This window comes from Aliiroseovarius sp. F47248L (genome assembly GCF_023016085.1).
Taxonomy (GTDB): Bacteria; Pseudomonadota; Alphaproteobacteria; order Rhodobacterales; family Rhodobacteraceae; genus Aliiroseovarius.
In genome coordinates, this window is sequence record NZ_JALKBF010000002.1 from 1 (window position 1) to 55,856 (window position 55,856).

At 59.5% G+C, this 55,856-nt stretch carries 57 protein-coding genes (1 of these 57 running past the window's edge); 28 read left to right on the forward strand and 29 right to left on the reverse strand.

Annotated elements, in window-relative coordinates; translation table 11 throughout:
* Positions 1-239 precede the first annotated feature (239 nt).
* The 12 genes from MWU51_RS15390 (at position 240) to MWU51_RS15445 (ending at position 12,220) form a co-directional block, all read left to right on the forward strand.
* On the forward strand, positions 240-1,916 hold the full coding sequence (locus tag MWU51_RS15390; RefSeq protein WP_247038920.1) for a cytochrome D1 domain-containing protein: 1,677 nt from the start codon (positions 240-242) through the stop codon (positions 1,914-1,916).
* A gap of 106 nt (positions 1,917-2,022) precedes the next feature.
* Positions 2,023-3,849, forward strand: a complete 1,827-nt coding sequence (locus MWU51_RS15395) for a NapC/NirT family cytochrome c (protein WP_247038922.1) — start codon at positions 2,023-2,025, stop codon at positions 3,847-3,849.
* Between the two features lie 67 nt (positions 3,850-3,916).
* Positions 3,917-4,336 (forward strand): plastocyanin/azurin family copper-binding protein, encoded by a 420-nt coding sequence (locus MWU51_RS15400; RefSeq protein WP_247038924.1) that lies wholly within the window; start codon positions 3,917-3,919, stop codon positions 4,334-4,336.
* Positions 4,337-4,569: 233 nt separating this feature from the next.
* A complete protein-coding gene (gene cobA / locus MWU51_RS15405) occupies positions 4,570-5,334 on the forward strand; it encodes a uroporphyrinogen-III C-methyltransferase (RefSeq protein ID WP_247038927.1) in 765 nt (254 codons plus the stop codon).
* Positions 5,327-5,632 carry a cytochrome c gene (locus MWU51_RS15410; RefSeq protein WP_247038929.1) on the forward strand — a complete coding sequence of 102 codons (306 nt, stop codon included), beginning with the start codon at positions 5,327-5,329 and terminating at the stop codon, positions 5,630-5,632. The genes cobA and MWU51_RS15410 overlap by 8 nt, the downstream gene beginning before the upstream one ends.
* On the forward strand, positions 5,629-6,780 hold the full coding sequence (locus MWU51_RS15415) for a cytochrome D1 domain-containing protein (RefSeq protein WP_247038931.1): 1,152 nt from the start codon (positions 5,629-5,631) through the stop codon (positions 6,778-6,780). The genes MWU51_RS15410 and MWU51_RS15415 overlap by 4 nt, the downstream gene beginning before the upstream one ends.
* A 3-nt stretch (positions 6,781-6,783) precedes the next feature.
* A complete protein-coding gene (locus MWU51_RS15420) occupies positions 6,784-7,782 on the forward strand; it encodes an Lrp/AsnC family transcriptional regulator (RefSeq protein WP_247038933.1) in 999 nt (332 codons plus the stop codon).
* Positions 7,779-8,231: an AsnC family transcriptional regulator gene (locus MWU51_RS15425; protein WP_247038935.1), complete on the forward strand. Its 453-nt coding sequence runs from the start codon at positions 7,779-7,781 to the stop codon at positions 8,229-8,231. The genes MWU51_RS15420 and MWU51_RS15425 overlap by 4 nt, the downstream gene beginning before the upstream one ends.
* Positions 8,228-8,716: an AsnC family transcriptional regulator gene (locus tag MWU51_RS15430; protein WP_247038937.1), complete on the forward strand. Its 489-nt coding sequence runs from the start codon at positions 8,228-8,230 to the stop codon at positions 8,714-8,716. The genes MWU51_RS15425 and MWU51_RS15430 overlap by 4 nt, the downstream gene beginning before the upstream one ends.
* Before the next feature lies 1 nt (position 8,717).
* A complete protein-coding gene (gene nirJ / locus MWU51_RS15435) occupies positions 8,718-9,932 on the forward strand; it encodes a heme d1 biosynthesis radical SAM protein NirJ (RefSeq protein WP_247038939.1) in 1,215 nt (404 codons plus the stop codon).
* A complete protein-coding gene (locus MWU51_RS15440) occupies positions 9,907-11,469 on the forward strand; it encodes a nitrite reductase (protein WP_247038941.1) in 1,563 nt (520 codons plus the stop codon). The genes nirJ and MWU51_RS15440 overlap by 26 nt, the downstream gene beginning before the upstream one ends.
* Before the next feature lie 31 nt (positions 11,470-11,500).
* The gene (locus MWU51_RS15445; protein WP_247038943.1) at positions 11,501-12,220 is read left to right on the forward strand and encodes a CbiX/SirB N-terminal domain-containing protein; all 720 of its coding nucleotides are present in this window, start codon (positions 11,501-11,503) and stop codon (positions 12,218-12,220) included.
* 3 nt (positions 12,221-12,223) lie between these two features.
* Here MWU51_RS15445 and MWU51_RS15450 read toward each other — a convergent pair whose 3' ends face one another.
* Genes MWU51_RS15450 through MWU51_RS15470 form a run of 5 tightly spaced genes read right to left on the reverse strand, consistent with a single transcriptional unit; the run spans position 12,224 to position 15,300 of the window.
* On the reverse strand, positions 12,224-12,727 hold the full coding sequence (locus MWU51_RS15450; RefSeq protein WP_247038945.1) for a DUF2478 domain-containing protein: 504 nt from the start codon (positions 12,725-12,727) through the stop codon (positions 12,224-12,226).
* Entirely contained in the window at positions 12,724-13,635 is a 912-nt protein-coding gene (locus tag MWU51_RS15455; protein ID WP_247038947.1) for a U32 family peptidase, read from the reverse strand. Before MWU51_RS15455 ends, MWU51_RS15450 begins: the two co-directional genes overlap by 4 nt.
* A gap of 3 nt (positions 13,636-13,638) precedes the next feature.
* A complete protein-coding gene (locus MWU51_RS15460; protein ID WP_247038949.1) occupies positions 13,639-14,616 on the reverse strand; it encodes a peptidase U32 family protein in 978 nt (325 codons plus the stop codon).
* Complete coding sequence (locus tag MWU51_RS15465) at positions 14,616-15,158, reverse strand: SCP2 sterol-binding domain-containing protein (protein WP_247038951.1); 543 nt, start codon at positions 15,156-15,158, stop codon at positions 14,616-14,618. The genes MWU51_RS15460 and MWU51_RS15465 overlap by 1 nt, the downstream gene beginning before the upstream one ends.
* Positions 15,151-15,300, reverse strand: coding sequence for a hypothetical protein (locus tag MWU51_RS15470; RefSeq protein ID WP_247038952.1), 150 nt, complete (start codon positions 15,298-15,300; stop codon positions 15,151-15,153). Before MWU51_RS15470 ends, MWU51_RS15465 begins: the two co-directional genes overlap by 8 nt.
* Here MWU51_RS15470 and MWU51_RS15475 point away from each other — a divergent pair.
* On the forward strand, positions 15,299-16,801 hold the full coding sequence (locus MWU51_RS15475) for a UbiD family decarboxylase (RefSeq protein ID WP_247039303.1): 1,503 nt from the start codon (positions 15,299-15,301) through the stop codon (positions 16,799-16,801). The two genes, MWU51_RS15470 and MWU51_RS15475, sit on opposite strands and share 2 nt — an antisense overlap.
* The gene (locus MWU51_RS15480; protein WP_247038954.1) at positions 16,798-17,358 is read left to right on the forward strand and encodes a UbiX family flavin prenyltransferase; all 561 of its coding nucleotides are present in this window, start codon (positions 16,798-16,800) and stop codon (positions 17,356-17,358) included. The genes MWU51_RS15475 and MWU51_RS15480 overlap by 4 nt, the downstream gene beginning before the upstream one ends.
* Here the strand turns inward: MWU51_RS15480 and MWU51_RS15485 are convergent.
* The 13 genes from MWU51_RS15485 to MWU51_RS15545 all read right to left on the reverse strand — a co-directional run bounded on the left by MWU51_RS15485 (position 17,355) and on the right by MWU51_RS15545 (position 29,187).
* Complete coding sequence (locus tag MWU51_RS15485) at positions 17,355-17,606, reverse strand: FeoC-like transcriptional regulator (RefSeq protein WP_247038957.1); 252 nt, start codon at positions 17,604-17,606, stop codon at positions 17,355-17,357. The genes MWU51_RS15480 and MWU51_RS15485 overlap by 4 nt on opposite strands.
* Position 17,607: 1 nt before the next feature.
* Entirely contained in the window at positions 17,608-19,896 is a 2,289-nt protein-coding gene (gene feoB, locus MWU51_RS15490; RefSeq protein WP_247038959.1) for a Fe(2+) transporter permease subunit FeoB, read from the reverse strand.
* Positions 19,893-20,141: a FeoA family protein gene (locus MWU51_RS15495; RefSeq protein WP_247038961.1), complete on the reverse strand. Its 249-nt coding sequence runs from the start codon at positions 20,139-20,141 to the stop codon at positions 19,893-19,895. Before MWU51_RS15495 ends, feoB begins: the two co-directional genes overlap by 4 nt.
* Positions 20,142-20,250: 109 nt before the next feature.
* On the reverse strand, positions 20,251-21,474 hold the full coding sequence (gene hemA / locus MWU51_RS15500) for a 5-aminolevulinate synthase (RefSeq protein ID WP_247038964.1): 1,224 nt from the start codon (positions 21,472-21,474) through the stop codon (positions 20,251-20,253).
* 363 nt (positions 21,475-21,837) lie between these two features.
* Positions 21,838-23,070 (reverse strand): NnrS family protein, encoded by a 1,233-nt coding sequence (locus tag MWU51_RS15505; protein ID WP_247038965.1) that lies wholly within the window; start codon positions 23,068-23,070, stop codon positions 21,838-21,840.
* Positions 23,071-23,188: 118 nt separating this feature from the next.
* Positions 23,189-23,383 carry a hypothetical protein gene (locus MWU51_RS15510; RefSeq protein WP_247038967.1) on the reverse strand — a complete coding sequence of 65 codons (195 nt, stop codon included), beginning with the start codon at positions 23,381-23,383 and terminating at the stop codon, positions 23,189-23,191.
* A gap of 53 nt (positions 23,384-23,436) precedes the next feature.
* Positions 23,437-23,637 (reverse strand): hypothetical protein, encoded by a 201-nt coding sequence (locus tag MWU51_RS15515; RefSeq protein WP_247038970.1) that lies wholly within the window; start codon positions 23,635-23,637, stop codon positions 23,437-23,439.
* A gap of 76 nt (positions 23,638-23,713) precedes the next feature.
* Entirely contained in the window at positions 23,714-23,977 is a 264-nt protein-coding gene (locus MWU51_RS15520; RefSeq protein ID WP_247038971.1) for a hypothetical protein, read from the reverse strand.
* Positions 23,977-24,513 (reverse strand): cytochrome c oxidase subunit 3, encoded by a 537-nt coding sequence (locus tag MWU51_RS15525; protein WP_247038973.1) that lies wholly within the window; start codon positions 24,511-24,513, stop codon positions 23,977-23,979. Before MWU51_RS15525 ends, MWU51_RS15520 begins: the two co-directional genes overlap by 1 nt.
* Complete coding sequence (locus MWU51_RS15530; protein ID WP_247038975.1) at positions 24,510-26,456, reverse strand: VWA domain-containing protein; 1,947 nt, start codon at positions 26,454-26,456, stop codon at positions 24,510-24,512. The genes MWU51_RS15525 and MWU51_RS15530 overlap by 4 nt, the downstream gene beginning before the upstream one ends.
* A gap of 79 nt (positions 26,457-26,535) precedes the next feature.
* Positions 26,536-27,342, reverse strand: coding sequence for a CbbQ/NirQ/NorQ/GpvN family protein (locus MWU51_RS15535; RefSeq protein WP_247038978.1), 807 nt, complete (start codon positions 27,340-27,342; stop codon positions 26,536-26,538).
* Between the two features lies 1 nt (position 27,343).
* Entirely contained in the window at positions 27,344-28,714 is a 1,371-nt protein-coding gene (locus tag MWU51_RS15540) for a cbb3-type cytochrome c oxidase subunit I (RefSeq protein ID WP_247038980.1), read from the reverse strand.
* A 20-nt stretch (positions 28,715-28,734) separates the two neighbouring features.
* Positions 28,735-29,187 (reverse strand): cytochrome c, encoded by a 453-nt coding sequence (locus MWU51_RS15545; RefSeq protein ID WP_247038983.1) that lies wholly within the window; start codon positions 29,185-29,187, stop codon positions 28,735-28,737.
* Between the two features lie 219 nt (positions 29,188-29,406).
* On the opposite strand from MWU51_RS15545, the gene MWU51_RS15550 reads away from it, so the two are divergent.
* A complete protein-coding gene (locus tag MWU51_RS15550; protein ID WP_247038985.1) occupies positions 29,407-29,739 on the forward strand; it encodes a hypothetical protein in 333 nt (110 codons plus the stop codon).
* A gap of 453 nt (positions 29,740-30,192) precedes the next feature.
* Here the strand turns inward: MWU51_RS15550 and MWU51_RS15555 are convergent, their stop codons facing one another.
* Positions 30,193-32,049 (reverse strand): LuxR C-terminal-related transcriptional regulator, encoded by a 1,857-nt coding sequence (locus MWU51_RS15555; RefSeq protein WP_247038987.1) that lies wholly within the window; start codon positions 32,047-32,049, stop codon positions 30,193-30,195.
* A 139-nt stretch (positions 32,050-32,188) separates the two neighbouring features.
* Between MWU51_RS15555 and MWU51_RS15560 the strand changes: the two genes are divergently transcribed.
* Positions 32,189-33,352 (forward strand): Xaa-Pro peptidase family protein, encoded by a 1,164-nt coding sequence (locus MWU51_RS15560; protein ID WP_247038989.1) that lies wholly within the window; start codon positions 32,189-32,191, stop codon positions 33,350-33,352.
* Positions 33,353-34,093: an Asp/Glu racemase gene (locus MWU51_RS15565; protein WP_247038991.1), complete on the forward strand. Its 741-nt coding sequence runs from the start codon at positions 33,353-33,355 to the stop codon at positions 34,091-34,093. It begins immediately after the preceding gene.
* Positions 34,094-34,097: 4 nt separating this feature from the next.
* On the opposite strand, the gene MWU51_RS15570 is transcribed toward MWU51_RS15565, so the two are convergent.
* The 4 genes from MWU51_RS15570 to MWU51_RS15585 form a co-directional block, all read right to left on the reverse strand.
* Positions 34,098-34,643, reverse strand: coding sequence for a biotin transporter BioY (locus MWU51_RS15570; protein ID WP_247038993.1), 546 nt, complete (start codon positions 34,641-34,643; stop codon positions 34,098-34,100).
* 3 nt (positions 34,644-34,646) lie between these two features.
* Positions 34,647-35,258: an energy-coupling factor transporter transmembrane component T gene (locus MWU51_RS15575; RefSeq protein WP_247038995.1), complete on the reverse strand. Its 612-nt coding sequence runs from the start codon at positions 35,256-35,258 to the stop codon at positions 34,647-34,649.
* Positions 35,233-35,958 carry an ABC transporter ATP-binding protein gene (locus tag MWU51_RS15580; protein ID WP_247038997.1) on the reverse strand — a complete coding sequence of 242 codons (726 nt, stop codon included), beginning with the start codon at positions 35,956-35,958 and terminating at the stop codon, positions 35,233-35,235. The genes MWU51_RS15575 and MWU51_RS15580 overlap by 26 nt, the downstream gene beginning before the upstream one ends.
* Before the next feature lie 103 nt (positions 35,959-36,061).
* Positions 36,062-36,937, reverse strand: coding sequence for a LysR family transcriptional regulator (locus MWU51_RS15585; protein WP_247038999.1), 876 nt, complete (start codon positions 36,935-36,937; stop codon positions 36,062-36,064).
* Between the two features lie 85 nt (positions 36,938-37,022).
* Between MWU51_RS15585 and MWU51_RS15590 the strand changes: the two genes are divergently transcribed.
* Positions 37,023-38,168, forward strand: a complete 1,146-nt coding sequence (locus MWU51_RS15590) for a TauD/TfdA family dioxygenase (RefSeq protein WP_247039000.1) — start codon at positions 37,023-37,025, stop codon at positions 38,166-38,168.
* Entirely contained in the window at positions 38,165-38,755 is a 591-nt protein-coding gene (locus MWU51_RS15595) for an HD domain-containing protein (protein ID WP_247039002.1), read from the forward strand. The genes MWU51_RS15590 and MWU51_RS15595 overlap by 4 nt, the downstream gene beginning before the upstream one ends.
* 32 nt (positions 38,756-38,787) lie before the next feature.
* On the opposite strand, the gene MWU51_RS15600 is transcribed toward MWU51_RS15595, so the two are convergent.
* Positions 38,788-39,495 carry a DnaA N-terminal domain-containing protein gene (locus MWU51_RS15600; protein ID WP_247039004.1) on the reverse strand — a complete coding sequence of 236 codons (708 nt, stop codon included), beginning with the start codon at positions 39,493-39,495 and terminating at the stop codon, positions 38,788-38,790.
* Positions 39,496-39,980: 485 nt separating this feature from the next.
* Between MWU51_RS15600 and MWU51_RS15605 the strand changes: the two genes are divergently transcribed.
* The 4 genes from MWU51_RS15605 to MWU51_RS15620 all read left to right on the forward strand — a co-directional run bounded on the left by MWU51_RS15605 (position 39,981) and on the right by MWU51_RS15620 (position 43,007).
* Positions 39,981-41,285, forward strand: coding sequence for an AAA family ATPase (locus MWU51_RS15605; RefSeq protein WP_247039006.1), 1,305 nt, complete (start codon positions 39,981-39,983; stop codon positions 41,283-41,285).
* Positions 41,282-42,358: a ParB N-terminal domain-containing protein gene (locus tag MWU51_RS15610; RefSeq protein ID WP_247039008.1), complete on the forward strand. Its 1,077-nt coding sequence runs from the start codon at positions 41,282-41,284 to the stop codon at positions 42,356-42,358. Before MWU51_RS15605 ends, MWU51_RS15610 begins: the two co-directional genes overlap by 4 nt.
* Positions 42,359-42,479: 121 nt before the next feature.
* The gene (locus MWU51_RS15615) at positions 42,480-42,701 is read left to right on the forward strand and encodes a type II toxin-antitoxin system CcdA family antitoxin (RefSeq protein ID WP_247039010.1); all 222 of its coding nucleotides are present in this window, start codon (positions 42,480-42,482) and stop codon (positions 42,699-42,701) included.
* Positions 42,702-42,713: 12 nt separating this feature from the next.
* Positions 42,714-43,007, forward strand: coding sequence for a CcdB family protein (locus MWU51_RS15620; RefSeq protein WP_247039012.1), 294 nt, complete (start codon positions 42,714-42,716; stop codon positions 43,005-43,007).
* Between the two features lie 353 nt (positions 43,008-43,360).
* On the opposite strand, the gene MWU51_RS15625 is transcribed toward MWU51_RS15620, so the two are convergent.
* Positions 43,361-44,389, reverse strand: a complete 1,029-nt coding sequence (locus tag MWU51_RS15625) for a hypothetical protein (protein WP_247039014.1) — start codon at positions 44,387-44,389, stop codon at positions 43,361-43,363.
* Positions 44,386-45,087 carry a hypothetical protein gene (locus MWU51_RS15630; RefSeq protein ID WP_247039016.1) on the reverse strand — a complete coding sequence of 234 codons (702 nt, stop codon included), beginning with the start codon at positions 45,085-45,087 and terminating at the stop codon, positions 44,386-44,388. Before MWU51_RS15630 ends, MWU51_RS15625 begins: the two co-directional genes overlap by 4 nt.
* Before the next feature lie 51 nt (positions 45,088-45,138).
* On the opposite strand from MWU51_RS15630, the gene MWU51_RS15635 reads away from it, so the two are divergent.
* Positions 45,139-46,236: a hypothetical protein gene (locus tag MWU51_RS15635; RefSeq protein WP_247039018.1), complete on the forward strand. Its 1,098-nt coding sequence runs from the start codon at positions 45,139-45,141 to the stop codon at positions 46,234-46,236.
* A gap of 6 nt (positions 46,237-46,242) precedes the next feature.
* Here the strand turns inward: MWU51_RS15635 and MWU51_RS15640 are convergent, their stop codons facing one another.
* Both MWU51_RS15640 and MWU51_RS15645 read right to left on the reverse strand, forming a co-directional pair.
* On the reverse strand, positions 46,243-46,857 hold the full coding sequence (locus tag MWU51_RS15640) for a HEAT repeat domain-containing protein (RefSeq protein ID WP_247039019.1): 615 nt from the start codon (positions 46,855-46,857) through the stop codon (positions 46,243-46,245).
* A 105-nt stretch (positions 46,858-46,962) separates the two neighbouring features.
* Positions 46,963-49,089 carry a tetratricopeptide repeat protein gene (locus MWU51_RS15645; RefSeq protein WP_247039021.1) on the reverse strand — a complete coding sequence of 709 codons (2,127 nt, stop codon included), beginning with the start codon at positions 49,087-49,089 and terminating at the stop codon, positions 46,963-46,965.
* A gap of 153 nt (positions 49,090-49,242) precedes the next feature.
* Here MWU51_RS15645 and MWU51_RS15650 point away from each other — a divergent pair, with 153 nt between their 5' ends.
* Positions 49,243-51,750 carry a cation:proton antiporter gene (locus MWU51_RS15650; protein ID WP_247039023.1) on the forward strand — a complete coding sequence of 836 codons (2,508 nt, stop codon included), beginning with the start codon at positions 49,243-49,245 and terminating at the stop codon, positions 51,748-51,750.
* Positions 51,751-51,815: 65 nt separating this feature from the next.
* Here MWU51_RS15650 and MWU51_RS15655 read toward each other — a convergent pair whose 3' ends face one another.
* On the reverse strand, positions 51,816-52,583 hold the full coding sequence (locus MWU51_RS15655) for a DeoR/GlpR family DNA-binding transcription regulator (protein ID WP_247039025.1): 768 nt from the start codon (positions 52,581-52,583) through the stop codon (positions 51,816-51,818).
* Between the two features lie 308 nt (positions 52,584-52,891).
* On the opposite strand from MWU51_RS15655, the gene glpD reads away from it, so the two are divergent.
* The 3 genes in view from glpD to MWU51_RS15670 are tightly spaced (at most 27 nt apart) and all read left to right on the forward strand, a layout consistent with a single transcriptional unit that may run on beyond the window.
* Positions 52,892-54,493: a glycerol-3-phosphate dehydrogenase gene (gene glpD / locus MWU51_RS15660; RefSeq protein ID WP_247039027.1), complete on the forward strand. Its 1,602-nt coding sequence runs from the start codon at positions 52,892-52,894 to the stop codon at positions 54,491-54,493.
* A 27-nt stretch (positions 54,494-54,520) separates the two neighbouring features.
* A complete protein-coding gene (locus tag MWU51_RS15665) occupies positions 54,521-55,609 on the forward strand; it encodes an ABC transporter ATP-binding protein (protein ID WP_247039029.1) in 1,089 nt (362 codons plus the stop codon).
* A gap of 13 nt (positions 55,610-55,622) precedes the next feature.
* Positions 55,623-55,856, forward strand: partial view of an ABC transporter ATP-binding protein gene (locus tag MWU51_RS15670; protein WP_247039031.1) — the start only. Its footprint extends 870 nt past the window's final position; only the first 234 of its 1,104 coding nucleotides appear in the window; it begins with the start codon at positions 55,623-55,625; its stop codon lies off the right edge, out of view.

Sequence of the window (55,856 nt, forward strand, 5' to 3'; positions counted from 1 at the left end):
AAACAAAAACGACTCGGACCGGTTTGGGGAGGAACAGAAAGAAACGCCGCGTTGATTGCGTGCCTCTGCGGCAGCAAACGGACCAAGTAGATCATGCGATCTTTGCTAACAGTTCATTGTTTTTCTGACACTTAACGCCATCGCTCTCTTTTTCGTGAGCTTCGTTGACATATATCAAGACGCCGGTGACCCGGAACCTCCATCTTCTTCCTGCCTCACCAAGCAAACGGAGAGTGATCATGTCACTTGGAACCACCCAAAAGAAAATCCGCAGTTCGCTAGGGATCGGCTTTGCCATGATGCTCAGCAGCGTTGCAATGCCGGCTTTTGCACAAGAGCCGACATTGAGCGATGAAGCATTTGAAGCTTCCAAGCAACTTTATTTTGAACAATGCGCCGGTTGTCACGGCGTGCTTCGCAAAGGCGCGACAGGTAAAAACCTGGAGCCTCATTGGAAGAACACCGCAGCCGACGGCACAGTGACCGAAGGCGGCACACTGAGCTTGGGGCAGGAACGCCTTGAGAAAATTATCCAGTGGGGCACCGAAGGCGGGATGAACAACTTCTCGGACATCATGACCGAGGAGCAGATCAAAGACATGGCGACCTACATCATGATGGATCCGCCAAAACCGCCAGAAATGTCGCTGGCTCAGATGAAAGAGACCCGCAAGGTCTATGTCGAGGAAGCCGACTACCCGACCGAGCCGCTGCATGGCCGCAACTGGGAAAACTTCTTCGTCGTCATCGAACGTGACGCCGGTAAAGTTGCCATCGTTGACGGTGACACCAAAGAGGTGCTGACACACATCCCGACCGGCTATGCCGTGCACGTGATCAAAGCGTCAGAGCACCACAAGATCACCGAACCCGAACAGCCCGGCCGCTTCTGGTACACGATGGGCCGCGACGGCAAGATGACCAAGATCGACCTGTGGCAAACACCGGACAAGATGTTGGTTTCCGAAGTCAAAGTTGCCTATGACGCACGTGACGTTGCCGTATCCGGCGATGGTAAATACGTCATCGGTGGCGGCTACTGGCCTCCGCACTTCGTGATCGCGGATGCTGTGACCATGGAACCGCTGAAGGTCGTTTCGACCCGCGGCGTGAACGTGGACGGCGACTATGTGGAAGAAGCCCGTGTGGCAGCCATCTACACCACTCCCAATGAAACCAGCTGGCTGGTTGCAGTGAAGGAACTGGGGCAGATGTGGCAGGTTGACTATTCCGACCTGGAAAACCTGCGGATCGACAAGATCGACTCGGCCAAGTTCCTGCACGATGGGTTCTTTGATCCGACCGGTCGCTACTTCCAGATCGCGGCGAACGCCTCGAACAAGATGGTTGTTGTCGACACCAAGGAACGTAAGCTGGAAGCCATGATCGACGTTGCCGCCCTGCCGCACCCCGGCCCCGGCGCCAACTGGATCGACCCGAACTGTGGCCCGGTTGCTGGCACCACCCACCTTGGTATCGGCACTGTGACGGTCTGGGGCAACGACCCAGAAGGCCGCCCGGATGAGGCTTGGAAAACCTGCTACGAAGTTGAAACTGACGGCGCCGGCCTGTTTGTCCGGACCCACCCGAACTCCAAGTATGTTTGGGCGGATCAGACAAAACACCCTGAGCCTGAAATTCAGCAATCCGTTCAAGTTATCTCGAAAGAGACTGGTGAAATCGTGAAAACGATCCAGCTGACAGAACAAGAAGGTCACGCAGCTGTGCACTTCGAATTCAACGCAGACGGCACCGAAGTTTGGGTGTCGAACTGGAACCTGGCAGACTCGCTTGAGCCGAACGGTGAGATCGTGATCTACGACGCCGAAACGCTGGAAGAAAAAGCCCGCGTGAAGGGACTGTTTGCCCCGACCGGCAAGTTCAACGTCTACAACCGTTCGAACCACGTCACCTAAGGGTGATCTGACACGAAACCCAAGGGGGCGGGCACAGCGCCCGCCCCTTTTCGGATAAGCCTGGTCTGAACACGGACCAAACACGAAGCCAGAACGGAGCCTGGACATGTCCCAGACCAAAGGTAGCGACCCTAAACAGCCAATCTGGCGGCGATATTTCCTGTGGGGAATGCCGCTTGCCGGAATCGCTGGCGTCTTTGTCGCCGGCATTATCTTCTGGGGTGGTTTCAACACCGCCATGGAAGCCACGAACACCAAGGATTTCTGCATCTCGTGTCACGAGATGGAGGATTTCGTCTATCAAGAATACAAGGGCACGATCCACGATGTGAACCGCTCGGGCGTCGGCGCGGTCTGCTCGGATTGTCACGTTCCGAAGGACTGGACCCACAAGATGATCCGTAAGGTCAAAGCCTCGAAAGAGCTTTGGGGCAAGCTAGTCGGAACCATCAACACAGAAGAGAAGTTTGAAGCCAAGCGTCTGCATCTGGCGATGAACGAATGGGAACGGATGAAGAATTCGGACAGTCGCGAATGCCGCAACTGTCACAATTTCCAGTCCATGATGCCTGAATTTCAAGCTCCCCGCGCCCGCCAACAGCACTTGAACGCGATGGAAACCGGTCAGACCTGTATCGACTGCCACAAAGGCATCGCGCACTCGGACCTGCGTGACCGCGCGGACGAGGAATATCTGGAAGCGCTGGAAGCGCCGAACCCGAAATTCATCCGTGAAGTCCCTCAGGCCTATCTGGATAGCCTTGCCCGCATTGAAGCCCAGGAAGCCGAAGAAGACGCAGCCCGAAAAGCTGAATCTGAGGCGGCTCAGGCCCGTGTGCTGGCGGCGGTTGAAGCTGCTCGCGCTGACGAACGCGCCAAGCTTGAAGCCAAAATGGCTGGCACTGCGACGGAAGCGCCAGCCGGTGGTGACGCTGGTGGTGCAAGCGCCGGTGGCACAGTTGGTGCCAATGTCGATTGGGACGCTGTCGCCTCGACTGATATGACGCTGTTCTATCCGGGCCAAGCTTCGTTCGAATGGGTGCAAAACGGCAAGACCCACGGCGGCGCACGTCCGCTGACCAAGGGTGGCGACGCTTGCTCGACCTGCCACGCGAAAGAACTGGAAGCCATTGGCGACAAGATCGTCGCTGGCGGTGGCGGTAAGAACGACGAGCTGGAACCGACCCCGATCCCCGGCAAGCGCGGTACGATCGCAGCGACTTTGAAGGCGGCACATGACGATGAAAACGTCTATTTCCGCCTGCAATGGATGGATGCCGGTCACAATCCCGCGCCCTTCGTGGACGGCGGCAAGATGGACCCGGACAACCAGATCAAGGTTGGCATGATGATCACCGGCACAGGGATCGAAATGGGTGAGCAAGTGGGCTGCTGGGCAACCTGCCACGCCGACAACACCTATATGCCGTTTGATCCGGGTGCTGAAGCGATTGCCGCCAGCGGTGACATCGCGACCCAGCTTCAGGCCGACAAGACAATCACCAAATATCTGGCCGAAAGCCGCACGGATATCGAGCTGAAAGGCCGTGGCGACAAGCCGTTGGGTGGTTGGGACAAGGTGAAGGATCAGGCCGAGATCGACCAACTTCTGGCCGACGGCACCTTTATGGATCTGATGCGGGTCTATGCAGATGGCACAGCTGAAAACGGCTATCTTCTGCAGAACCGGACGGTGAATGAAGGTGAAATGGCCGCCGAAGCCAATCTGGGCGCCGACGGCACCTGGACGGTGACCTTCTCGCGGCCGTTGACCGGGGGCGAGGGCGATGTCGCGCTGGAAGCAGGCAAGACCTATACGGTCGGCTTCGCGATCCACGACGACTTCACGGCGGCGCGTTTCCACCACGTGACGCTGAACACCAGCCTTGCTCTGGACAATCCAGAAGCCACGATTAACGTGGTCAAGCAATAAAGAACTGCGCTGCGGCTGCCTCAACCAGCCGCAGCGCCCTTTATCCGAGGTTCAGAAAGGAACGCAGATGAAACGCATACTCGCCGCCTTCGCCCTGTCCTCATCCGCTGTGCTTTGCACGGCTTTTCCCGTTTTGGCCGAGGATGACAAGACCGCCGCCATCTGCGCCGAAGCCGAAGAACGTTATGTCGAACTGTTCGGCGCCCCCTCGTCAGAGGCCGAAGGCGTCACCATCGTCAAGATGTACAAGTATAACTTCTGCCCCGGCGAACTGACCGTGCCCGTCGGCACAACCGTCCGCTGGGTCAATGTCGACAAGCGCACCAGTCACAGTGTGATTCTGCCGGACGAGCCCGAAAGCGACCGTGCCTTCCCTGAAGAAAGTGTCGAATTTACCTTTCTGACCACCGGCGATCAGGAATATCTTTGCGGCCCACACTGGGAAACGCAAAAAATGATCGGAATGATCACTGTAATCGAAGAGTAATCGGATCAAACGATTGATTATCTTATATTTTTCTTGAACTTAAAAAGTGTGCAGTTAATTGGTTGCGCCTTAACTTAGATCAAGGAAGCAGATCGCCGGGCGGGCGATTTTAACTTCACAAACCGGCCCAAGCCTCACCCGCTGGCGATGTCTGTCTTCTGGCGCATGTTCGATGCTGTCACGCTCCTCGGGTATCTGGCTTTCAGCCATCCTAAGGACGAGCGAGACACGATATGACCGGCAAAGTTTACCTGATCGGCGCAGGCCCCGGAGACCCGGAGCTGATGACCCTGAAAGCCATCCGTATGCTGAAAGAGGCGGACGTGGTGGTCTATGACCGGCTGGTGTCGGATGACATCATCGCGATGGCCCCGCCGGATGCACAAATGATCTTTGTCGGCAAGGCCTCGAAATGTCATACTGTGCCGCAAAACCGGATCAACGAAATACTGGTCGAAAAGGCCCGTGCTGGATTAACGGTCGCCCGGCTGAAAGGTGGCGACCCCTTGATATTCGGACGCGGCTCGGAAGAAACCGCTTATGCCGTCTCGCAAGGGGTCGAAGTCGAATATGCTCCCGGCATCACCGCCGCACAGGGGGCTGCCAGTGTAACCGGCGTGCCGCTGACCCACCGTGGTCTGGCCACAGGCGTACAATATGTAACCGGCCACCGGCAGGCAGATGGCGTTCTGGATCTTGACTGGAAATGTCTGGCGAACCCCGACACCACGCTTGTCGTCTATATGGGCGTGGCCAATATCGGCCAGATCGCCGTGGGCCTGATGACCGAAGGCTTGCCGGGCAATACGCCTGTCATGGCGATCTCGCGTGCTTCAACACCTGACGAGGCGCGCATGGTGTCTACACTTGATCACGTCGCGCAAGACGCTCGCCGCGCCGGGTTGAAGCCCCCCACCTTGTTCATCATCGGCAAAGTCGTGTCGCTTTACGATGCGGCCCAGTTCGACCCCGCACAAGAGATTGCGGCCCATGCGTAACCTTCTGGCCCTTCTGCTTCTGACTGGCACCGCCCATGCGGGTGAACCCGGCTTGGACCCGACGGCGTTGACTCGTCTGGTGCATCAGGATTGCGGATCGTGTCACGGACTGACCCTGAAAGGCGGGCTTGGCCCGGACATCCGCCCCGAAACCATCGAACATTACGACGCCGACGTGCTGCAATCTGTCATCCTTGATGGCATCCCCGACACAGCCATGCCCCCCTGGCGCGCCCTGATTTCCGAGGCCGAAGCGGCCTGGATCGCTGACTATCTGCTGAAAGGCGACACCCAATGAAATCCCTCATTTCCGCGCTTGCCCTTGCCGCCACCCTTGGCACGGCCGCGCTTGCCGACACGATTGCAACTGGCGATCTGGGTCTGGTGATTGAACGGGCCAAAGGCTCGGTCCTCTTGGTCGACCAATCCGACCGCGCCTCCATTGCCCGGATCGAAGGCTTGGGCGATCTGTCCCATGCCTCGATCATCTATTCGCCGGATGAACGCTTCGCCTATGTGTTTGGCCGCGATGGCGGGCTGACCAAGGTGGACATTGTCGAACGCAAGATCGCCAATCGTGTCGTGCAGGGCGGCAATTCCATCGGCGGGGCGATTTCTGATGATGGCAAGCTGGTCGCGGTGGCGAACTATGAACCCGGCGGCGTGCGTATTTTTGACGCCGACACGCTGGAACTGGTCGCCGACATTCCGACAGACTCGAAAACCATCGGGCTGGTGGACGTTCCCGGTCGTCGCTTCGTGTTCACCATGTGGGACACGGGCGAGACATGGATTGCCGATATGTCAAACGGCCCCGAGCCCGAGATCACCAAGATCACCGACATGGGCAAAAACCCCTATGACGCGCTGGTCACCGGCAATGGTCGCACATACATCACCGGCCTCTTTGGCGAAGACGGGCTGACCGCGCTGGACCTGTGGGAGGATGATCCCAAACCCATCCGCGTCATGCCCAACTATGGCCGCGGACAGGAAGAAATGCCGGTTTACAAGATGCCCCACCTTGAAGGCTGGGCGCTGACAGGATCGGAATTCGTGCTGCCCGCCGTGGGCCACCACGAAGTGCTGTGGGTCGATGCCCAAACGCTGGAAGAAACCGGGCGCACCAAGACCTATTCCCAACCCGTTTTCGCCATGGCACGCCCTGACGGTCGTCAGGTCTGGGTTAACTTCGCCCACCCGATGAACGACACCATTCAGGTGATCGACACGGTGACGAAAGAGGTGATCCACCAATTCAAACCCGGCCCCGCCGTGCTGCACATGGAATTCACTCCGCGCGGCCACGAAATCTGGGTCAGCGTGCGCGACGAGAACAAGGTGAAAATCTATGACACGCACAGTTTCGAACTGCTGCGCGAAATAGACGCCGACAGCCCGTCAGGCATTTTCTTCACCGCCCGCGCACACCGGTTGGGGCTGTAGGCGATGAAGGATATCTCCAACCCCATCGACCGTGCCCTGCTGGACGACTGGCAACGCGACTTCCCCGTGGTGCCCCGCCCTTTCGCCGAACTGGCGCACGCGGCAGGCACCACCGAGGATGACGTGCTAAGCCGCCTGTCCGATATGCAGGAAAACGGCACCATCACGCGGGTTGGCGCGACCTGTGCGCCGAACACTCTGTCAGCCTCCACGCTGGCCGCCGTCGCCGCCCCCGAGGATCGCATCGAAGAGGTCGCGGCGATCATCAACGAAGACCCCGGCGTGAACCATTCCTACGAGCGTGAGGACGAATGGAACATCTGGTTCGTCGCCACCGGGCCGGACCGCGACGCGGTGAATGCCTCGCTTGAACGGATATCGGATCGTACGGGGCTGCGCGTGTTGGATTTGCGCCTGATGCAGCCCTTTAACATCGACCTTGGCTTCAAGATGGGCGGCAGCGATACGCCCGTGATGCACGCCGCACCCCGCGCCTTGGATATGTCCGCCATTCGCGAGGGCGACAAAGACCTGATGAATATCCTGACCAAAGGAATGCCCCTGGTCGCAGCACCTTATGCCGCGATTGGCGACCAACTTGGCCGCTCGGAAGCCGAGGTTCTGGCCCGCGTCACTGCCTTGATCAAGGCTGGTCTTTTGTCGCGCCTTGGCGTCATCGTGCGCCACCGCAAGCTGGGCTGGAAATCAAACGCAATGGTTGTCTGGAAGGTGCCGGAGGGCCGCATTTACGAGGCTGGCACCCAACTGGCTGCCCTGCCCGGCGTCACACTGTGTTACGAACGCCGCCCGGTCGCCGATGTCTGGCCTTATCGCCTCTATTGCATGATACACGCCCAATCGCGCGAGGCCGCGATGGCAGTTCTGGAAAACGCCCGCACCCTGCCCGCGCTGGAAAACATCGAGCACAAAGTGCTGTTCTCCACCCGTTGCTTCCGCCAGACCGGCGCGATGATCGCGAAAGAAAAGGAGGCCGCAGAATGACCGCCCTTGACGATATCGACCGCGCGCTGGTCAACGCCCTGCAAGACGACCTGCCGCTGGACCACCGCCCCTTCGCACCCCTGGCCGAAAAACTTGGCCTGACGGAAGAGGCGCTTTTGGACCGTGTCCGCGCCTTGCGCGCATCCGGCGTTCTGACCCGCTTCGGCCCGTTCTTTGACGCGGCCGCCATGGGCGGGGCGTTCTGCCTGTGCGCGATGGAAGTGCCGGCGGATCGGTTTGACGAGGTCAACGACAAGGTCAACGCCCACCCTGAAGTGGCGCACAATTACGAACGCTCGCACAAGCTGAACATGTGGTTCGTGCTGGCCTGCGAAACACCCGAAGGCATCGCCAAAATTGCCGCCCGGATCGAGGATGAGACCGGCCTTAAAGTCCTGCAATTCCCGAAACTTCAGGAATTTTACATCGGCTTCAGGGTGGCAGCATGAGCATTGACGCAACAGACCGCGCCATCATCGAAGCGCTGCAATCCGGCCTGCCGCTGGTCCCTGCCCCCTACGCCGAAGTGGCCAAGAAGCTGGGGCTTGAGGAATCCGATCTAACCACGCGCCTCGCCGCGATGAAGGAAAGCGGCGTCATCCGCCGCATCGCCGCCGCCCCCAACCACTACAAACTGGGCATGATCGCCAATGGCATGACGGTTTGGGATGTTGACGACGCGGTGCTGGCCGAAGTCGGCCCGAAAGTCGGCGCGCTTCCCTTCGTCACCCACAGCTATGAACGTCCGCGCGCCCTGCCCGACTGGCCTTATAACCTGTTCGCCATGGTCCACGGATCATCGCGCGAAGAGGTTGAGGAAAAGCGCCAACAGATCGTCGACCTTCTGGGCGATGCGCTGCGCAGCTCTGACACGCTCTACTCCACTCGCATTCTGAAAAAGACGGGGCTTCGGCTTCGCAAGAAAGGGGGCTGATATGTTCCGCCTGACCGAATACATGCACCAACTCGCCAAACCCACGCCCGTGCGCCAGCGCCGGGGTGACGGGATGGTGAAACCGGTGGTGATCTGGAACCTGACGCGCCGCTGCAACCTGAAATGTCGCCACTGTTACACCGTGTCGGCCGACGTAAATTTCCCCGGCGAATTGTCCGAGGCGCAGGCTATGGACACGTTGGAAGATCTGGGCCAGTTCAAAGTCCCCGCGATCATCCTGTCGGGCGGCGAGCCGCTGGACAGCCCCTATCTGTTCCCGTTGGCTAAACGCGCTCGGAAACTCACACGCGTGCTGGCCTTGTCGACCAACGGTACCAAAATTCACGGTGAGGTTGCCGATCAGGTGGCTGACATTGGGTTCAACTATGTCGGCATCTCGATCGACGGGATTGGCGAAACGAACGACTGGTTCCGTGGCGTCGATGGCGCCTTTGACGACGCCGTGCGCGGAGTTCGCGAGCTGAAAAAGCGCGACGTGCGCGTGGGCCTGCGTTTCTGCCTGACCGAAGGCACGCAGCACCATTTGCCCGACCTTCTGAAGCTGTGCGATGATGAAGGGGTCGACAAATTCTATCTGTCCCACCTTGTCTATGCCGGTCGCGGCGATAAAAACCGGGGCGAGGATGCACACCACCTGATGACCCGCAAGGGCATGGATCTGCTGATCGACCGCGCGTGGGAAAGCGCGTCGGGCGGGCGGCAGTTGGACATTGTCACCGGCAACAATGACGCCGATGCGGGCTATTTCCTGCAATGGGCGGCCGAGAATTTCGACACCGAAAAAGTCGCCCATCTGCGCGAGCATCTTGTGGCTTGGGGCGGCAACTCATCCGGTATGGGCGTCGCCAATATCGACTTTCTGGGCAAGGTTCACCCCGACACCTATTGGTCCGACTACACCGTCGGCAACGTGAAAGACACGCCGTTTTCCGAGCTGTGGACCGGTGATGACCCGATGCTCGCCACGCTACGCACCCGCCCGCGCCCGCTTAAGGGCCGCTGCGGCGCTTGCGCGATCCAGGATGTCTGCGGCGGCAACACCCGCATCCGCGCGTTGCAGGTGACGGGCGATCCGTGGGCCGAAGATCCGGCCTGCTATCTGACGAATGACGAAATTGGCGTGACCGATGCCGACCGGCTTGAAGTCACCCCCTTCCGAGGCAAAAGCAATGATCCGAAACACCAGTTTTTCTAAAGCCCTGACGCTGGTCGCAGCCCTGACCGCCCTGCCCATCGCGGCAAGCGCCGACCCAGTGGCGGATTATCAGGAACACTGCGCCGAATGCCACGCCGAGAACCGTCTTGGCGCGCAAGGCCCGGCCTTGATTCCCGAAACGCTGGCCCGGATGCGCGGCCCGAAGATCGCCGAGGTCATCCGCGATGGCCGTGTCACCACCCAGATGCCCGCCTATGGCGAGGAATTGTCGGAAGAACAGATCGCGGCGCTCGCCGACTATCTGAAAACACCGCTCGACACCATTCCGCCATGGAATGAGCCTGAGATCACGGCCAGCCGCGTAATGGACGAAGACTATGCGCCCGTTGACGCGCCCGTCTGGCCGTCCGACCCGATGAACGTCACGCTGGCGGTGGAAACCGGCGATCACCACGTGTCCGTTCTTGATGGTGATACGTTCGAGGTGCTGGATCGGTTCGAAACCCCCTTCGCCGTCCATGGCGGCCCGAAATTTACCCCTGACGGCAAGTTCGTCTTCATCATGTCGCGGGACGGCTGGGTGCAGAAATACGACATCTATGCGCTGAAACAGGTGGGCCGCGTGCGCGCTGGCCTGAACAGCCGCAACATCGCCATGTCTGGCGATGGCAAGTGGCTGGCGGTCGCGAACTATCTGCCCAACACGCTGACCATCCTGTCCACTGATGACCTGTCAGTCGCCGAAGTGCATCAAGTCGTCGGCAAGGACGGCACGCCCAGCCGGGTGTCCGCCGTCTATCAAGCCCCGCCGCGTGACAGCTTTGTGCTGGCGCTGAAGGACGTGCCGGAAATCTGGGAAGTTTCTTACAGCAAGAACCCGGATTTGGGCATTTATGCCGCCGGGTTCACTCATGATTGGCGCATCGAAGGCCCGACCAAACAAGACACGCCATTCCCGATCCGCAAGATCACCACGCCCGACTATCTGGACGATTTCTTCTTCGATCAGAAATACGAGCACATCATGGGCGCGTCGCGCAAAGGCGAAGATGGCTTGGTCATCGACCTTGTGATTGGTCAGAAAGTGGCCGATCTGGACTTGCCGGGTATGCCGCACCTCGGGTCGGGAATTACGTGGGATTGGAACGATACAAAGGTCATGGCCACCCCGCACCTGAAAGAAGGTGTGGTGTCGGTGATCGACATGAACAGCTGGAAAACGGTCAAGCGGATCACCACCGAGGGCCCCGGTTTCTTCATGCGCAGTCACAAGAGCTCTCCTTACGTCTGGGCCGATGTGTTTTTTGGCCCGAATAAGGACAAGATGCATATCATCGACAAGAAAACGCTCGAAATCGTGAAGACCCTGCAACCCGTGCCCGGTGCCACCGTGGCGCATGTCGAGTTTACCAAGGATGGCAGCCATGCGCTGGTGTCTGTCTGGGAAGACGAAGGGGAAGTTCTGATCTATGATGCCAAGACGCTTGAGATCGTGAAACGCTTGCCGATGCGCAAACCTTCAGGCAAATACAACATCTGGAACAAGATCACCTTCGAAGAAGGCACGAGCCACTAAACCCGCGCCAGCTTTCATAAGGAGCCAGCCATTGGACCATATCGACGCCCTGATCGTCTCGCACGGCCAACCCTCGTCGCCCGATCCGGCCGAAGCCGCGTTGGCCGCTTATGTCGCGCAGGTGCAAGTCCATGTGCCAGACTTGCGGCTGGGATCGGCCACGCTGGCCAAACCCGGCAGCCTTGACGCACTGCTTGAACGCATGGCCCCCGGTGCGGTGATCTATCCGCTGTTCATGTCCGATGGCTGGTTCGTGCGCACCTGTCTTGCGGGGCGTGTGGGCGACGCGCCTTTTGCGGTGATGACGCCATTTGGCATGGACCCGGACCTGCCGGATCTGGCCGCCTCTGGCCTGCGGGCCGAAGGCTGGGCCGATGGCGATCCGCTGCTGCTGGTCGCGCATGGGTCGGGCAGCGGACGCCCCGCGCCTGAACGCGCGACGGATGATTTCGCCAAAGCTCTGGCCACCGCGCTTGGCGGCGCGAACATATCGGTCGGGTTTCTGGAACAATCCCCCACCATTCCCGAGGTCGCAAAAGGCTTGCCGGACAATGTCCTGTGCCTGCCCTTCTTCGCGATGGAGGGCGACCACGTACGCGAAGACGTGCACGAGGAACTGGGTGAGTGCGCCTTCAAAGGCCGCGTTTTGCCAGTCATCAGCCAATTGCCCGGCGTCGATGCGATGGTCGCCCGCGCCATCAAGGCGAAACTGGCCGAAGGAAGCGCCGCACAGCAAGCGGCGTCGGCCTAACGCCTAGCCGCGCACCCATGTCAGGATTGCGTCGGGATTGGCAGGCAGAGTTTCTACCATGTCGCCAACAAATTCGGCAAAACCCTTGCGGCTGCCCTCGCCCGCGCTTAGGCCCACCAAAACCGGGATGTCTTTTTCAAGCGCGGTGGCGATGGCGGCGCGAAAGCCGCGGCCTTCGGCCTCTTCCGGGCCAAATTTGTTCAGGATGAAGGCGTCAGCGTCCAGGCTGCTGGCCTGATCCACGGCGGCCACGGCTTGGGCAATCGCTTCGGGGTTCAGACGGCACCCATCCGACCCTTCGCCCAGCGATTGGGTGATGCGGATGGTGCGATTGTCCGCCAGAACACGCACATCCATGTCGCAATGGTGCGAGCCTTCGGGCATGTCCTGCAAAACCTTGACGATGCCGTTCAGCACGAAGCCCTCGGCTTCAAGGGTGGCGGCGGCCTCGGAAATCAGGCGGTCGGTTTCACCCCGGCCTTCTGCGGTGATGCAAGCGATCCTCATGCAGGCTCTCCTTCTTTGGTACGCGACCAGTCCGCGCCGCGCGCGCCGGTCAAAAACCCATCCGACAGACGCATGCCGCCCGACAGGGTTTCCAATTCAGCCGACAATGCAGCGGCGTCCAGCGTTCCGTCAATCCGGTCGCGCCACGCCTGACAAACGCGCGCAAAATTGCCGGTGTGCGGTGACAGGCGCAGGGCTTTCACGCCCGCTTTTTCCAGCACTTCCAACTGGTTGGCCATGCTGGCGCAACTGTCCGACAGGGTTTGCACGCCGTTCATTGCCAGAAACGGCTGATCCTCCAACGTGCGCACGCTCAGCCCATCGGGGTCATCTTCGCAGGCAAACTGGCAATTGTCCTTGGTGCGCTTGTGCAGCCGCGCGTGATAGCAGCGGCCGGAAATGGCGAGCGGCAGTCGCCCGTGCCCCCAGACCTCGATCGCCACACCGCGCGCAGCCCCCTCAGCGGCCAGTGCAGCAACCGATGCCAACGGCAATTCCGGCGGCAGGCAGATCCGCGTGGCCCCGCGACCCGCGAGCCACCCCAGCGTGCCTTCGTTATAGACATTCACCAAAGGCCCGACCGAAAAGGGTACGTCCTTGGGCAGATAGGCCAGCGTGGTCAGGTCGTTCACCTCGACCTCGACACCTGCATCGACCAGCTCGGCGGTCAGCTTGCGTTCGCGTTTCAACGTCACAAGGGCAAGCGAGGTCACGGCGACCTCTTTCCCCGCGTCCAGCAGCGTTTCAATCGCGCCCGGGATACGGTCTTGGTAAAACGGCAGACGTTTCGAGCACACAAGCTCGCCCAGCACGACACGCTCGACAGGGGCGGCGGCCATCTGGTCGTAAAAATCGCTCCACGCGTCTGCTTTCCAGAAGAATTGGTTGGGTCCGACGGTCAGCTGCATGGGTTATCTCCAGGTCTTCTTATAGGCGCCCGCGGTCGCGGCCTGCCCTTCGGTCAGTTGCGCCAGCATCCCCTCGGGCATCGGACGCCCGGCGGCCTGCGCCTCAACAGCGGCGCGGAAGTTGCGCACCACTTGGGCCACGTAAGACCGCGAGCGTTGCCGCCCCTCGATCTTCAAAGCCGTCACCCCGGCCTTCGCCAATTGAGGGATCAGCTTTTCAGCATTCAAACTGACCGGATCTTCGAACAGATGCCCGGTGGCGTCGCCCGCACTGAAGCAGCCCTTGCACAGCGTGGGATAAGGCGCGGGTTCATCCGCGCCGACCTTGTGAATGGTGAACCCGCCCAGCTTGGCCGACAGCGCGCCGTGATCGTCGTGGTATTCCACATGGCTTGCGGGCGAGCACACGCCGTTCATGTTGGGCGACAACCCGGTGGCATAGGATGACAGCGAACAGCGCCCTTCCGCCATCACGCACAGGCCGCCAAAGACGAACACCTCGGTCTCGACCTCGGTTTCCGCGTTGATCGCGGCAATTTCGGGCACGGACAGAACGCGCGGCAGCACGACGCGCTTCACGCCAAACTCGCTGGCATAGAAATTCAGCATATCGGCATTGGCGGCGGCGGCTTGCACCGACAGGTGCCGACGCAGGCCGGGATGGTGCTTGGCCGCGTAGGCCAGCAAGCCCAGATCGGCCAGAATCACCGCATCGACGCCGCATTTTTCCGCGTCCGCCACAGCGCGGTGCCAGATCGCCTCGGCCCCCGCGCGGGGGTATGTGTTGATCGCCACCAGCACTTTCGCGCCGTGGTCATGGGCAAATTTCACGCCTTCGCGCATTTCGTCCCGGTCGAAGTTCAGTCCGGGAAAGTTGCGCGCGTTGGTTTCATCGGCAAATCCGCAATAGACGGTGTGCGCCCCCGCTTTCACAGCCGCGCGCAGGGATGCGGGCGTGCCGGCGGGGCAAACGATTTCCATTACCACAGGGGCTCCTCCTCGTGGCGCGACAGGGCCACGCCGGTTTTGGTTTCTGCAAGCCCAATCAGGCGCTTGACCTGAGGGGCGAAGGGGCCGGACATCGCCTCGGCCTCGGCGGCGAGGTCAAGTTCAGCGTCGTCAATGGCGTTGCGCAGGGCCAGAACGGCGGCGGTGTCGCCTTCGATCACCAGATCGCGCGAGAAAAACAGCGCATCGCCATCGTAAGCCCCGTGCACCATGCCCAGAAGCCCGGACAGAGGCCCGGCGATCCGCGCGTCCCCCGCGAGCGGTTTACGCGACAGGCGCAAGCGGGGATTGCCCGCGCGGGGTTCCAGCAAAAGCGTCACCGGCAGGTCGGTCGGGTCCAGCACGAAGCGCAACGTGCCATAGTCGCCAAGCCGCTTGAACATCGACGGATGCCGCGCGGCCAAGCGCCGGGCAAACGCGCCCAACGCCAGCGCGATCGGCGTCAGGGGCAGCCCGCGCAAGGCAAAGGCCGGAAGGCGGGGAAAGACGGGCAGTTGGACTGCGTGATCATGCATGGCGCACCTCTTGAATGCGTGCAAACGGGTGTTTACGCCCGCCCTTGATAACAGCCCCGGCGCGTCGCAACTTGACCTTGGTCAATTGCCCGATCACAGCCGGGTGATAGCGGTAAACGATCAGCCAAAAGGAGCCGACCATCCGCACCCTGCCCTCCTTCCCGACCCTGCGCGCCTATCTGGATTGGGCAGCTTCGCGGGGCGATCTGACCCACCTGCCCGACCCCGTGTCGGTGCGCCACCAGATGACCGCCGTGCACCGCGCGGTGTTGGAACGTGGCGGGCCGGTTCTGCGCTTTGACACACCTGTGCTGGATGGGGGCGGCGTATCCAATGTGCCGGTCGTGGTGAACCTGTTTGGAACGCCCGAACGTGTGGCCGCTGGCCTTGGCATCACGCCAGACAAGCTGGATGATCTTGGCGCGTTTCTGGCCGCCTTGCGCGCGCCAACGCCGCCCGACGGAATGCGCGATGCGCTATCGCGTTGGCCCATGCTGAAAGCCGCGCTTGCGACCCGCCCCAAGATCATGCGCCGCGCCCCGGTGCAGGCCGAGGTTCACACGGATCCGGACCTATCAACCCTGCCGATCCAGACCCATTGGCCCGGTGACGCAGGCCCGTTGATCACATGGCCCGTTGTTCTGACCCGCCCGCATGGCGGCGATGCAGGCGACGTGAACCGCTACAACGCGGGCGTTTACCGCGCGCAGGTCATCGACCGCGACCGGATCATCATGCGCTGGCTGGCCCACCGGGGCGGCGCCGCGCATCACCGTTCTTGGGCCGCGCATAACGAACCGATGCCCGTGGCGATTGCCTTGGGCGCGGACCCGGCCACGCTTCTCTCCGCCGCCCTCCCCTTGCCTGAAACGGTCTCGGAACTGGGTTTCGCGGGCGTCTTTTCCGGCGCGCGGCCCCGCCTTGTGCCAGCCAAGACCGTCCCCCTGATGGTGCCAGCGGATGCCGAGATGGTGATCGAAGGCTGGGTCCACCCGTCTGAGACCGCGCCCGAAGGCCCGTTTGGCGACCACACCGGATACTACAATCAGGTCGATCCCTTCCCGGTGATGCAGGTCAGCGCGCTGACCCACCGCAAAGACCCGATTTACCTGTCCACCTACACCGGTCGCCCGCCGGACGAGCCCGCGATCATTGGCGAGGTGTTCAACCGCCTCGCCCTGCCCCTGATCCGCGCGCAGATCCCCGAGATTCGCGACCTGTGGCTGCCCCCCGCCGCCGCATCCTATCGCATGGCGGTGATCAGCATCGACAAGCGCTATCCGGGGCAGGCGCGTCGGGTGATGATGGCGCTTTGGGGGATGTTGCCGCAATTCAGCTATACCAAGATGATCGTCGTGGTGGATGATGACATCGACCCGCGCAATTGGGATGACATCGCTTGGGCACTAGCGACCCGGATGGACCCGTCGCGCGACGTGACGATATTGGAGAAGACGCCGATGGACTACCTCGACTTCGCCTCGCCCGAGCCGGGTCTCGCTGGCAAGATCGGCATCGACGCCACGAACAAGATCGGCGCGGAAAAAACCCGCGAATGGGGGGAAGTCATGCACACCAACCCGAAAGACGTGGCTTTCGCCGCTGACCTGTTGGCGCGACATTTGCCGGAGCTGTCCCAATGACCCGCGTCGTCCTTGGCGTCGCGGGCGCATCAGGTGCCGCGCTTGCACTGGCCACCGCGCGCCATTTGTCCGCCCTAGGGGCCGAGATCGACCTTGTGATCAGCGCCGCTGCAGAACGCACTTTACTTGAGGAATGTGGCGAGGGTGCCTTTGATCAGATCACCGCTATGGCGACCCGCTATCACGAGCGCGGCAATATCGGCGCTGCGATTGCGTCTGGCTCTGCCCCTGTTGATGGCATGATCGTCGCACCTTGTTCCATGCGCAGCTTGGCGGCGATTGCGAACGGGCTGGATGACAACCTGCTGACCCGCGCCGCCAGTGTGCAACTGAAAGAACGCCGCCCGCTGGTTCTGATGACGCGCGAGGCACCCCTGACGCTGGCCCATCTGCGCAACATGACGCAAGCCACGGAAATGGGCGCGATCATCCTGCCGCCGGTGCCAGCCTTCTACATGGTGCCCGAAAGCGTGGATCAGGTGGTGGATCAAATCGCCGCCCGCGCGGTGGATTTGCTGCGGATCGCGCCGCCGATTGCGCTGGATTGGAAGGGCTAGGCGCGGCCTGCCGCCCACTCATAGGTTTCAAACGCAGCGTTCGACGAACAACTGCCGCACCCGACCTTGATCGCGCATCCGCCGCAATTGTCGGCCACATCGACCCGCCGGATCACGCCCTTGCGCTGCCAATGGTCCAACATGCCGCGAATGGCTTCGGGTTGCATATGGAACCTGTGCGACAGATCCAGAAGGCTCGTCTGCCCATGTGTTTTCACATAGTTTCGGATGTCCAATAGAACGGCCATATCACTCCGCCCCCACGGCAAACGGTGTCGGGCGACTGCCCAGCCACCTGAGGAACAGGAACACCGCCGCCAACGTCGCCAACAGCGATGCAATCCAAATGGTCGAGCTGTCGGGGTGGCGATCAAACCGCGCAATCTGGTAAAACATCACCGCCGCGCCGTAGGCCAGACCCATCGTCCAGGTGCTGGCAAACAACGCCCATTGCCAGCCCGTTTCGCGCCAGATGGCCCCGATGGCCGCAACGCAGGGCATATACAGCAGGATCAGCAGCAGATAAGCGAACGCGCCTGCCTGCCCGTCATAGAGGCTCGCCATCGTGCCGAAGGTCGAGCGCGCGACCTCCTGCTCCTCCGCCGCCGCGTCCGGGTTCGACACATCGCCAATGTCCAGCCCCAGCGGGTCGGGCGCCATACCCACCGCATCGCGCAGGTTGGGTAGGATCGTGGCCGAGGCATCCCGCACCCCCGCCATCAGCGAATAAGGCGCACCGTCATCGGGTTCAGGCGTGGCGTAGAGCGTGTTCAGCGTGCCGACCACAGCCTCTTTCGCCAGAATGCCGGTGAAAATGCCGACCGTGGCGGGCCAGTTGTCTTCCTCGATCCCCAAGGGGGCGAAGGCGGGGGTCAGGCTGCGCCCGATCTCGGACAGGACCGAGGCTTCGCTGTCCTCGTTCCCGAAACTGCCATCTGTGCCCCATGAGTTCAGGAAGGCCAGAACGGCGACCATCAAGACGATGACCTGCCCGGCTTCCGTCAGAAAATCGCGCATCCGGTGCCAGGTGCGATGGGCAAGACCGCGCAGGGTCGGCAGGTGATAGGGCGGAAGCTCCATCACGAAGGGCGTGGATTCGCCCTTCAGAATGGTCAGTTTCAGCATCAACCCGGTGCCGACAGCCGCCAACAAGCCCAGCAGATACAGTGCAAACACAAGGTTCTGCCCGCCCACCGGAAAGAACGCGGCGGCAAACAGCGCATAGACCGGCAGGCGCGCGCCGCAGGACATGAAGGGCGCCATCATCACCGTCAGCGTGCGATCGCGCGCGCTGTCCAAGGTGCGCGTCGCCATGATCGCAGGCACGTTGCAGCCAAAGGCCACGATCAGCGGCACGAAACTTTTGCCCGGCAACCCGATCATCCGCATGAAACGGTCCATGACGAAGGCCGCGCGGGCCATATAGCCCGAATCCTCCAACACCGAGAGCGCGAAGAACAGGCAGGCGACGATGGGAATGAAGGTGGCAACCGTCTGGATACCACCGCCGACGCCATCGGCCATGATCGTGGTTAGCCAACCGGGCGCGCTGATCGCCCCCAGAAGCGCCGCGGTGCCATCCACAAACAAGGTCCCCGCCAGAATGTCAAAAAAGTCGATGAACGCGCCGCCGATGTTGATGGTAAACATGAACATCACATACATCGCGGCCAGAAAGACCGGGATGCCAAGCGCACGGTTCAGGATTACCCGGTCGATCCGGTCCGACACGGTGCGGGCCACTTCGGAGGCACGGCTGAGCGACTTTCCCACCAACGCCGCCACCGCGTCATAACGCGCGCAGGCAATGGCGGTGTCGGCGTCCAGCCCGGTGTCAGCCTCAAGTGCGGCGCGTTCGCCAGCGGCCTGCGCGGCGACGGTGGGATCTGTCATCGCCGGGCACAGCTCGTCACCTTCCAGATGCTTGATCGCCAGCCAGCGCGGCACCCCTTGCGCGACTCTACCGGCCAGTGCCGTTTCCAACCGTGTCAACGCGGCCTCGGTCGCATCGTCGAATTTCGGGGCAAATGTCGGCACATCGTCCGCCGTCCGCATCAGGTCTTTCAACTCGGTCAACCCGCGCGCCTCGGACGCGACGATCTCGACCACCGGGCAACCCAGTTCGCGTGACAGAACATCCCTGTCGATTACCAACCGCCGGGCGCGCGCCACATCCATCATGTTCAGGGCAACCACCACCGGCACACCCATCTCGACCAGTTGCACGGTCAGATAGAGGTTCCGTTCCAGGTTCGAGGCATCGACCACGTTGACCACAAGATCTGGCCGCTCAGACAGGATGAAGTCGCGGGCAATGCGTTCGTCCAGCGACGCGGCCCCGCCTGCCACCGACAGCGAATAGACGCCCGGCAGGTCCACCAGCGTGATCGCGGTGCCGTGATGGGTCAGATCGCCCAGTTTCTTTTCAACGGTGACGCCCGGCCAGTTACCCACCTGTTGGTGGCGCCCAGTCAGGGCATTAAACAGAGTGGTCTTGCCGCAGTTCGGATTGCCGGCAATTGCAACGACGCGTGTCATGATACAATGGGGGGTGTGACGCGGGCGACGTTAATAGCCTCGGCTTCATGCTTGCGCAGGCTCAGGGCGTATCCACGCACGCGGATTTCCACCGGATCACCCAACGGGGCCAGACGGCTGACCGAGAACTCGGCCCCCAAGGTCAGGCCCATCGACAGAAGTTTGCGCCGATAGCTTGGCGAGCCCCCGAAAAAGCCCGTGACCGTGGCGCGGTCACCGACTTTCAAATCCTTGAGCTTCAGCATCGTCTGCAATCCCTTGGGTGAGTCGAGAAAGATCCCGACCGAATTACACAGGTATATGCCGCGACGGGACTCCCCCGACCTTGATCTGAGTCAATTACTCGGGATTAACCTATTGCGCCGCCATCGGAACCCGCGCGACCTCGCATTGGTGCCACAGCTCTTCCAGCGCGCCCAACAGATGTTCGATATCGGCATCCGAATGCACGGGCGATGGGGTGATGCGCAGCCGTTCGGTGCCCTTCGGCACAGTGGGATAGTTGATCGGTTGGATGTAAACGCCATAATCGCGCATTAAAGTGTCCGAGATGAACTTGCATTTCACCGGATCGCCCACCATCACAGGGATGATGTGGGACGGGTTGTCGATATGCGGAATGCCCATCGCATCCAGCCCTTTGCGCACCTTCGCGACACGTTCTTTCTGGCAGTCACGTTCCACGTTTGAGCGTTTCAAATGCTGCACCGATGCTCGCGCGCCCGCAGCCACGGCAGGTGGCAAAGCGGTGGTAAAGATGAACCCGCTGGCGAAACTGCGCACGAAATCGCACAGCTCGGCGGACGCCGCGATATAGCCACCCATCACGCCAAACGCCTTACCCAACGTGCCTTCGATCACCGTCAGGCGATCCATCAGCCCTTCACGCTCGGCAACCCCTGCGCCGCGCGGACCATACAGGCCGACCGCGTGCACTTCATCCAGATAGGTCATGGCGTTGTATTTGTCGGCCAGATCACAGATTTCCTTGATCGGCGCGATGTCCCCATCCATCGAATAGACGCTTTCAAAGGCGATCAGTTTGGGCGCGTCAGGGTCGGCGGCGGCCAGCTTGGCCTCAAGATCTTCCAGATCATTGTGCTTCCAGATCACCCGCGCCGCCTTGGAATGGCGGATGCCTTCGATCATCGAGGCATGGTTCAGCGCGTCGGAAAAGACAATGCAGCCGGGGATTTGCGAGGCCAGCGTTCCAAGCGCGGCCCAGTTCGAGACATAGCCGGACGTGAACAGAAGTGCTGCTTCCTTGCCGTGCAGGTCGGCAAGCTCGGCCTCAAGCAACACGTGATCATGGGTTGTGCCGGAAATGTTGCGCGTGCCACCTGCCCCGGCACCCACTGTATCAATCGCGTGGTGCATAGCTTCCAACACGTCGGGGTGTTGCCCCATGCCCAGATAATCGTTCGAGCACCAGATCGTGACATCTGCGGCCCCATCGTTACCGGTGTGGCGCGCCTTGGGAAAGGCGCCGCGTTTACGTTGCAGATCAGCAAACACACGATAGTTTCCGTCTTCGCGCAACGTATTGAGGCGGGATTTGAAATAGTTCTGATAATGCATGGGTGACCCCTTGGGTGGATTATCTGTTACACCATTGAACCGCAATCAAGCTTGCGCCAACATGATGTTTGTCAAGTCACACTCAGAAAGGCGGATCGTCAGATCAGGGGCAAGATAGACCAACCGCCCGCCATCCTTGCGGATGGCTCCGGCCTCGAAACGCATCAGATGCGCCCGGGCGGTTGGTCCATGGGTTCGTAAACCCGAACGTGATCGGTTGCGCCGCCGGCCTCACCCAAGAACAGAGGCGACATGATCACAGAGGCCGTATTCGCAGAACAGGACGAGGATGTGGGAACAACCTCGTTGGGTGGGCCATGGGGTGGTTGTGGCATATCCCGAACGGGCTGCACTTAACCAACGTCAAGCCGTCGAAGTTTTCCTTTGTGGAGGTCGGGAAGGCATGTGCGGAGGTGGCGGAGGTGGGGCCGGACGTGCCACGCGTGGCGCTGTCAGAGCCGGGACCATGCCGACAAGGAACAGAACAAATGCCCCAATCCACGCCGCCCCGGCCAGCAGGATCAGCGCGTCATACCAGCGATAAAGAAGGTCCGCCGCCAGCCAGCGCGTCAACGCAGACAGGATCATCAGTCCATAGCCCACCGCAACAATGCGCGGCACTATGGGCGCGCGGCCCGTGTGGCCCAGCGTTGCCCGGCTCATCACCGCCAGGGTCATGCCACCGATGCCGCCAAGCCCCAAAACATGCAGCGCGCCAACCTCGTCGCCGATGCCCCAACCGGCCAACGCCCACAGCGCAAAGCCGATCACCATCAAGCCCTGCGCCGCAAACAGCGACCACAGAAGCGGATCGCGCAGCGCCCATTGCGGCCGCCACCGGCTGATTCGCGCCCCGTGGATTACAGCCAGCACCAACGCCATGATGGGCGCGAGCATCGGGATCAGCACGCTCCACGGTAAGGCAATCGCGCTCAGGATGGCCAGACGGTCAAGGCGCGGTGTCTGCGGCGGCAACGCCTCGGGTGACTGCCCAGCCCGGTTCATCGCGTTGCGTATAAAGCCCGGCGTGATCCGTCCGCCCAGCACGACGATCAGCCCGCACAGCGCCATCAGCCCAACGCGCAAACCCGCGCTGGCGGTGTCCGTTGTGATGTCCGTCCATTCCAGATGAACCAGCAAATTGCCAATCAAGAATGTGGCCAGAAAGACCGTAAAAATCGCATGTTGCGGGTTCCGACGCTGGCGCAGCTGGTTCGCGATGCGCAGAACCAAAGAGGTCAGGAAGGACAGGTCAACCACGGCCACCACAGCAGGCGGCAACGCAGCGGAATGCCAAAGCACTACACGGCCCGCCAGCCACAAACCCGCCAACGCCCCAATGATCATGCCCCGGCCACTGGCAACAGCAGTCAGGAAGAACCCGGCGACAGCAGCCCCGGCATATCCGAACAGCATTTCGTGGGCGTGCCACAGATGCGGCGCCATTGACAGATCCGACAGGCCCGAGGTGCCACCCAACGCTTGCGCGCCCAACCACAGCTCCCACGTCAGGCCGGACAGAATAGCCCAGATTGCCGCGCCCAGAAAGAAGGCGCGAAATCCTTCGCTGAAAATACGTTTGAACAAGTCCGCCATGACAAGCCCCTTGGTGGCATATGTCCGGCAGATTAGGGGCTGACGCGCTGGACCGAATGACCAAAGTCAAGTCCTGCGCATGTGAAGAGAAATTTTGGGCACTACATCAGCCCCGATATCAGGCGTCATCTTCCGCCTGCTTTATCAGGCCATGCATCCATTTGCCGGAAATCCAGGCGAAGGGGACGCCAAGGATGATGCCACCGATGATCGATTCAATCGGTGTCAGCGCACGCAGGCCGATGGCCTGCAAAACCAGAAACAGGAAAAACAGGTTCACCGCCGCCGCACCCGCCGCCAGCGGATACAGCACCAATGAAACCGCCCATACCGGCCACCGCCCGGATTTATCCTCGGTCGCCGACATCACTTGCGGAAGATGGATTTTTGCACGGCCACCAGCGCCAGGATCAGCGCAACCGCCGCACCGAGCAGCCACAGGGTCGCCCCGCCAACGGCGTGCGAGTGTCCGTCAATCACCGCTTCACGCAGCGGTGTTTGGTCATGGTGGGCAAGGGCGGGTGAGGCCACGATCCCGGCCAGAACGGCCAGATAGAGAGTTTTCATTTCAGGACTCCAGTCATGTTCTTGAATCACTATAGCCGAAGGCGATGTTGCGTGGCTTGATCATGGTCAAACGTCCCTACATCCCAAACGGCAGAGCATAAAGCAGCGCCGCCAGCCCCAGAAACCCGATTAAAAACGCGGTGAAGCCAGCGCGAAAACCGGGGGCTGTGCGAAGGCCCAGATAGTCCGACAGGATTACAAAGGATTTCAGGCCCGACAGGACAAGCACAGTCAGCACGAAGATCGGCCCGGCCTCGGGCAGCGCGCCGGCAAAGATCGTGGTCACCATGCTGAAGCCGATCAGCATTATCAGGGCGCGGGTCAGGACAGCATTCGACATCAGTGCACCAGATAAATGATGGGAAACAGAAGCACCCAGACCAGATCGACCATGTGCCAAAACGCGGCACCTGCTTCCAGATTGCGGGGGTTCCCCCAACGCATCAGAAGCGCGAAGATGATCAACCCGGCCACCACATGCAGCGCATGAAACCCGGTGAGCAAATAGTAGAAGGTAAAGAAATCGCTGGTTTCGATACCGATCCCGTGGCGTGCCTTTTCAGCATATTCGTACCATTTGACGATCAGGAAGACGACGCCGAATGCCATCGCCCCTGCCAGCCAAAGCCGCATATGCCGCACCGAATGCACTGCCCGCGCCGCACAGTAGCCACTGGTGACAAGAACGATGGTATTTGCCGCACCCGCCACCCGGTTCAGCTCTGCTTGATCCGCCGCAAAACCCATAGGGTCCGTCGCGCGCATTCCAAGGAATGCCAAAAGGCCCGCACCGAAGACCAGAAGCTCCGATACGATCAACACCCAGATCATCAAGTCTCCAGGCAGTTCATCCAGAACTGAAGTTTGATCCGTCATGCGCCACCGGTAATCTGACGATAGATCTCGGGCAATGCGGCGGTCAGTCGCGTCGGGTCCGGCACAATGGAAAAACCATCCGCGCCAAAGATGCGATGCACCCAGCCCTGCCCTTTTTGATCGACAACGACGCCATGCACGGCGTGGCCCTTCATTCGCGCCTCGCGGACTGCCATGCGGCTGTCTTCGATGCCGTGACGGCCTTCGTAATGGTCCAGATCGTTGGGCTTGCCGTCGGTGATGACCAGCATCAGGCGACGGGTATTGGGACGGTCGTCCAACCCTGCCGTGGTATGGCGGATTGCCGCGCCGAGCCGGGTGTAGAATGCAGGCGTCAGCCCCCCGATACGGGCCTCAACATGCGGGTTCATTTTTTCGTCGAACCCTTTGCATTCCTGCACAAAGACGCGCCCGCGTTTCAGCGACGAAAACGTGTGGATTGCGAAATCGTCGCCGCAGGCCTCAAGTCCCCAGGCCAGCGCGGTCAGCGCTTCTTTTTCGACATCAATCACCTGACGGTCGCCAATGGCGGACTCTGTCGATCGCGACACATCCATCAGGACCGAGATCGCCAGATCACGCTCCATCACCCGCGCCGCGCGGTAAACACGGTCGCTGGACCGGCCCGTGGCGCGCAATTCGACTTGCGCGGCAATCGCGGCTTCCAAATCCAACTCATCGCCGTCCAACTGGCGCGGTAGAATCACGCGTTTGGGGCGCAGCGCCTCGAACTGACGTTTCACGGCGCGAATGCGGCGGTTGGTGGCGGGGTCATGCTCGATCGCTTCGACCTCGTCGGCGATGCTGGACAGCACGCGGGCGTGATCGGGGATATAGCTGTTCGTGCGGTGATCCCATTCCGGATACATATGCTTGCCCGACAAACGCTCGCGGTCGGCATCTTCGGGTGACAGGTCAAGGTGGAACTTCAACCGCGTGGCGGTCTTTTTCGACACCTGCCCCAGTGCCAGTTCGTCCTGATCTTCGGCGGCGCGGCGGGCGTTGTCCTCGTCGTCATCTTCGATGCGACGGTTCATGTTCAGGCTTTCAACCCACGAGAAAATCGCCTCGAACTTGTGCAGGATCAGGCTGTCACGCCGTTCGGCCTGATCACTTTCCGACCGGCGTGCGGCCTTGGTGCCTTCGGCCTCGTCGCCGGGGCCGCTGCCTTGTTCCTCGTCGCCTTCGCCCAGCCGGTCCACCGGCATCCGCGCCGCCATCGGACGCAGATCGGGCCACATCGGTACCGGGCGGAAGGGGCGATAGCCGCGCGGGGCGGTCAAGTGATCCAGGGGCTGATCCGGTTGTCGGATCAATCCAACAAAGACCTTTGCCATTGCGCCTTTCGGCTCTGGCCCGCCCAACAGATGGTCAATCGCTGCTTCCAGCGCGGCTTCGACCGACGGCAGCTTGGCATCCGGCCGCATCGCGCGACACGCACCAACCAGAGTTTCATAGAAGCCTCGCAAACCGGGGCAATCGGTCAATGTCGCCTGCGTCATTGCGATTGACGCACGCAGGGCCCGCAGATCCGCGCGCAACGGATCGGCATCGCCCACCGGCTCGGGCGCATGGGCCACGGACGCAACCAGCCAGAAATACAGTGCCGCGTTGGCCTCGCGGGCGGGAAATTCGGCAATGGTTTCGGGCAGGCGCAACGCCTCGCCGTCGAAACTGGGGCGGGCCTGCATCTCGCGCCATGTGCCAAGTGACCGGCGGAAGGACAACCGGTGATGCGAAGCGGCTACGGTGGCCTGCTTGATTTCGGTGGAATGTGACCCGCCAAGGCCGCGAAAAAAGACGCCCAGACGCCCTTCGACTTCGGTCAGGGTGACGGCGTTTTCATCGTGAACGCCGGGGGCATCCAGTCGGCTGGCATATTTGTGCCAGATCTTGCCAACGGTTTCTTCCGGCTCGAAAGGGTCGAAAATGCGTTCGGACATGGGGAACCTCGGGTGATCAGGTTATCGTCCTGTGGAAGTGGTCCCGCGACCAACCCATTGGCTGGTCGCGGGGGTGGCCTTAGCCGTAGATCGCGGTGACCAGATCCATCAGCCCTTGCTTGACGTCATCGTCATCGGACAGAGGTTCGATCATCGCCGCGCGGATGGCGCGGTCAACGGGCATGCCGTCTTCGATCAGCGTGGCGCAATAGATCACCAGACGGGTCGAAACACCCTCTTCCAGATCCTGACCTTTCAGGCCACGCAGTTTGTTTGCCAACCGGACAAGGGACGTCGCCCGGTTGGCATCCAACCCGCTTTCACGCGTCACGATATCAACTTCCCGGTCGTGGGAGGGGAAATCGAAGTCGATCGAAAGGAAACGCTGGCGGGTGGACGGTTTCAGGGTTTTCAGGATGTTCTGATAGCCTGGGTTGTAACTTGCCACGAGCATGAAGCCCGGTGCCGCCTCGATTTCCTCGCCGGTTTTATCCAGCGGCAGGATGCGGCGATCATCGGTCAAAGGGTGCAGAACGACGGTGACGTCCTTACGCGCCTCGACCACCTCGTCAAGATAGCAGATTGCCCCTTCCCGCACAGCACGGGTCAGCGGGCCATCAACCCAGACCGTCTCCCCGCCTTTCAGCAGGTAGCGCCCCACAAGGTCGGACGCGGACAGGTCATCGTGACAGGCAACAGTGTATAACGGGCGACCCAGACGGGCGGCCATATGGGCGACGAAGCGGGTCTTGCCGCAACCGGTCGGACCTTTCAGAAGCAGCGGCAGCCCATGGCGTTCGGCAGCTTCGAAAACATCGCATTCGTCAGAAACGGGTGAGTAGAAGGGGGCCGAAGCCCCCTCCGTTTTTTTATCAACGGCAGCCATATCAGGCACCTTCTCTTTCGTATTGGTCGGTCGGTTCGATAACTTCGCGACGCGGCACAAGCTGTGCGTAGATGAACAAGATCGCACCGATCACCACCGCAAGGCCTGCGGCCCAACGCATGATGAAGAACAGGTGCACGCCTTCCTGAATGTCCATGAAGTTCTCGCCCAGCACACGTTGCATGTGTGTTTGAACGGTCCCCGCAAAGGTCAGAACGAAGGTCATGAAGGACATACCGCCGGTCATCAGCCAGAAGCTCGCCATATTCAGTACCTGGTTATACGGATCGCGTCCGCGCAGGATCGGCATGGCATAAGTGATGATCGCAAGGTTCACCGACACATAGGCACCAAAGAAAGCCAAGTGACCGTGGGCCGCGGTGATCTGCGTGCCGTGGGTGTAATAGTTCACACCGTGCAGCGTGTGCAGGAAGCCCCATACACCCGCGCCGAAGAAGGCAACGGTTGCGGCACCCAGCGCCCACAGAAGGGCGGCTTTGTTCGGGTGGTCGCGTTTGCCTTTCCACACCATGACGAAGCTGAAGCTCATCATTGCGAAGAAGGGGATCACCTCAAGCGTCGAGAAGATGGACCCGATCCACTGCCAATAGCCCGGCAAGCCGATCCAGTAGTAGTGGTGGCCCGTTCCCAGAATGCCCGAGAACAGCGCGGTGGCGACGATGATATAAAGCCACTTTTCAATGATCTCACGGTCAACACCGGTCAGCTTCAAAAGCAGGAACGCAAGGATGGATGCCATCACAAGTTCCCATGTGCCTTCCACCCACAGGTGGACGATGTACCACCAGAACATCTTGTCCAGTGACAGGTTGGCCGGGTTATAGAACGAAAACAGCCACAAGAGCGACAGACCCCAAAGGCCCAGAAGCAGTACGTTTGTGATCGCGGTTTTACGCCCTTTCAACACCGTCATCGAGATGTTGAACAGGAAGATAAGCGCCGCAACCAGAATGCCCAACTTGACCCAGACAGGTTGTTCAATGAACTCGCGCCCTTCCATACCCAACAGCCAGTGGCCGTGGAACAGGTCGAACACATAAGTCAGAACTGCGCCCGCTGTGCCCACAAGAAGCAGGATCAACTGCGCATAGGCTAATGTGGTTGAATGGATTTCCCGTTCGGCTTCTTCCGGTATCAGGAAGTATGCCGCGCCAAAGAAGCCCAAAAGCAGCCAGACCACCAATGCGTTGGTGTGCAACATCCGGATGATGTTGAACGGCATCAGCTCGGACAGGAAGTTCGGGCTGACATAGACCCAGCCGGCCCACAGACCACCCAGCACCTGAACGGCGAACACCGCCATCGCTGCTAGGAAGTACCAATAGGCAATTCGTTGAGATTGGTATTTCATGTCTCTCTCCTCTCCCGGCCTTAGCCAGCCTCGTTGGGTGGCCAGCCTTGCGCGTCGATGCTGTTCACCCACAGGAAGAAGTCTGCAAGTTCACGAATCTGTTCGTCGCTCAGGTTGAATTGCGGCATCTGACGCCGCCCCTCGATGCCGCTGGGTTGTGCTTCCATCCAGCCCTTCAGCACCTCGAAAGCTGCTTCAGGATCGTCGTCAACACCCCAACGGGTCATCACGTTTTGCAGCTCGGGTGCAAAGTATGCCCCCTCGCCCATCAAAGTATGGCAATTGATGCAGGCGTTCTTTTCCCACACATGTTTGCCGCGCACTACGCTTTCCGTCAGTTCTGCATTTGCAGTCGATTTGGTCACCACGTATCGCACTGAGTGCGCCGACAGGATCAAAAAGACCACGATGAAAAACAACGAGCCGCCATAGAACACGTTACGCGCCATGGTCTTGGTCATGACTTCTCGCATATTGGCCTCCAGTTCAGTTATCCAATTTTCTGGATAACGGAGCCGTGATGAAAGCAGCTTGACATATGTCAACAAAATCTAAGTTTCCTGACTGTTTTTGACAGGAAATCATTGTTCTCGAAACAAACTGCATCCCGCTGCCGTTCTTTGGCAAAAATTGATTGTTGCGCCGGTTTAAGGCATTCTGTTTTCATTCATTTGATTGTTCAGGGGCAAATTATGCGGATTTCGACGATCCTGATTGCAATTCTCATCGCCACAACCAGCCACGCCGACACAATCGACCTGGATGATCCCTCCGCGTTTTGCAGCCAGATGGCTCAGGTCTATGACTGGACGGACGACTCAGAGGCCGTCGCAAACTGCCCGTGTTCATTTGCCGGATTAAAAGATCAGATGACGTCGGAATTGTTCGAAATAACAATCCAATGGCAGCTGGACCCTGCCATCTTACGCAATGGCTTGCCCGATGGCATGACCATCGCGAATTTCTATGACACAGTGGCCCCGGTTTTCGGCGCAGTTGAACAAAGCTGCGGGCCGATGCGCTAGTTTTGATCGCACAAGCCGTTCAAGGTTGCAAAGCAAAGAAGCAGCCCACCGCGTTGCCAAACCGTGCCAATAATTGACGCGTCCTGCGGCGGGCTGCACTTTGGTTCCACTCCACCCCTCGGCAAAGCACTCCAATATCACCCAAAAAGAAATGCCGCCGAACCAAGGCAGGAAGTCCACGGTCCGGCGGCATGATTGAGGGTCTAAAACACGGGGGTTGTTGTCGATATCCCCGACAACAATTGCCCCGCGCCATCACCACACGCCCACCCCCTTCTTCAGATCAACGCGAACCCACCGAAATGGGCAAATGATCCATGAACCCTTGCAGCGCAACAGTTCGGGAATATCCCTGTAATTGAGAAAACGTCTGGCAACTTTAAATCCTTGGCTTCAATAGGATCAACGCTAGAAGTATCAGCACCAGCGGTCATACCCCACATTGGGTAAAAGTTAATGCGCCAGATGTTTTTCGGCTTCGTCCAGCACGTCTTGCCAATGCCGGAAGAAGATCAGTTGCCCGCTGTCATCATAAACGCGGTAGTCAATCCAGTCATGATCTTGTCGAAATTCATCCAGAGACGCGACCGGAACCTGCGGATCATGGGTGCCGTTGAAGAACACTACGGGCAATCTGCCGCGCAGCGCGTTGACCATTGGGGTCCAGTCGCTTTTCTGCTCGCCCAGAACCATGCGTGAAAACGCCTCATGCGCGCTATGATCATCGGTCAGCGCAGTCTCTGAACCTGTCACCATGGCCTCGAACACCTCAGGGTCTTCGAAAGTTTCGACATCCGCCGGACAGTCGCCGTAAACCGCATGGATGAACCCGCGCTTGCCGATCTTGCGCGCCAGATAGAACCCGGCTTTCACCATGAACGGCAACAGATGCGGGGTGTATTTTGCGCCCGCCAGAATAAAGCGATGCCATTTTTCCATGCGCTCGTATTGCTCGCGCCGGGTCATCGGCAGAATGCCCGCCGTAGCAATAATCGCGCTGATTCGACCTGGGTCGGTTGAGGCCAGTTTCATCGCATAGAAACTGTCGGATCCCAGGCTGATCACCGGGCAGCGCGTGACCTTTTCAGCCGTCAGGATCTGCAACGTGTCCTGGGTGGCAAGCGCATCGTAATCCTGCTTTTTGCCAATCATATCCGACATGCCATAACCCGCCCGGACCGGCACGATGATGCGAATACCCCGCCGGGTTGCCTCGGCCTCGGCCGAGGCGGGCCAGCGCACCAGCCCGTAATCCAGCGGAAGAAACAACAATGGTTCACCCTTGGACGCACCCAACACGAGGTAATCCAACCGCCGCCCATCCGGGGTTGTCAGCGTCGTAAAGGGCCGTTCCTTCAGGCTGGCATAACCGCGGCTTAACAGGCGTGGACCGGGGTCGGCCTTGATCGTCAGGTTGGACATATCCATCACCGACAGGGCCAGCCGAACAAGTTCGACCTGCGACCGCGTTTCCGTCTTCGACAGGATTGATTTGATCTGTGCTCGCACCGTGTCAATCGACCGCCCCCGCTGTTCGGCGATGTCCTTGACCGAGCAGCATTCGACAAGGCTTTGCACCACATTTGCTTCTGCCGTAGTCAGGTCAAAGGCGCGTTTGAGAATGTCGGAAAACTCTGCCGGACAACTGACCTCGGACGAGGCCGCTAAAACATAACGGTCCCCCGACCCAACCTGCCGCACCTGCAAACGGACCACGATGAAATGCCCCTTGCCGCGCGACCTTAGCCGCAAGACCGCCGCGTTTTCCCCCTGTCCCTTCAGCAATGCGTGCGCGGTGGTCAAAATGCTGTCGATATCGTCCGGGTTGACCAGCATTGATCCAAGCTCGGCCCCGACCTCAAGCCCCAAAAGCGCGCGCGCCGCCGCGTTGACCGCCGCCACTTTGTGTTCTGCGTCGAACAAGAACGCTGCCACTTTATCGAACGGGGCCAGCACCGCGTTCAACTGGGTCTGCGTGCTGCTTTGATCCAGCCGATCCAGAAAGGTCCCGGCACGTTCGAAATGGCTTGAGATCGTTGCATCATCCAACAAGCGCGGCGCGCTGAAATCCGCCCCTTCCCGCAGGGGCGCGATGGCGGTTTCCCAGACATCCAGCAATGTCTCATACCGCGTCGGATCAAGCGCCACATCATAAAGCCGCTCGATCGCTTCTTCCCGTGTTCTTCCTGTCAGACTGTCTTCCTGTGTCTGAGAGGACGTGTTCTTCCGATCCATCGCGCTTGTCCCGGTGATGTCCTCTGTCGGTTCAACCGACCCATCCACGTTAACGAAAAACTCTTTTTCCGCCAAGGGTCACACCCGCCCCTTAACCGCTTTTGACGCAATATTAACGGGTGGAGCCAACGGGTTGGCGAAAATCCTTATACTCAGTGTCAAATCTGTGGTTAGTCTAATTTCATCGACGCATTCGTGTCCGTAGGAACCAAGCATGCCTGACCTGACCCGAGGCTTTCCAGACATGGAATGTGCCGCCCGCACCGCCCGCGCTCAGGCGCGTATGGCAGAGGCGGGTCTGGCCGGGATGCTGCTGCTGACGGAACCCGAAGTGCGATACTTCTCGGGCTTCCACACCCTCTTTTGGCAAAGCCCCACCCGGCCGTGGTTTCTGTTCGTCCCAGCCAATGGCAAGCCCATCGCGATCATCCCCGAAATCGGTGCGGCGCTGATGCGCACGACCTGGATCGACGACATCCGCACATGGTCCGCCCCCGCGCCCGACGATGACGGGATCAGCCTGCTGACCGATCTGCTGACCCCTTATGCCCGCGAAGGGGCGGTAATCGGTGTGCTGAAGGGGCACGAGACGATGCTGCGCATGCCCCTTGGCGATTACGAACGGCTGATGGCGGGTCTGCCGGGACTGCGCATCCACGACGCCACCGGGATCATCCGCAGCTTGCGCATGGTCAAATCGGAGCGCGAGATCGAAAAGCTCGCCCATATCTGCGCCATCGGGTCACGCACCTTCGCCGAAGCCCCCAACTTCGCGCATCAGGGCCTGCCCTTCGAAGACCTGTTCCGTGCCTTCCGTCGCGAGGCATTGGCCCAAGGTGCAGACGACGTCCCCTATCTGGTCGGCGGGGCCGATCAAGGCGGTTATCACGACGTAATCTCGCCCCCCTCACCGCGCCCGCTGACGAAGGGCGATATCGTGATGCTGGACACGGGTGCCACGTGGGACGGGTATTTCTGCGATTTCGACCGCAACTGGGCGGTGGGCCATGCCGATGATCTGTCCCGCCGCGCCTATGACGTTCTGTGGCGCGCGACCGAAGCGGGGATCGACACCGCCCGCCCCGGAGCCACCTGCCGCGACCTGTTCCACGCCATGCAATCGGTGATTGCCGAGATGGACGAACAGGGCGGAGACGTGGGCCGGTTGGGTCACGGGCTGGGCATGCAGCTGACCGAATGGCCCTCGCTCGCCGCGTTTGATGATACAGTGATCGAAGACGGCATGGTCCTGACGCTGGAGCCATCGCTTGGTTACGGCGACGGGCGGATCATGGTGCATGAGGAAAATATCTTGGTGCGCGACGGCGGAGCTGAACTGCTGACCACCCGCGCGCCGCAAGACCTGCCGGTGATTTAGATGAAACTGACCTTCGACACAGACCAAGGCATCGGCACACGCGCCAATCTGGGCGTGATCGTGTTGGAAAACGACACAACGCTGGAGCATGAGTTTCGCAGCCTGATGAATATCGACGGTGTCGCGCTCTACCACTCACGCATCCCGATGGGGCCGGACATCCGCCCAGACACGCTGCCACAAATGCTCGATGACCTGCCCGCCGCCGCGCGACTTTTGCCGCCCGCACTGGACTTCGATGTGATCGGCTATGGCTGCACCTCGGCCACGTCGGTGATCGGACCGGAAAAGGTCGCGACCGCCATTCAAACAGTCTGTCCCAGTGCACGCGTCACTGACCCGCTGAGCGCGATCATCGCCGCCGGGCGTCACATTGGCGTCACGCGTCTGGGGTTCCTGTCGCCTTACGTAGCCGAAGTCTCGCAAACCATGCGCGACCGGTTGACCGAGGCTGGGTTCCAGATCGCCGGTTTCGGATCATTTGAGGAAAGCAATGACCAGATCGTCGGGCGGATCACGCCTGCGTCAATCCTGACCGCCGCCCGTCAAATTGCCGATGCCGCCCCCTGCGACGCCATCGTGATTTCCTGCACCGCGCTCAGATGTCTGGATATCATTCCCGAAATCGAGGCGCAGACCGGCAAACCAGTTCTGGCCAGCAACCCGGCGCTGGCGTGGCACATGCTCCGGCTGGCCAACATGGACGACCCACGCCCGGGGCTGGGTCGTCTGTTTGGATAACCGCTCAGGCGCGCGACAGAACGCTCGCAGGGCGGGCCTTGGCAAGCGCGGCCGTCAACATGCCCGCAATCGCAGCTTTCAGGATGTCGCCGGGGATGAAAGCGGCAACCAGCATCGTCGCCTCTGACAGCGACTTGCCCAGCACCAGCGCCAGCCCGGAAATCCCGAAGATATACAGCACCACAATTCCACCGATAACCGAAGCGACGCCCGCACTGATCGCCAGCGGACCTTTGCGCCATTTCTCGGTGATTATACCTGTGACGAAAGCCGCAATCGGGAAGCCCACAAGAAAGCCAGCTGTCGGGCTGGTGAACACGCCCAAGCCGCCGCGACCACCTGCCAACAGCGGCAGACCAAGGGCCACCAGCAGCAAAAACAACAGCACGGCCAGCGTGCCACGCTTGGCCCCCAGCACTGTGCCGCACAGCATGATGCCAAGGCTTTGGGCGGTGATCGGCACACCAAAGGGCAGCGCGATCTGCGGGATCAGACCCAGGGCCGCGATCAACGCGGCAAACAGGGCAATCAAGGTGACATTCTTTTCCATGTTTCACTCCTTCATGGCATCGAAACCACCGCGCGCGCGCAGCGCCTCGGCGATGTGGTCCGCGTCATCCAACGCAAGGACCGTAAACGGTAAGATAATCCGCCATCCAGGGCGGCGCGGTGATCGGGCGCGCCAGGCGTCGATCAGCTTGGTGCCTTTGGTCAACAGAACCGGCGTGAAGCGGATGACCAGCGCAATGGCGGTTTCCAGATAGGTGGTTTTCAGACCCAAGGTGCGCAATGGCGTCGCCAGCCAGCGCACCACCGCGATCAGGTCTGACAGTTGCGTGGTCATCGTCACCAGCGTTGCCAAACCAACCGCCGTAATCATCCGCAGCAAAATCACACCGCCCGTATAGGGCGTCCACGTCACAAGGTGATACAGCGCCAGCATCACAACGAAGGGCCACAGCACGCGTAACGCCCGCAGACCAGAACGGAAAAACACCGGGCCGGGCAGCCGATACAGCACCAGCATCCCGGCAAACGCAGCCGTGTGAACCCACAGGTTTTGCGCCTTGAACAACAGAACCGTCGCCACGCACAAAGCGGCCAGCTTTGTCCCGGCGGGCCAGCCGTGGGCGCGCGTCCTAACGGGAGAGGTCAGAGATATCATCGCCCTCTCCTTGTCGTGTCATCTCAACGGTGAAGTCGTCCAGCACATCACCCCCCTGCCCTTGCAGCACCCCACGGTCCAGCCACAGCACGTGGTCATAGCCCGTCAGATCACGCGGATCGTGCGAAACATGCACCAACGTGCCGTCATAACGGTCCAAATAGCGGGCCAGTTGCATCCGCGTCGGAATATCAAGCCCGGCAAAAGGTTCGTCCAAAATCAGAATGCGCGGCGTCATCGCGAGGATCGACATCAGGCACACCAGTTGCTTTTGGCCTTGTGACAGGCTGTGGACATGGGCGTCGTGCCAATGCGCCTTGCCGAACTGCGCCAGCACCGCGCGTGCGCGCGCCTCGGGGTCATCCATACCTTGCTGGCGCAGGCCGAACGAGATCTCCTCGATCACCGTCGGAAAGATAATCTGGTGATCCGGGTTCTGAAACAGAATGCCCACCAGCGACAGCGCGGCGCGCCGATCTTTCGCCGGGTTGACCCCGTCAATCGTGACCGTGCCCGCGCTCGGCGCAACCAACCCCGCCAGCAGCCGCGCAAAGGTCGTCTTGCCCGACCCGTTGCGACCAATCACACCGATCCGCCGCGCGGTCAGATCGACCGAGACACCAGACAGAATCGCGCGCCCGTCGATCACATGATCAACCGAGGCAAAACGAATCTGTGCAGTGGCGGTCGTATCTTTCACGCGATTACTGGCCCTATTGTCACTTGGTCACGCGCCTTTTAACGGGGGACAGAATGGAATGCCGCAAGAAAATGCACGATGCGGAGTTTTACCTTACGTAAGGTCAAGAACAGAACTGGCGGGTCAGCGCCTCCCACTGGCGGCGGGTCACGTCGCGATCTTCGGCGACCATCCAGTATGAATTTTCCGACGGCAGCACCGCATCCGACAGGCGCGCAAGCCGCCCGGCTTCAACTGTGCCTCGCACCAAAGGCAGCGAAGCCAGCAGAACGCCCGCCCCGGCCTCGGCCGCCGACAGCGCGGCGGTGAACGTGTCAAACCGCAGCAAAGGCACTGGCGTTGGCGCGTCCCCTGTCGCCTGCGCCCAGTCATGCCAACCGGCACGCGGCCCCGACAGACCAAGGCGCGGCAGATCCTGCCAGCGTCCCTGCCCTGCCCGCTTGATCAACGCAGGCGCAGCCACCGGGGTCAGTGCTTCGTCATACAACCGTGCACGATGGGCGATGTCCCAATCGCCGTTACCATAGCGGACCCGCACCCCCGTCACGCCCGGCCCATCGTCGGACGCCAGAACCAGCGTCTTGAAACTCAGCTCCACCTCCTCGCCCAGCGACAGCCCCGCCAAGCGCGGCGCGACCCACAATTGCAACACGGACGCGCTGGCCCAGACCGTGACCCGCCGCCGTTGAATGCCAAACAGCTCCTCCGAGCTTTGGCGCAGTGTCGCCATCGCGTGGGTCACATAGGGCAGCCACGCCTCACCCTCGACCGACAGGATGACGCCGCGCGGCTGGCGGATGAACAGGGTCGCGCCCAACCGGGCCTCTAGATTGCCGATCCGCTGACTGATTGCGGCCTGCGTCAGCCCCGTTTCCGCCGCCGCAGCGGTGAAACTGCCGGTGCGCCCTGCCGCCTCGAAAGCGCGGACCCAATCCAGCGGCAGGTTTGAAAGGGGTGTGTTTACCATAAGCCAATCCATGCCTCAGGGTTGTTTCCTCTAAATTGTGCTTATCTATCAAACGCGCGACAATGTCACCGAAATTCACGCAGCGAACGGACACACCATGCTTGATGCCAACCTTGACCCGACAGGACAGATCCTGACTCTCACCACCCCAGACGGCCCTTTGCGCTTTCACGCCATGTGGCTGCGCGACAACGCCTGGGACGACGACACCCGCGCGCCCGGCAATGGGCAGCGGCTTGTGGCCCTGCGCGACATTCCGGCGGATACGAAAATGTCCGGGGTTGCCGTGAATGGCAGCGCGGTTGATGTGACATTCGTGCCCGAGGGCAAAACCATCACCTATGACGTAAATTGGTTGGTGCAGAACGCCTATGACCGCCCTGCCCCGACGCAAAATGGCTGGCTTTCGGCTGAATTAGAGCCTTGGGACGCCCGGCTTATGGGAGCCGTTCCGGTCGGTGACTTCGCCGCAATGTCCCAAAATGCGGATGCCCTTCGCGATTGGCTCGCGCTGGTCAACTGCTATGGCTTCGGCAAGTTGGAAAACGGCCCGATCGAGGACGGCGCGCTGTTCAAAGTGGTTGATCTGTTTGGCTATGTGCGTGAAACAAATTACGGCCCGAAATTCGAGGTGCGCACCGAAGTAAACCCGACCAACCTCGCCTTCACCGGGCTGGGGTTACAAGCGCATACCGACAACCCATACCGCGACCCGGTGCCGTCTGTTCAGGTGCTGTATTGCCTTGAAAGCTCAGCCGCAGGTGGGGAAAATATGGTGGTCGACGGGTTTGCCTGCGCCCTGCGCCTGCGGGACGAAAACCCTGACTATTTCACCGCATTATCGTCCTATTGCGCCCGATTTGAATATGCGGGTGACGATGGTGTCTGCCTGCAATCGCGCCGTCCGATGATCGAACTGGCGCCTGATGGTGAAATCATCGCCGTGCGCTTCAACAACCGCTCGCTGGCTGCCGTCAGCGACGTGCCGTTTGACGAAATGCAGACCTATTACGCCGCCTATCGCCGATTTGGCGAAATCATCGACGACCCGGCGATGGAGGTCACCTTCCGGCTGGAACCCGGCGAGGCGTTCGTCGTCGACAACACCCGCGTTCTGCACGCTCGTAAAGCCTATTCCGGCACCGGCACGCGGTGGCTTCAGGGCTGCTATTCCGACAAGGACGGGTTACGCTCGACCTATACCGCGATGCGCCGTGCAGACATGAAAGAGGCCGCAGAATGAAACCCGATATCGACACCCTGACCCCCGACACCATCGTTGATTTCATCGGCAGCATCTTCGACCGTCGTGGCGGCGAGGAATATCTGGGCGAACCCGTCACCATGGCCGAACACATGCTGCAAGGCGCCACCATCGCCGAGCAAAACGGCCAACCCGAGGAAATCATCGTCGGTGCCTTGTTGCATGACATCGGACATTTCACGTCCGAGTTTGGCACCTATCACCCCGACGACACAGAAGACCGTCACCACGAAGACGCGGGCGCTGAGGTGCTTGAGCAGTTTTTTCCCAGCGTCATCACTGATTGCGTGCGGTATCACGTGGCCGCGAAGCGTTATCTCTGCGCCACTAAACCGTCCTATTTCGACCGGCTCAGCGAAGCCTCGGTGCATTCGCTGATGCTGCAAGGCGGGCCGATGAGCGATGATGAGGTCGCCGCGTTTGAAAAGAACCCGAACCTGAAGCACATCATCGCGGTGCGCTATCTGGACGATGCAGGCAAACGCGAAGATATGGAAACGCCGGACTATTGGCACTTCGCCCCGATGGTACAACGGATGGTCGATCGGCACTGCAACTCCGGTTGACTCCCCCTGCCCTATCACTCTTTTACGCTGGATTAGTGTCGGATTGCGATCTCTCTCACGCTTTTGTCGATGGATTGGCAGGCATACAGGATGCGCGCGCGAAAATGGGTGTCGACGTAATCCGCGTGAAACCGGCTGGGCGCTTTCAGGATCAGTTTTGCGCCCTCTCGCCCCTGCCGGGACAGGCCCCGGAACCATGCGTTGAACAAGGTCTGATCCTCTGAATGCAGCAAGGTCTGAACCGTCGACCATTCCGTCCCGTCCGACATATCAGGCGGAGGCGTCTCGGCCCCCCCTGCCCCGCCACGTGACCCGCCGACCGGCAGCGGCACGACATTGTCGTCCTTCGCCTCGTCCCGCGTCATCCGCTGTTCGTAATCAGGCCCTATTGCGGCCCAACTGCCCTGAGTGGTGCGCAGAATCTTTTCGATATCGAGACGATATTCCGTGACCCGCCCCCGCGAACCCTGCCGTTTGACGACCAGCCAGCCCATCGCGCGCAGCTTCGCCATCTCGCGCTTCACGGTGCGCTCGTCGACCGACCACAGCCGCGCAATCTCGCGCTGGCCGACGGTCAATTCATTGCGGACCCAGTTGTAGCGCGCCGTGACCAAGGTCATCAGTCGCAACACCAACCGCTGCGGTCCCTTTCCTTCGGCCAAGGCATAAGCGCCCATCGCCGTAAGAAGATCATATTTCAACGCGGCCGCATGACGACCCGTTGCCCTGAGCTGCTGCATACCGCCCTCGGCTTGCCTGTTCCGTCTGCCTTCGCAGAGACCTCAATCCGGATCTTTGCCCGGAAGTGTTATCAATTGCCGAATCTGACGTTCGGTCTTTGGAAGGCATATTACGTCGAACTCAACGCTTTTGCCAACTCTGTTACGATTTGCGTCCTTGGGTGCGATTCTGTCAAGCCCCCTCTCGTTTTGCGCCCCTAAACCTTTTCAAATCAAAAAAGAAAAAGGGTTTATTGGTATAGGGGGACACCTAGTCTGTCCCCTAATGCAGCATAAATGTCCCCTATTGTGGTCACATCCCACATATTGTGTCCCCTTATTTCGACGAGGATAGGCGTTAATCTGGGAAAATCTTTTAAAATCAATGCTGTCCCTGTGGGGCGAGGTCCTACCGCTCATTGTTGAATTCCCTTTTGCTTTTTCCGCCAATTCCGCGTAAATCAGAAAGCACATATAATTAGCGTCCTATAAGAGCAGGAGTCAGGATGTTTACCCACGAAGATTTGGCACAGTTACAGGCACAATCACTTAAGATGCAGGGCTGGATCAGGCAGCAGACCTATTCGCCCGAGATGGAGAAGACGCTGCGCCGGTTCTCATCCTGGGAGGTCGCCGAGCTGATCTTCAAGGTCAACCAATCCACATTGCGGGGACGATTGGCCGCCGACCCCTCCCTGCCCCAAGGGCTGGTCGAAGGCGACGGGCGGCAGCGCTGGTATACGCTGGACGAGATCAACGAACTGCGCCGGCGCATCCGGATCAACCGCAAATCCATGATGCCCAAGCGCCCCGAAGGCAAGCGCGCGATTCGCGCAGCCATTGCCAACTTCAAAGGCGGCGCGGGCAAATCGACCGTCGCCCTGCACTTTGCGCACGCCGCCGCGTTGGATGGCTACCGCGTGCTGTGCGTGGATTTCGACCCGCAGGCGACGCTCAGCCACTCGATGGGGCTGAGCGACGTGGCCGAGGAATACACCGTCTGGGGTGTCATGGCGCGTGACCTTATTCATGAAACCCAGCGGATGAACAGCGCGGTCGCGGGCGCCGAAAGCGGAACCGCCCTGCCCCAGCGAAAGCTGCCTGCCTCGATCACCGATATGGGGCTGTCCGATCTGCGCAATTCGGATTTCATCAAGCCGACATGCTGGCCGACCATCGACATAATCCCCAGCTGCGCCAACGCGGCTTTCGTTGAATTTGCGTCCGCGCAATACCGTCACGTGAACCCGGAATGGTCGTTCTTCGCCGCTGTATCGCGGTTTCTGGATGGACTGGCGGATGACGCCTATGACATGATCGTCTTCGACTGCCCCCCCGCGATTGGCTACCAGTCGATGAACGCCGTATTCGCGGCGGATGTGCTCTATATCCCGTCGGGTCCCGGCTATTGGGAATATGACAGCACCACGTCGTTCATCGGTCAGTTGTCCGAGGCGCTGGAGGATCTGGCGCGCTTCACCAACTCTGTCCCCGCGGGGACAATGTCGTTGCCCAAGGAGTTCGCCGATGTGCGCTTCCTGCTCACGCGCTATGAGGCATCGAACGAATTGCACCGTGCGATGCGGACGGCGTTTGGTAAGGTTTTTGGGGAACGATTGGCGGATCACCCGATCGAGATGACGCGCGCTGTGGAGCAATCCGGGCGCTTCCTAAGCTCGATTTACGAAATTGATTACCGCGATATGACGCGGGAAACCTGGCGGCGCGCGCGGGGGTCGTTTGACACCGCGTATGAAGAATTCAGGGACAACCTGCTGACCGCCTGGGACAAGCTGGAGGATAGAGCATGAGCAAACGTCGCGTCTTTGACATAAACTTCCCGGAAGCCGACCCACTAGTGGCAGAGCCGCCAGCAGAACCGGCAGTTGAACACCGTCGTGGTCCGATGGCGTCGGCCATTTCTGAAAACGCCGCAGCCCTTGAGGAGCGTAAAACGGTCGAGGCCAGCATACGCGCCGAAAACGACCGGTTGGCCCATGAGCATGTTCGGCTGAAAAAGGCGGGACTGATCACGGATCTGATCCCTCTGTCTGCTATTCGCGCCGACAAATTGACCCGTGATCGCAAACCGGGACGGGACGAGGATCTGGATGAACTGAAAGCCTCGATCCTTGATGTAGGGCTATCAAACCCGATCCGGGTCGAGCAGGTGGGAGAGGGAGTCTATGAGCTGGTTCAAGGCTTCCGCCGTCTGACGGCCTTTCAGGAATTGTTCGAAGAAACTGGCGACGAAGCCTTCGCACGCATCCCCGCTGGGCTTATGGCGCATGGCGAAGAGCTGGAATTGCTCTATCGTCGTATGGTCGATGAGAACCTTGTGCGCCGTGACATTTCCTTTGCCGAAATGGCAGAGCTGGCACGCGGGTATGTAGCCGATCCGGAAACATCGGCGCAGGATGCGGATGAGGCTTTGAACGCTTTGTTTGGGTCTTTGTCGCGGCAGAAGCGAAGCTACATCAAGCATTTTATGGTGTTGCTGGATGCCATCGGATCGCATCTGAAATTTCCCGAAGCGATCCCGCGGGCATTGGGTCTGTCGCTTGAAAAGCGACTGGTGTCAGAACCAGGCGCGCCTGCAAAGGTAAGGTCGGCACTGGTTGCCGCCTTGGTGTCGACCCCGGATGCGGAACTGGCTGTGCTGCGCGAGCATGTGTCGCCAGCGCCAGCACCGAAAAAGACCGAAGCGCCCAAGCCGACAGGAGCTGCCAAGACCACGTTTCGGCAGGATGTCAAAGGCGGTACCGTACGCTGCGCGGCGTCTGAAGGTCGGATTGAGATGCGCATTGCCCGTGACTTTTCCAACGTCGACCGGCATCGCTTGGAAGAGGCTGTCAAAGCATTCTTCCGAGAGTTGGACGGCTAAGAGACGTCCCCAATCCGGGTCTGTCCCCGTGGGGACAGTCGGGCAGGAGGGGCGGTCATCTTGCGTGGAGAGGAAGTGCTGTCTATACTCTTAATTTATACGCATGATGGAGGAGGCCGAAATGGGTCGCGTGAAGGTAAACCTGACACTTGACGCAGATGTGGCGGACACGGCGCGCGCGCTTGGTCTGAACATGTCGCGACTGGCCGAGGCCGCAATTTCCGAAGCCGCGAAGATCGAGCGTAATCGCAAATGGCGCGACGAAAACAAAGCTGCCATCAACAGCTATGCCGAAGAGGTGGCCCGCGATGGGCTGCCGCTGACCAAGTTTCGCAGCTTCTAGACGTAGATTGGTATGGCACAGTTCGACTTGTATCGCCTGAGCAATGGGCAGCTTGTGGTGGACCTGCAAACCGACCTGATCGGGATCGAGGCGTCGCGTATTGTGGCCCCGCTGCGCGAGGCAGGGCGGTATACCGCGTTTCCCGGGCTGACCCCATTGGTGGACGTGGACGGCGCCCGTTGGATTGTCCGGGTGCAGGAGCTTGCCGCAGTTCCCGGGGCAGAGTTGCATCAACCCATCGGGTCGTTGTCAGAGCACAGGGACACCCTGAAGCGCGCGCTGGATATCCTGATCGACGGCGTATGAGGTGGTGCCGGGCGTGTTAACTTATCATGTCTGATAATTTAAGATTATTGGACATTACTGATTTCCATAAGAGGCGGCGGTTTGTTCTGCAAATAGGGACATAAAGCGCCGTAATGAGAATGCAGCCCGATACCGGGATATTTGAGCAATTCCGTCAGAGGCTATATTAGAACCATATCCCAGATACCATCGTCGGTCAGGACGCGCGGCCATGAAACATCTGAGAATGTTGCCGTTTTGCCGGAGAGTGTCTGGTACGACTGTATCTTGTGGTGGGGCAGGGGGATCGGCGCAAGGCTTTGGTGTTGTTTAGCGGATAGAGGCACTCGGACGCGTCAAAAAATGCCTGCGTGTTACTGACCACGTCCCCTGAACGAGATCTTCTTTATCTCAACCACCAGTGTCAGGGCTGTCACGGCGAAACCTAGAATTGCGGTCAGGGCCAACAGCAACGGGTCGCGCAGGGCGCGGTCGATCCATGTTGGCGTGACCTGTGTTTCGCGGGTCCCGAAGCTCTTGATGCGCAATTGCGCCTGTTTGTGCTCCAAGCTGCTTGAGGCCACGATGCTGAACCCCGGAGTCAGATCCAGATTCGGGGCAATGAACCCGGTCGCAAGTACAGACAGGGCGGACGTGTTTTCCTTGGTTGGTTTGTGAAACGCCACACGGTCGCCGCGATAAAGCGTGCCGGTCACCACTGTCGTAGGCTCGGCGCTGGTGGTGCCCCACGGGCGGTATTGGCGCAGGAAATGTTCGCGCACTTCATACCGTCCTTCGATCAGATAGGCATTGGCCCCCGATCCGGTCTCTTGTCCAATCTCGACGTCGCCTGCAAACTCAAGCAGCGTGACACGCTGCCAGTTCGTCGGTTCGATCCGCAGAAGGGATCCGGGGGTCCAATTGTGCTGATCGGTCAGGCGAACCCCACTTGAACCTGCCTTCGTCTGATCAGGTCGATCTGAAAGCCGACGGAGTAAAGCCGAGCCATCAGATTCGGCACGCAATTGGATTTGAACTCCGGACGGCATCCGTATTTCCGTACCGGTCAGGTCGTTGATTTCAAACAGGCCCGGATTGCATCCTGTGCCCGTCCAATTGGTGGCAAGCCTGATGTCCTTGTTGGCCCCACGATCGGAGCAGAGCGTAGCGTTCGGCAGTTTCCAGACCGCGTCTGGCCCGGTGACTGTAATCCGGGCCCCTAGCGTGCGCGCTTCGACCAGATATACCTGCCCCAATGGAAATGAGTAGCTCAGCACGATCAGGATGGGGACGCCGATCAAGGTCAGCAAAAAGGGCAGGCGCCCTTGTGCGGCTTGGATCAGCGCCTTGATCCGCCGCAGCGTCTGTCGAACACCCACACCTTTCGCGACCTGACCGCTCATTCCCAGCCAACGACGTTGATGGCAACTTCGGGGTCGATGCTTGTTCCGCGCATTCGATAAAGCGCGATGCGTGCGCCACCTTTGATCTCGGACACGTCGATGTCACAGCTGAAGTCGAAAGCCGCACGTTCGCCGCCTGCGGTTGGCGTGCAGGTCACCTGATTTGCATCGTTGACGATCAAAAAGGCTTCGTCCGCCCGAAAAGAGTTCACAAGCACGGTAACAGTCTGGCCCAGATCATCAGTATCGTCAGCCCGCCATGATGCGACGGCGACATTGGTCAGGGCAGAGTCGGCGCTGCAGGGAAAGGCCAGCACGGCAATCTCGGCATCTTCGTAATCCCGCAGCTCGGGCCGCAGCGGCACATAATCCATCAGCGTCATGGGGCTGTCGCCTCCGGCCTCGGCGCTGTAGCGGGCATTTCCGAAATAACGCCCATCCTCGGTGGTGACACGCACGCAGACATCAGTGGATCGCGCATTTGGGGGCAGGGCGGCAAGAATGGTCTCTCTGCCCGCTTGGTCTCTGGCATTGATGGTTGGCCGAACCAATCCGACGAACACCGCTTCGGCGGTGACACGCGGTTCGGGCAGCATTTCATCCTTGAGATTGACCAGCACCAGCCGGTCGGCCGCAAATGCATGTGTGGTGCAGGTTGCAAGCCCACATGCCAGCATGATGACCTTTGAGTTGACCATGAAGTCCCGCCTTCTGTACCGTCGATCCAACTATAGCCAATCGGGTAAAACGTGTCAGCATTTCGTATCCTTATCTTCGCGCTTGTGCTGCCGTTTGCGGCCAATGCAGAATCTGTCGCCCTGAAAGAGGGTTTGGGACAAGGTTTGTTGCTGCGTCATCTTGGGAATTGCTATGTCGTGTTCCCGTCCCATGTGCACAAGGACGGGCCGGTCCTTAATCTGTTTACTTCGTCCCCGCAGGCGGCCGGAATAGGAACGGTTTTCTTTCGTCGGACGGAAGCAGATTTTGCCTTGGCGCTGGTGCGGGGTAGTGCCAGCGAACGGTGCACTCAACCCTTTTCGAAACTGCCACGGGACACGGCGCGTTTGTTGAACGGGTCGCGCAATGCCGTATTGGAACGGGTCAATCCCCAAGGCGGGTTGGAGCGGTTGGCCATGCGCATTGATCGCATCGCGTGGGCTGCTGAAACCGAAGGCGTGGCGAGTGGGTTGTATCAATACATCTATGCCTCGACCGATACGGCGGCAGGTGAAACGCGCGAAGTGTATCAGGGCACAAGCGGTGCCATTCTTTACATCGACGATACACCGGTTGGCATGGTTGTCACCGCACCCGATGCCACATCTGTTCGTGCGCTTAGGATGGAAGAGATCACCTTGCCGCTGACGCGTTGGTTTGCCAGTGGCAGTTTCGGAGCGCTGAACGAAAGTGCGCCCAAGGATGCGGTGTCAGACGGGCTGCCGTTCACCATCACGGAATGGACAGGCAAGCTGGCGGATCAGGCGCTGCCACCCACAGGGCTGGCCACGGGAACTGCGCCTTTCCGTGCGCATCCGGTGTCCGGGTCCGTGTCCTTCGTGCTGGAACTGTCCAAGGTCGGCAATGTCGGCGTGCGTGAACTGGTGCTGGCCGGGCCGACGGATGAAAACACCGCGACCACACCCCGAAAAGTTGTGATTGATGTGGACCGGTCGCGCAGGGGACCGGCAGATTTTCGTTCGTTCACTTCGGTCGAGATGACACCGGGTGCGCCCTTGTCCGTTGCGATGAACACTTTGGTGCGCCGGGTGCGGGTGCGCATCCTTTCGGCCTGGTCAGCAGACAAGCCAATCGAAATCTCATCGGTCACCGTGACCGACGCAAAATAGCGCGATTTACCTCAGCGGGATTTCCACCGGAAATTCGATCTGAAAACGGGTGTTGCGGAACATGCCACGAAGCGCACCATCGCCGTCGAGTTTCAGTGTTCCATCAAGGTTTTGATTTTGATACACAAAGTTTATTCGCGTGCCGTTGACTGTAAGATTATAGCCCGGAACGCAGTTTTCCTTTTTGTAGTAGAGATTGACGCAATTCTCATCCTTGATGGCATTGCCGACCTGAAAGCTCATCCGGCCTTGATACGCCTTTTCAAGCGATTTGCGGGCTTCATCAGATTGCACTTCACCCTCGGGATCCACAAGGATGGCCATGGTGCGCAGGCGGCTGAGAATTTCCCAAAGTGCACGCGCGCGAACGATCTCGTCGACATCTGCGATTGCCATGGAGGTTGCGATTTCATACAGCGACGGATCGCCATGCGTTACCATCGCGTCAAAGGCCGCCAGCCGTATGTTGGCATCTTCATTGCGCAGCAGCGCACGCAGTTCGGCAAATTCGTTGGCATCGGTTTCGGCTTGGGATTTGATGGCGTCGATGTCGATTTTCTGGGCGCTTAATACAGTGGGCAACAGCGTGGCAAACAGGCCAATGGCCAGATACTTCTTCATAAAATCATCCCCTCATCTAAAATAGGTCTTTCGGATCATGTTGCCTCAGGTGAATGACTTATGGCAACGGATATTCAGATACCGAGACCGCGTCGGGTAAAGCAGTCAGTAGTTTCCGATCTGGCAGGCAATCCCGATCTGGAAGCCCAAAAGCGGGTTGCGTTCGATGATCTGCTTGATCAGGCGGCGGTTGTAGTTCTGCCTGTGGATGTTGGGGATCGCCTGTCGCCCGATATTGGCCAGACAAGAACAGCGGCGTTGATCGAAATGCGGTGTGCATGACTTTACAAAGACGGACAGGCCGCCATCGGCACCACGTGCGTTGGACTGCAAGGCTTTGGCGATGCCACTGGCGAACTGGTTGGCCGCAGCCCCACATGGCAACTGGCGAGCAAACATCACGCCCGCGACCATAGCTGCCTGACTGCGACCCATTGATCCCATCATCTCGCCCAGATTGGGATTCGAGTAATCAAACCCCATGATGTTCCCCATTGATGAGCTGGCAATGAACGCGGCCAGTTCAGCCCTGAGAGCGAAGTCGTCCGACGGCGCGCCGCATCGCTCCATCAGGTCCGAGGCAAGACCGGTCATAAAGGGCAGGTTCTGTTCGGTCAGATTGAAGGGTTTGCCCGCCGCCAGACGGTTCACATCATCCGCGCGGTCGTTTGGCACGTTATATTTCTGCGCGGGTGTTTCCGAGGTCGCGGATTTTATGGCGGCCAGATAGGTGGCGGCGTTCTTGTCGCCTTGCTGCGCCGCGCTTTCCAATAGTTTGCGGCCCTCGGCTTTATCGGCAGTGACGCCAAGCCCGTAATAGATCATCCGTCCCAGCTCGCCCGTGGCGGCAAACAGGTCTGCGTCATGCGCCTTGCGGAACCAGCCCACGGCTTTTTTCTCGTTCTTGGTGGTGCCCTGACCGCGCGCTTGCATGAAGCCCACGAAGTATTGCGCCCAGGCAACGTCCTGCTTTGCGGCGGCGTGAAGATCACGATAAGCGAGCTTTTGATCCTTTGTGATGCCTTTGCCGAAATACAGGGCGTATCCGGCCTGATACGCACCTTGCGCATGACCCTGATCGGCCGCGTTACGAAAATGCCTATAGGCCTCGGCGGCATTGTTCGGATCACGATACACCAGCATGCCCAGCTGATACTGCGCTTCGCTGACCCCTTTGTCCGCCGCGATGCTTAGCCACCGTTCGGCCGCTTCGGGGTCGGCTTTTCCCAGCGTGCCGTTCAGCTCGTATATCCCCAAAAGATAGGCGGGCATGGCCAGTTTGCGGGACGCCGGCTCTATCAACAAAGCGCGCGCGGCGGCTGGGTTCTTTGTGACTCCGTTCCCGTAAACAAGGTGTTCAGCGCCCAAGACATATGCCAGTGGGAAATCGTCTGCGATCAGATCAGGCAACAGACGTTCGGCCAGATGGTAATCCTTATTTGCTTCATGCACGCGGGCCAGAGCATATCGGACAGACGCACTGCCTTCTTTCTGGGCAGCGGCCTGACAGACGGGCAGGGCGCGTTCTGTGTCGATTTCCGCGATAGGTTTTCCTGACCGCCACTTTTTATCCATCTTTTGCACTGAGGGGTCTTCGCCATGGCCGGCAAGAGCCAGACATTCAGCCGCGATGGCGCGGGCGCTCAATCCATCACCCGTTCCGATATCGACGAAGAACCGCCCGCTGGTGTATTTCGCGCCAGGTTTTCCAAGGTTTTCGAGCTCGCGCAAATTGATCTGTGACCAAAGCCGAACGACCTCGTTCAGCTGATCGCGAGACGTGACCTTGTGGTTGCTTCCATTTTTCCCGACATCAATTCCGTTATTTTTCAAAGCCGCCAAAGTGGTTTCGTCAAGATCAATCGTGCTGAAGTACAACGCGTCTGCTGTCGCGCGGGTCGCGAGGTATATCGTTGCTGAGCCCGCTTTTTTCGGCACAAATTGTGCGATCTGAAGATCGTCAAGACCTTCGATTGGATGAAATGAAATGGTAAACCCATTCGCCGCATCAACTGGATAATCCGAAAAGGCGCCATTTCTGTAGCGCAACTCCATCACGCCCGCAGTTCCGTTTTTATCAAGCTGGACACCTCCGTTCGGGTTTGAAGCCAAAAGAAAGAAATGGTCGCCATAGATTTTCTGACCTGTCGAGCTGTCCAAAAGCGGCGTGTCCGATTCAAGCTGACACGCAGCTAGAAGCAACAGCACAGATGCAATAAATGCGGCCCTCATAAATCCGGCCTCCTGAAAAAAGAATCATCAATATCCGTCGATGATAGCGCATCTTGCCGATTTCGATGAAATCGCGATCTATGGCGTGTGGTATCCCGAAAATTTTATTCCAGAATCGTTCCTGCGACCTGAAAAGTCAGATAGTTACATCCTATGGATATTGTCATAGTCACGACTGTTATTGCGTCGCTTTTTGTTGTCATTGGCGTGGCAGAGCCGCTGGCCGCACGTCTGCGCCTGCCTTACAGCGCCATTCTTGCTCTCCTAGGCATTCTAATCGGGTTCTGTGCGATTTTCTTTTTGCGTACGGACCTGACGGATGCGCTGAACCCTGTGGCGGAAGCGATCATCAACCTGCCGATCCGGTCCAATGTCTTTTTGTATGTGTTCCTGCCAACCCTTCTTTTCCAAGCCACATTGGGCATGAATCTTCGCCGGATGCTTGATGATTGGGTGCCCATCATGGTGCTTGCGGTCGTCGCGGTGGTCGTTGCCACGCTAAGCGTAGGGTATGCGTTATCGTGGACCAGCGCCTTGCCTTTGGCGGCGTGTCTTTTGATCGGCGCGATCGTATCGACGACTGATCCATCGGCGGTTGTCTCGATCTTTCGCTCGATCTCGGCCCCGCGCCGTCTGTCGCGGATCATCGAAGGGGAAAGCCTTCTGAACGATGCCGCAGCCATCGCGCTTTTTGGCTTGTTTTCGGGGTTTGTGATGCTGGGCGTTCCGGACCCCAAACTTGGCGATGCGCTTGCGCAGTTTCCTGTCCTTATTCTGGGTGGCGCGGTGACGGGCTGGTTGGCGGCCCGCATAGGGGTTTGGATTATGGCGCTGTTCAGCTCGCACGAGCTTGCGCTGATTTCTGTGTCGGTAGCGTTGCCCTATCTTGCCTATATCGTCGCTGAACAAAGTATTGGTGCATCGGGCGTGATTGCGGTTGTGGCCGCGGGGTTGACCCTGAACCTGACCGGTCCGGGCCGTTTGCCGCCGCAGGCATGGAAGAACCTGCGCGAGGTCTGGGATCTTCTGGCGCATTGGGCGGGTGCGTTGATTTTTATCTTGGCGGCGCTTTTGATCCCGCGTTTGCTGGAAGATGTTCGGATCAGCGATTTCGGTCTGATCGGCGTGGTGGTCTTGGCCGCAGTTGCGGCGCGTGCCTTGATCCTGTTCGGTCTGCTGCCGCTGCTGACATTCTTGCGGGTCTCTCCTTCGGTTGAGCGGCCATATCGAACGGCCATCCTTTGGGGTGGCTTGCGCGGCGCTGTCACGCTGGCGCTGGCGCTGGCGGTGACCGAAAGCCTGCGCGTGCCGGTCGAGGTGAAGCGGCTGGTCGGGATCCTCGCCACGGGGTTTACGTTGTTCACCCTGCTTGTTCAGGGCACCACGCTTCGATCCGTCGTCAGCCGGCTTGGTCTTGATCGACTGTCACCGATTGACGAAGCAATTTCCCGGCAGGTGGTTGCGGTCGCCCTTCAAACCGTTCGCGAGGATGTGGCCCGCACGACCGAAGATTATTCGCTAACGCATGATGTCGTCAGGTCAGAGGCGAAGGTGTTCGGTGAACGTCTTGAACAAGCCGTTAAGACTGCCGAAGACAGCGATGATATCCTAGATCGTGACCGAATTACCCTTGGACTGATCGCGCTGGCAGGTTTTGAACGCGATACCATCATTGCCCGTGTCCGCGAGCGTACGATCTCGGCCCGCATGGCAGAGCAAACGCTGCTGGATGCGGATCGTTTGATCGAAGGTGCGCGCTCGGGTGGGCGCAGTGGCTACCAACGTGCAGCGCGTCGTTCGGTCGCGTATGGTCGGACCATGCGAACAGCGGTCATGCTTCACAACAGAATCGGCTTCTCGGGCTTTCTTGTAAGGATGACCGCTGACCGTTTCGAACGGCTGTTGTCGCAACGATTGATCTTGCGTGATTTGGACGAGTTCATCGACGGGCGTATTCGCCGTATCCACGGCAGACGGGTTGCTGATCTTCTGAACGAACTGCTGACCCGGCGGATCGAAATGGTCGAAGCTGCGTTGGACGGGTTGCGCCTGCAATATCCAGGCTATGCAGAAGAGCTTGAGCGCCGCTTCATTCGACGCACTTCATTGCGGCTTGAGGAACGGGAATACTCGGCCATGCGTGATGATGGACTGATCGGCGCCGAGGTCTATACGAGTCTGATGCAAGACTTGACCAAGCGACGCGATAAAGCCGAAGGTCGGCCGCCGCTGGACATTGCGTTGAAACGTTTCGAGTTGATCCGGCAGTTCCCACTGTTCGCTGATCTTGATGACAAGGCGGTCAAGCAGCTTGGGCGCGCATTGAAGACCCAGTATGCCAATCCGGAGAGCGTGATTTTAAGCAAGGATGGCACCGTCAAAGGCGTGTTCTTCATCGCGTCGGGCGCGGTTGAGTTGGAAACGGCGGGTCAGAAATGGCGTTTGGGCCGGGGCGAGATGTTTGGACAGGTTGCCATTCTATCCAAGAACGCGCGCCGCACGGAAGTGCGCGCCATCGCGCCGTCGTCTTTGCTTGTGCTTGATACCGCGCGGTTCCGGTCGCTGTTAAAGAAAAGCGTCGCGCTGCAAAACGCCGTGCGCGCCAGCGCTGAACAGCGGGGCATTGATCCCGACAAGCTTCTGGAAGAGCATCTGAAATAGGTCTTATACCGCGGTCGTTGTTGGTTTGCTTGCAGACCGCCGTGGCTATGCGCACGACGTGCGACTTACGCACCGTCAGCCACAACGACGCTAACGCCCCAATCGCGGCATTTTTCGGCGAGGTCGGGGGGCAATGGTTGGTCCGTGAAAAATGCATTCAGTTCGGAAAGGGATGCGATTTTCGCCGGGGCTTTTCGGGTCAGCTTTGAGACATCAGCAACCAGAAACGCCTTGCGCGACTGTCGGATGATGGACTGGCTTACGCCCACCTCTTGAAGGTCGAAATCCAGTAGGTCGCCGTCAATATCCATGGCCGAACAACCGATCACCGCGATGTCGAACTTGAAGCGACTGATTGCTGCTGTGGTCAGGCTGCCGACCAGCCCTCCGTCGGACCGGCGCAGGGTGCCGCCGACCACCACGATCTCGCAATCGGGATTGGCCACAAGGATATTGGCCACGTTCATGTTGTTGGTCACGACCATCAAGTTCTTGTGGCCCAGCAGTTCAGTCGCGACAGCTTCGGTGCTGGTGCCGATGTTCAGAAACACTGATGCATCATCGGGAATTTGCGCGGCACAGGCGACTGCGATGTTGCGCTTGACCTCGGCATTCAGGGCGCGGCGTTCTTCATAACCGATATTGGTGGTGCCTGATGGCAAGACCGCGCCGCCATGCACACGTTCCAGTCGGCCTTCATCGGCAAGATCGGTCAGATCGCGACGGATGGTTTGCAGGGTTACACCAAACTGTTCCGCCAGTCCTTCGACCGTCACTTTGCCTTCACGGCGCGCGATGGTCAGGATTTCTGAGTGGCGAAAAACTTGGGACATATGGTCGAGCGCAGGTGCTTCCTGTTGTTTCCGAAGGAAAATACAAGAAAACGAACGAAGCCGCAATTGTCTTGGGCTCTTTTACGCCGAATCAGAAAAATGATGCGCTGATTCGGGCGGATTTCTGATGGAGGGCACAGAAATCTTAGGAATCAGACGCCGAACTTCATGTCATAGTGGGCGAAAAGGCGAGATAATGTTCTTTATTTTCAGCGGTCTGGAAAATACGAACATAAACGAAAATATTCAGCTTTCTTTATTCAGGTAAGATGCTAGAAATAAATCCTACGCTGAACTTGGGGGGAACCATGCCGGCCGATGCCACCGATAAGACCTATGATCTTTTCATCATTGGTGGTGGAATCAATGGGTGTGGCATTGCGCGGGATGCTTCCGGGCGCGGGATGTCGGTCGTTCTTGCTGAAATGGATGACCTTGCCTCCGCGACGTCATCGGCCTCAACCAAACTGTTCCACGGCGGTCTGCGATATCTGGAGTATTTCGAGTTTCGTCTGGTGCGCGAGGCGCTGATGGAACGCGAGACCCTGCTGAAGGCGATGCCGCATATCAGTTGGCCAATGCGCTTTGTGCTGCCCTATCACAAGGACATGCGGTTCGAGGCTGAAACGCCGACCTCGAAGCTGCTAAGCTTTTTCATGCCATGGCTACGCGGTCGCCGCCCTGCTTGGCTGATCCGGCTTGGCTTGTTCATGTATGACAACCTTGGTGGGCGAAAAATCCTGCCGGGCACCACGACCGTCGACCTGCGCGCAGCACCGGAAGGTGCGCCCTTGGATGGGCGGTTTGTCAAAGCCTATGAATATTCGGATTGCTGGGTGGATGATGCCCGACTTGTGACCCTGAACGCCCGAGATGCGTTCGATCGTGGTGCCAAGATCATGGTTGGCACCAAAGTTATCGCGGCAACGCGCGACGGGGATCACTGGCGGATCGAAACGTCTGATCGCACCACGGGCGAGGCGTCGGTGTTCCATGCGCGGATGCTGATCAACGCAGGCGGTCCTTGGGTGGGCAATATCATCAGAAACGCCGTACGCAGCAATGCGCAGGATGGGGTCAGATTGGTGCGCGGCAGCCATATCGTGACCCCGCGGCTTTATGATCACGACAAGTGCTATTTCTTTCAGGGCACGGATGGGCGGATCATCTTCGCCATCCCGTACGAGCAGGATTTTACGCTGATCGGCACCACCGATCAGGATCATGAAGACCCGTCGATCAAGCCGGTTTGCACCGAGGTCGAGCAGGACTATCTGATCGATTTCGCCAATCAGTATTTCAAGCAGGATATCAGCCGCGATGATATCGTATGGACTTATTCCGGCGTGCGCCCACTTTATGATGACGGGGCCAGTTCCGCCACCGCAGCAACCCGTGACTATACGTTGAAAGTGGATACGGAAGGCGGCGCGCCGCTGCTGAATGTGTTTGGTGGCAAGATCACAACGTATCGTCGCCTTGCGGAGTCGGCGATGGACAGGGTCAGTCAGTTCTTTCCGGATCTGCCAGGCAAGTGGACAGCCGGTGTGACCCTGTCGGGTGGCGATTTCAAGGTGAGCGAGAAGCCGGACCTGGTGGCCCGCTTGCGGCGGGACTACGGCTTTTTGGGTGCTTTTTGGGCGGAGCGCATGATCCGCGCCTATGGCACCGACGCCTGGAAAATACTGGGCAAGGCACAATCGGTCGCCGATCTGGGACAAGATTTCGGCGCCACGCTGACCGAAACAGAACTGCGCTGGATGATCACGCAGGAATTTGCCCGGCGCGCCGAAGACGTGGTTTGGCGACGCAGCAAGCTGGGTCTGCGAATGACAGAAAAACAAATTAAGGCCGTTGATGACTGGATGGTCAAGGCCGACACGAGTGGGGAAACGCGGGCCACGGGATAGGGGGCCTTGCGTTAGCGGAGGACGAAAATGACACTGAAGCTGGAAGGCGTCACAAAACGCATGGATGGGCAGATGCATATCCATCCGACCGATCTGGAGCTGCAGAGCGGAACGATGAATGTGCTGCTTGGGCCGACGCTGTCGGGCAAGACCAGTCTGATGCGTTTGATGGCCGGGCTGGATGTTCCCAATCAAGGCCGCATTCTGTGGAACGGCGAGGATGTGACCGGAATGCGGGTGCAAGACCGCAAGGTCGCTATGGTGTATCAGCAGTTCATCAACTACCCATCCATGACGGTTTACGACAACATCGCCTCGCCTCTGCGTCTGTTGGGCAAAAGCGCCAGCGAGGTTGACGCCGCCGTCAAGAAATCCGCGGATATGATGCAGTTGACACCGATGCTGGATCGCAAGCCATTGGAATTGTCGGGCGGTCAACAACAGCGTTGTGCACTGGCACGCGCGCTGGTCAAGGATGCAGGGCTTGTGCTGTTGGACGAACCGCTAGCCAACCTTGATTACAAGCTGCGCGAAGAAATGCGCATCGAGATTCCGAAGATCTTCGAAGAGGCCGGCAGCATTTTCGTCTATGCCACAACGGAACCAGAAGAGGCGCTTTTGCTGGGCGGCAACACCGCCACGCTGTGGGAAGGCCGGGTCACTCAATTTGGACCAACGCCGACCGTCTATCGCAAGCCGGTGGATGCAACGACCGCACGGGTGTTCAGTGACCCGCCAATGAACTTTCTGCCGGTCACCAAGGAAGGTGGCAAGCTTATGTTCGGTGAAGGTCAATCGGCAACGGCAAGTGGAACTCTGGCTGATCTTGCCGATGGAAAATACACCGCCGGCTTCCGCCCGAACCATCTGGAAATTCACAGCCAGACAGCAAATGCGCTGAAATTTGCGACACGGCTGGTGGTGACTGAGCTAACGGGGTCCGAGACTTTCATTCACCTTGATCACCATGGCGAGCGTTGGGTCGGTCTGATCCACGGCGTGCATGACCTGAAACTTGGCGCTGATCTAAGCGTCTATCTCGACCCGGCTCATGTCTATGTGTTCGACGAAAGCGGCAATCTGGTTGCGCCTGCGTCTTATGCGATGGCGGCCTGAGGAGAACAGACCAATGGCAAAGATCACCCTTGATAATCTGGCGCATTCCTATCTGCCCAACCCAACAAGCGAAGATGATTATGCGCTGAAGGAGCTGAACCATGACTGGGTGGACGGCGAGGCTTATGCCTTGCTGGGGTCATCCGGTTGCGGCAAGTCCACACTGCTAAACATCATTTCCGGGCTTTTGCATCCCAGTCAGGGCCGCATCCTGTTCAACGATCAGGATGTCACCCACGCACCCACC

What these genes read in the sequence shown, in the direction of transcription:
- MWU51_RS15565 (WP_247038991.1), top strand. Translation starts at nt 33,353, where the DNA reads ATGAAACTGACCTTCGACACAGACCAAGGCATCGGCACACGCGCCAAT.
- MWU51_RS15575 (WP_247038995.1), bottom strand. Translation starts at nt 35,258, where the DNA reads ATGATATCTCTGACCTCTCCCGTTAGGACGCGCGCCCACGGCTGGCCC.
- MWU51_RS15440 (WP_247038941.1), top strand. Translation starts at nt 9,907, where the DNA reads ATGATCCGAAACACCAGTTTTTCTAAAGCCCTGACGCTGGTCGCAGCC.
- MWU51_RS15595 (WP_247039002.1), top strand. Translation starts at nt 38,165, where the DNA reads ATGAAACCCGATATCGACACCCTGACCCCCGACACCATCGTTGATTTC.
- MWU51_RS15470 (WP_247038952.1), bottom strand. Translation starts at nt 15,300, where the DNA reads ATGGTCGGCTCCTTTTGGCTGATCGTTTACCGCTATCACCCGGCTGTG.
- MWU51_RS15390 (WP_247038920.1), top strand. Translation starts at nt 240, where the DNA reads ATGTCACTTGGAACCACCCAAAAGAAAATCCGCAGTTCGCTAGGGATC.
- MWU51_RS15450 (WP_247038945.1), bottom strand. Translation starts at nt 12,727, where the DNA reads ATGAGGATCGCTTGCATCACCGCAGAAGGCCGGGGTGAAACCGACCGC.
- MWU51_RS15605 (WP_247039006.1), top strand. Translation starts at nt 39,981, where the DNA reads ATGTTTACCCACGAAGATTTGGCACAGTTACAGGCACAATCACTTAAG.
- MWU51_RS15655 (WP_247039025.1), bottom strand. Translation starts at nt 52,583, where the DNA reads ATGTCCCAAGTTTTTCGCCACTCAGAAATCCTGACCATCGCGCGCCGT.
- MWU51_RS15585 (WP_247038999.1), bottom strand. Translation starts at nt 36,937, where the DNA reads ATGGATTGGCTTATGGTAAACACACCCCTTTCAAACCTGCCGCTGGAT.
- MWU51_RS15410 (WP_247038929.1), top strand. Translation starts at nt 5,327, where the DNA reads ATGCGTAACCTTCTGGCCCTTCTGCTTCTGACTGGCACCGCCCATGCG.
- feoB (WP_247038959.1), bottom strand. Translation starts at nt 19,896, where the DNA reads ATGACACGCGTCGTTGCAATTGCCGGCAATCCGAACTGCGGCAAGACC.
- MWU51_RS15610 (WP_247039008.1), top strand. Translation starts at nt 41,282, where the DNA reads ATGAGCAAACGTCGCGTCTTTGACATAAACTTCCCGGAAGCCGACCCA.
- MWU51_RS15560 (WP_247038989.1), top strand. Translation starts at nt 32,189, where the DNA reads ATGCCTGACCTGACCCGAGGCTTTCCAGACATGGAATGTGCCGCCCGC.
- MWU51_RS15430 (WP_247038937.1), top strand. Translation starts at nt 8,228, where the DNA reads ATGAGCATTGACGCAACAGACCGCGCCATCATCGAAGCGCTGCAATCC.
- MWU51_RS15650 (WP_247039023.1), top strand. Translation starts at nt 49,243, where the DNA reads ATGGATATTGTCATAGTCACGACTGTTATTGCGTCGCTTTTTGTTGTC.
- MWU51_RS15495 (WP_247038961.1), bottom strand. Translation starts at nt 20,141, where the DNA reads ATGCTGAAGCTCAAGGATTTGAAAGTCGGTGACCGCGCCACGGTCACG.
- MWU51_RS15515 (WP_247038970.1), bottom strand. Translation starts at nt 23,637, where the DNA reads ATGAAAACTCTCTATCTGGCCGTTCTGGCCGGGATCGTGGCCTCACCC.
- MWU51_RS15625 (WP_247039014.1), bottom strand. Translation starts at nt 44,389, where the DNA reads ATGAGCGGTCAGGTCGCGAAAGGTGTGGGTGTTCGACAGACGCTGCGG.
- MWU51_RS15415 (WP_247038931.1), top strand. Translation starts at nt 5,629, where the DNA reads ATGAAATCCCTCATTTCCGCGCTTGCCCTTGCCGCCACCCTTGGCACG.
- cobA (WP_247038927.1), top strand. Translation starts at nt 4,570, where the DNA reads ATGACCGGCAAAGTTTACCTGATCGGCGCAGGCCCCGGAGACCCGGAG.
- MWU51_RS15520 (WP_247038971.1), bottom strand. Translation starts at nt 23,977, where the DNA reads ATGTCGAATGCTGTCCTGACCCGCGCCCTGATAATGCTGATCGGCTTC.
- MWU51_RS15425 (WP_247038935.1), top strand. Translation starts at nt 7,779, where the DNA reads ATGACCGCCCTTGACGATATCGACCGCGCGCTGGTCAACGCCCTGCAA.
- MWU51_RS15525 (WP_247038973.1), bottom strand. Translation starts at nt 24,513, where the DNA reads ATGACGGATCAAACTTCAGTTCTGGATGAACTGCCTGGAGACTTGATG.
- MWU51_RS15460 (WP_247038949.1), bottom strand. Translation starts at nt 14,616, where the DNA reads ATGGAAATCGTTTGCCCCGCCGGCACGCCCGCATCCCTGCGCGCGGCT.
- MWU51_RS15600 (WP_247039004.1), bottom strand. Translation starts at nt 39,495, where the DNA reads ATGCAGCAGCTCAGGGCAACGGGTCGTCATGCGGCCGCGTTGAAATAT.
- MWU51_RS15645 (WP_247039021.1), bottom strand. Translation starts at nt 49,089, where the DNA reads ATGAGGGCCGCATTTATTGCATCTGTGCTGTTGCTTCTAGCTGCGTGT.
- MWU51_RS15530 (WP_247038975.1), bottom strand. Translation starts at nt 26,456, where the DNA reads ATGTCCGAACGCATTTTCGACCCTTTCGAGCCGGAAGAAACCGTTGGC.
- MWU51_RS15540 (WP_247038980.1), bottom strand. Translation starts at nt 28,714, where the DNA reads ATGAAATACCAATCTCAACGAATTGCCTATTGGTACTTCCTAGCAGCG.
- glpD (WP_247039027.1), top strand. Translation starts at nt 52,892, where the DNA reads ATGCCGGCCGATGCCACCGATAAGACCTATGATCTTTTCATCATTGGT.
- MWU51_RS15590 (WP_247039000.1), top strand. Translation starts at nt 37,023, where the DNA reads ATGCTTGATGCCAACCTTGACCCGACAGGACAGATCCTGACTCTCACC.
- MWU51_RS15630 (WP_247039016.1), bottom strand. Translation starts at nt 45,087, where the DNA reads ATGGTCAACTCAAAGGTCATCATGCTGGCATGTGGGCTTGCAACCTGC.
- hemA (WP_247038964.1), bottom strand. Translation starts at nt 21,474, where the DNA reads ATGCATTATCAGAACTATTTCAAATCCCGCCTCAATACGTTGCGCGAA.
- MWU51_RS15400 (WP_247038924.1), top strand. Translation starts at nt 3,917, where the DNA reads ATGAAACGCATACTCGCCGCCTTCGCCCTGTCCTCATCCGCTGTGCTT.
- MWU51_RS15620 (WP_247039012.1), top strand. Translation starts at nt 42,714, where the DNA reads ATGGCACAGTTCGACTTGTATCGCCTGAGCAATGGGCAGCTTGTGGTG.
- MWU51_RS15615 (WP_247039010.1), top strand. Translation starts at nt 42,480, where the DNA reads ATGGGTCGCGTGAAGGTAAACCTGACACTTGACGCAGATGTGGCGGAC.
- MWU51_RS15570 (WP_247038993.1), bottom strand. Translation starts at nt 34,643, where the DNA reads ATGGAAAAGAATGTCACCTTGATTGCCCTGTTTGCCGCGTTGATCGCG.
- MWU51_RS15455 (WP_247038947.1), bottom strand. Translation starts at nt 13,635, where the DNA reads ATGCAGCTGACCGTCGGACCCAACCAATTCTTCTGGAAAGCAGACGCG.
- MWU51_RS15550 (WP_247038985.1), top strand. Translation starts at nt 29,407, where the DNA reads ATGCGGATTTCGACGATCCTGATTGCAATTCTCATCGCCACAACCAGC.
- MWU51_RS15640 (WP_247039019.1), bottom strand. Translation starts at nt 46,857, where the DNA reads ATGAAGAAGTATCTGGCCATTGGCCTGTTTGCCACGCTGTTGCCCACT.
- MWU51_RS15665 (WP_247039029.1), top strand. Translation starts at nt 54,521, where the DNA reads ATGACACTGAAGCTGGAAGGCGTCACAAAACGCATGGATGGGCAGATG.
- MWU51_RS15485 (WP_247038957.1), bottom strand. Translation starts at nt 17,606, where the DNA reads ATGGCCGTTCTATTGGACATCCGAAACTATGTGAAAACACATGGGCAG.
- MWU51_RS15545 (WP_247038983.1), bottom strand. Translation starts at nt 29,187, where the DNA reads ATGCGAGAAGTCATGACCAAGACCATGGCGCGTAACGTGTTCTATGGC.
- nirJ (WP_247038939.1), top strand. Translation starts at nt 8,718, where the DNA reads ATGTTCCGCCTGACCGAATACATGCACCAACTCGCCAAACCCACGCCC.
- MWU51_RS15505 (WP_247038965.1), bottom strand. Translation starts at nt 23,070, where the DNA reads ATGGCGGACTTGTTCAAACGTATTTTCAGCGAAGGATTTCGCGCCTTC.
- MWU51_RS15465 (WP_247038951.1), bottom strand. Translation starts at nt 15,158, where the DNA reads ATGCATGATCACGCAGTCCAACTGCCCGTCTTTCCCCGCCTTCCGGCC.
- MWU51_RS15535 (WP_247038978.1), bottom strand. Translation starts at nt 27,342, where the DNA reads ATGGCTGCCGTTGATAAAAAAACGGAGGGGGCTTCGGCCCCCTTCTAC.
- MWU51_RS15395 (WP_247038922.1), top strand. Translation starts at nt 2,023, where the DNA reads ATGTCCCAGACCAAAGGTAGCGACCCTAAACAGCCAATCTGGCGGCGA.
- MWU51_RS15420 (WP_247038933.1), top strand. Translation starts at nt 6,784, where the DNA reads ATGAAGGATATCTCCAACCCCATCGACCGTGCCCTGCTGGACGACTGG.
- MWU51_RS15480 (WP_247038954.1), top strand. Translation starts at nt 16,798, where the DNA reads ATGACCCGCGTCGTCCTTGGCGTCGCGGGCGCATCAGGTGCCGCGCTT.